The sequence below is a fragment of the Egbenema bharatensis FJBBOT/2019 genome (assembly GCF_048077055.1).
GTDB classification, from domain to species: domain Bacteria; phylum Cyanobacteriota; class Cyanobacteriia; order Elainellales; family Elainellaceae; genus Egbenema; species Egbenema bharatensis.
In genome coordinates, this window is sequence record NZ_CP182236.1 from 5,897,557 (window position 1) to 5,955,227 (window position 57,671).

At 51.5% G+C, this 57,671-nt stretch carries 49 protein-coding genes and 4 pseudogenes; 27 read left to right on the plus strand and 26 right to left on the minus strand.

Features of this window, described 5'->3' with window-relative positions; all coding sequences use genetic code 11:
• Positions 1 to 42 precede the first annotated feature (42 nt).
• The 4 genes and pseudogenes from ACM1PF_RS27570 to ACM1PF_RS27585 all read right to left on the minus strand — a co-directional run.
• Positions 43 to 716, minus strand: a pseudogene (locus tag ACM1PF_RS27570) (CHASE domain-containing protein); the annotation flags it as partial.
• Between the two features lie 149 nt (positions 717 to 865).
• Positions 866 to 1,456: a DUF2459 domain-containing protein gene (locus tag ACM1PF_RS27575; RefSeq protein ID WP_416669276.1), complete on the minus strand. Its 591-nt coding sequence runs from the start codon at positions 1,454 to 1,456 to the stop codon at positions 866 to 868.
• A gap of 15 nt (positions 1,457 to 1,471) precedes the next feature.
• Positions 1,472 to 1,807, minus strand: a complete 336-nt coding sequence (locus tag ACM1PF_RS27580; protein WP_416669278.1) for an aminotransferase class V-fold PLP-dependent enzyme — start codon at positions 1,805 to 1,807, stop codon at positions 1,472 to 1,474.
• Positions 1,732 to 2,757: an aminotransferase class V-fold PLP-dependent enzyme gene (locus ACM1PF_RS27585; RefSeq protein WP_416669279.1), complete on the minus strand. Its 1,026-nt coding sequence runs from the start codon at positions 2,755 to 2,757 to the stop codon at positions 1,732 to 1,734. Before ACM1PF_RS27585 ends, ACM1PF_RS27580 begins: the two co-directional genes overlap by 76 nt.
• Before the next feature lie 196 nt (positions 2,758 to 2,953).
• Between ACM1PF_RS27585 and ACM1PF_RS27590 the strand changes: the two genes are divergently transcribed.
• Complete coding sequence (locus tag ACM1PF_RS27590; RefSeq protein WP_416669281.1) at positions 2,954 to 3,496, plus strand: CAP domain-containing protein; 543 nt, start codon at positions 2,954 to 2,956, stop codon at positions 3,494 to 3,496.
• A gap of 590 nt (positions 3,497 to 4,086) precedes the next feature.
• Here the strand turns inward: ACM1PF_RS27590 and ACM1PF_RS27595 are convergent.
• Both ACM1PF_RS27595 and ACM1PF_RS27600 read right to left on the minus strand, forming a co-directional pair.
• The gene (locus tag ACM1PF_RS27595; RefSeq protein ID WP_416669283.1) at positions 4,087 to 6,075 is read right to left on the minus strand and encodes a calcium-binding protein; all 1,989 of its coding nucleotides are present in this window, start codon (positions 6,073 to 6,075) and stop codon (positions 4,087 to 4,089) included.
• Positions 6,076 to 6,375: 300 nt separating this feature from the next.
• Positions 6,376 to 6,498: a hypothetical protein gene (locus tag ACM1PF_RS27600; RefSeq protein ID WP_416669284.1), complete on the minus strand. Its 123-nt coding sequence runs from the start codon at positions 6,496 to 6,498 to the stop codon at positions 6,376 to 6,378.
• A 188-nt stretch (positions 6,499 to 6,686) separates the two neighbouring features.
• Between ACM1PF_RS27600 and ACM1PF_RS27605 the strand changes: the two genes are divergently transcribed.
• The 6 genes and pseudogenes from ACM1PF_RS27605 to ACM1PF_RS27630 all read left to right on the plus strand — a co-directional run bounded on the left by ACM1PF_RS27605 (position 6,687) and on the right by ACM1PF_RS27630 (position 13,773).
• Positions 6,687 to 7,628: a PPC domain-containing protein gene (locus ACM1PF_RS27605; protein WP_416669285.1), complete on the plus strand. Its 942-nt coding sequence runs from the start codon at positions 6,687 to 6,689 to the stop codon at positions 7,626 to 7,628.
• Positions 7,629 to 7,792: 164 nt separating this feature from the next.
• Positions 7,793 to 8,131, plus strand: coding sequence for a hypothetical protein (locus ACM1PF_RS27610; protein ID WP_416669286.1), 339 nt, complete (start codon positions 7,793 to 7,795; stop codon positions 8,129 to 8,131).
• A 30-nt stretch (positions 8,132 to 8,161) separates the two neighbouring features.
• Positions 8,162 to 10,084, plus strand: coding sequence for a protein kinase domain-containing protein (locus tag ACM1PF_RS27615; RefSeq protein WP_416669288.1), 1,923 nt, complete (start codon positions 8,162 to 8,164; stop codon positions 10,082 to 10,084).
• A gap of 280 nt (positions 10,085 to 10,364) precedes the next feature.
• Entirely contained in the window at positions 10,365 to 11,159 is a 795-nt protein-coding gene (locus tag ACM1PF_RS27620) for a RecB family exonuclease (RefSeq protein WP_416669289.1), read from the plus strand.
• 549 nt (positions 11,160 to 11,708) lie between these two features.
• A pseudogene (locus ACM1PF_RS27625) lies at positions 11,709 to 13,333 on the plus strand (Hsp70 family protein).
• Positions 13,334 to 13,356: 23 nt separating this feature from the next.
• A complete protein-coding gene (locus ACM1PF_RS27630) occupies positions 13,357 to 13,773 on the plus strand; it encodes a DUF29 domain-containing protein (RefSeq protein WP_416669291.1) in 417 nt (138 codons plus the stop codon).
• 360 nt (positions 13,774 to 14,133) lie between these two features.
• Here the strand turns inward: ACM1PF_RS27630 and ACM1PF_RS27635 are convergent, their stop codons facing one another.
• Entirely contained in the window at positions 14,134 to 14,406 is a 273-nt protein-coding gene (locus ACM1PF_RS27635) for a hypothetical protein (protein WP_416669293.1), read from the minus strand.
• 25 nt (positions 14,407 to 14,431) lie between these two features.
• On the opposite strand from ACM1PF_RS27635, the gene ACM1PF_RS27640 reads away from it, so the two are divergent.
• Complete coding sequence (locus ACM1PF_RS27640; RefSeq protein ID WP_416669295.1) at positions 14,432 to 15,808, plus strand: L-serine ammonia-lyase; 1,377 nt, start codon at positions 14,432 to 14,434, stop codon at positions 15,806 to 15,808.
• Positions 15,809 to 15,916: 108 nt separating this feature from the next.
• On the opposite strand, the pseudogene ACM1PF_RS27645 reads toward ACM1PF_RS27640, so the two are convergent.
• The 4 genes and pseudogenes from ACM1PF_RS27645 to ACM1PF_RS27660 all read right to left on the minus strand — a co-directional run bounded on the left by ACM1PF_RS27645 (position 15,917) and on the right by ACM1PF_RS27660 (position 19,666).
• Positions 15,917 to 16,844, minus strand: a pseudogene (locus tag ACM1PF_RS27645) (methyltransferase domain-containing protein).
• Between the two features lie 148 nt (positions 16,845 to 16,992).
• Complete coding sequence (locus tag ACM1PF_RS27650) at positions 16,993 to 17,754, minus strand: hypothetical protein (RefSeq protein WP_416669297.1); 762 nt, start codon at positions 17,752 to 17,754, stop codon at positions 16,993 to 16,995.
• 245 nt (positions 17,755 to 17,999) lie between these two features.
• Entirely contained in the window at positions 18,000 to 18,317 is a 318-nt protein-coding gene (locus ACM1PF_RS27655) for a D-Ala-D-Ala carboxypeptidase family metallohydrolase (RefSeq protein WP_416669298.1), read from the minus strand.
• A complete protein-coding gene (locus ACM1PF_RS27660) occupies positions 18,293 to 19,666 on the minus strand; it encodes a peptidase M15A (protein ID WP_416669300.1) in 1,374 nt (457 codons plus the stop codon). The genes ACM1PF_RS27655 and ACM1PF_RS27660 overlap by 25 nt, the downstream gene beginning before the upstream one ends.
• 215 nt (positions 19,667 to 19,881) lie before the next feature.
• On the opposite strand from ACM1PF_RS27660, the gene ACM1PF_RS27665 reads away from it, so the two are divergent.
• On the plus strand, positions 19,882 to 20,133 hold the full coding sequence (locus ACM1PF_RS27665) for a hypothetical protein (protein ID WP_416669302.1): 252 nt from the start codon (positions 19,882 to 19,884) through the stop codon (positions 20,131 to 20,133).
• Between the two features lie 20 nt (positions 20,134 to 20,153).
• Here ACM1PF_RS27665 and ACM1PF_RS27670 read toward each other — a convergent pair whose 3' ends face one another.
• Entirely contained in the window at positions 20,154 to 22,376 is a 2,223-nt protein-coding gene (locus ACM1PF_RS27670) for a pentapeptide repeat-containing protein (RefSeq protein ID WP_416669304.1), read from the minus strand.
• 377 nt (positions 22,377 to 22,753) lie between these two features.
• On the opposite strand from ACM1PF_RS27670, the gene ACM1PF_RS27675 reads away from it, so the two are divergent.
• The 4 genes from ACM1PF_RS27675 to ACM1PF_RS27690 are packed head-to-tail and all read left to right on the plus strand — an operon-like array spanning position 22,754 to position 25,266.
• Complete coding sequence (locus ACM1PF_RS27675; RefSeq protein ID WP_416666324.1) at positions 22,754 to 23,146, plus strand: helix-turn-helix domain-containing protein; 393 nt, start codon at positions 22,754 to 22,756, stop codon at positions 23,144 to 23,146.
• A complete protein-coding gene (locus ACM1PF_RS27680; protein ID WP_416666323.1) occupies positions 23,134 to 23,700 on the plus strand; it encodes an IS630 family transposase in 567 nt (188 codons plus the stop codon). The genes ACM1PF_RS27675 and ACM1PF_RS27680 overlap by 13 nt, the downstream gene beginning before the upstream one ends.
• Before the next feature lie 38 nt (positions 23,701 to 23,738).
• Positions 23,739 to 24,359 (plus strand): Pycsar system effector family protein, encoded by a 621-nt coding sequence (locus ACM1PF_RS27685; protein WP_416669306.1) that lies wholly within the window; start codon positions 23,739 to 23,741, stop codon positions 24,357 to 24,359.
• A 13-nt stretch (positions 24,360 to 24,372) separates the two neighbouring features.
• Positions 24,373 to 25,266, plus strand: a complete 894-nt coding sequence (locus ACM1PF_RS27690) for an adenylate/guanylate cyclase domain-containing protein (RefSeq protein ID WP_416669308.1) — start codon at positions 24,373 to 24,375, stop codon at positions 25,264 to 25,266.
• 175 nt (positions 25,267 to 25,441) lie between these two features.
• Here ACM1PF_RS27690 and ACM1PF_RS27695 read toward each other — a convergent pair whose 3' ends face one another.
• On the minus strand, positions 25,442 to 25,645 hold the full coding sequence (locus ACM1PF_RS27695) for a hypothetical protein (protein ID WP_416669310.1): 204 nt from the start codon (positions 25,643 to 25,645) through the stop codon (positions 25,442 to 25,444).
• A 120-nt stretch (positions 25,646 to 25,765) separates the two neighbouring features.
• On the opposite strand from ACM1PF_RS27695, the gene ACM1PF_RS27700 reads away from it, so the two are divergent.
• Together ACM1PF_RS27700 and ACM1PF_RS27705 are read left to right on the plus strand one after the other, a co-directional pair.
• On the plus strand, positions 25,766 to 25,897 hold the full coding sequence (locus tag ACM1PF_RS27700) for a hypothetical protein (protein WP_416669312.1): 132 nt from the start codon (positions 25,766 to 25,768) through the stop codon (positions 25,895 to 25,897).
• Positions 25,898 to 26,047: 150 nt separating this feature from the next.
• Entirely contained in the window at positions 26,048 to 26,251 is a 204-nt protein-coding gene (locus tag ACM1PF_RS27705) for a hypothetical protein (RefSeq protein ID WP_416669314.1), read from the plus strand.
• 6 nt (positions 26,252 to 26,257) lie between these two features.
• Here the strand turns inward: ACM1PF_RS27705 and ACM1PF_RS27710 are convergent, their stop codons facing one another.
• The 3 genes from ACM1PF_RS27710 to ACM1PF_RS27720 are packed head-to-tail and all read right to left on the minus strand — an operon-like array spanning position 26,258 to position 27,224.
• A complete protein-coding gene (locus tag ACM1PF_RS27710) occupies positions 26,258 to 26,728 on the minus strand; it encodes a DUF2283 domain-containing protein (protein ID WP_416669316.1) in 471 nt (156 codons plus the stop codon).
• Entirely contained in the window at positions 26,716 to 27,027 is a 312-nt protein-coding gene (locus ACM1PF_RS27715) for a hypothetical protein (protein ID WP_416669318.1), read from the minus strand. Before ACM1PF_RS27715 ends, ACM1PF_RS27710 begins: the two co-directional genes overlap by 13 nt.
• A 32-nt stretch (positions 27,028 to 27,059) precedes the next feature.
• Positions 27,060 to 27,224 carry a hypothetical protein gene (locus ACM1PF_RS27720; protein ID WP_416669320.1) on the minus strand — a complete coding sequence of 55 codons (165 nt, stop codon included), beginning with the start codon at positions 27,222 to 27,224 and terminating at the stop codon, positions 27,060 to 27,062.
• 104 nt (positions 27,225 to 27,328) lie between these two features.
• Between ACM1PF_RS27720 and ACM1PF_RS27725 the strand changes: the two genes are divergently transcribed.
• The 6 genes from ACM1PF_RS27725 to ACM1PF_RS27750 all read left to right on the plus strand — a co-directional run bounded on the left by ACM1PF_RS27725 (position 27,329) and on the right by ACM1PF_RS27750 (position 29,327).
• On the plus strand, positions 27,329 to 27,460 hold the full coding sequence (locus tag ACM1PF_RS27725; RefSeq protein ID WP_416669322.1) for a hypothetical protein: 132 nt from the start codon (positions 27,329 to 27,331) through the stop codon (positions 27,458 to 27,460).
• A gap of 266 nt (positions 27,461 to 27,726) precedes the next feature.
• Positions 27,727 to 27,972 (plus strand): transposase family protein, encoded by a 246-nt coding sequence (locus ACM1PF_RS27730; protein ID WP_416669324.1) that lies wholly within the window; start codon positions 27,727 to 27,729, stop codon positions 27,970 to 27,972.
• A 27-nt stretch (positions 27,973 to 27,999) separates the two neighbouring features.
• On the plus strand, positions 28,000 to 28,257 hold the full coding sequence (locus ACM1PF_RS27735; RefSeq protein WP_416669326.1) for a transposase family protein: 258 nt from the start codon (positions 28,000 to 28,002) through the stop codon (positions 28,255 to 28,257).
• Positions 28,230 to 28,490: a transposase gene (locus ACM1PF_RS27740; RefSeq protein ID WP_416676821.1), complete on the plus strand. Its 261-nt coding sequence runs from the start codon at positions 28,230 to 28,232 to the stop codon at positions 28,488 to 28,490. Before ACM1PF_RS27735 ends, ACM1PF_RS27740 begins: the two co-directional genes overlap by 28 nt.
• A gap of 35 nt (positions 28,491 to 28,525) precedes the next feature.
• Positions 28,526 to 28,942, plus strand: a complete 417-nt coding sequence (locus ACM1PF_RS27745) for an ISL3 family transposase (RefSeq protein ID WP_416669327.1) — start codon at positions 28,526 to 28,528, stop codon at positions 28,940 to 28,942.
• Positions 28,943 to 29,174: 232 nt separating this feature from the next.
• Positions 29,175 to 29,327 (plus strand): hypothetical protein, encoded by a 153-nt coding sequence (locus tag ACM1PF_RS27750; protein WP_416669329.1) that lies wholly within the window; start codon positions 29,175 to 29,177, stop codon positions 29,325 to 29,327.
• A gap of 255 nt (positions 29,328 to 29,582) precedes the next feature.
• On the opposite strand, the gene ACM1PF_RS27755 is transcribed toward ACM1PF_RS27750, so the two are convergent.
• Both ACM1PF_RS27755 and pruA read right to left on the minus strand, forming a co-directional pair.
• Entirely contained in the window at positions 29,583 to 29,834 is a 252-nt protein-coding gene (locus ACM1PF_RS27755) for a DUF4351 domain-containing protein (RefSeq protein ID WP_416669331.1), read from the minus strand.
• Between the two features lie 213 nt (positions 29,835 to 30,047).
• A complete protein-coding gene (gene pruA, locus ACM1PF_RS27760; RefSeq protein ID WP_416669333.1) occupies positions 30,048 to 33,029 on the minus strand; it encodes an L-glutamate gamma-semialdehyde dehydrogenase in 2,982 nt (993 codons plus the stop codon).
• Between the two features lie 506 nt (positions 33,030 to 33,535).
• On the opposite strand from pruA, the gene ACM1PF_RS27765 reads away from it, so the two are divergent.
• Positions 33,536 to 34,414 carry a hypothetical protein gene (locus tag ACM1PF_RS27765; protein WP_416669335.1) on the plus strand — a complete coding sequence of 293 codons (879 nt, stop codon included), beginning with the start codon at positions 33,536 to 33,538 and terminating at the stop codon, positions 34,412 to 34,414.
• Between the two features lie 297 nt (positions 34,415 to 34,711).
• On the opposite strand, the gene ACM1PF_RS27770 is transcribed toward ACM1PF_RS27765, so the two are convergent.
• Positions 34,712 to 34,960, minus strand: a complete 249-nt coding sequence (locus ACM1PF_RS27770; RefSeq protein WP_416669337.1) for a hypothetical protein — start codon at positions 34,958 to 34,960, stop codon at positions 34,712 to 34,714.
• A gap of 772 nt (positions 34,961 to 35,732) precedes the next feature.
• Between ACM1PF_RS27770 and ACM1PF_RS27775 the strand changes: the two are divergent.
• Positions 35,733 to 37,480 (plus strand): annotated as a pseudogene (locus tag ACM1PF_RS27775) (SulP family inorganic anion transporter).
• A 6-nt stretch (positions 37,481 to 37,486) separates the two neighbouring features.
• On the opposite strand, the gene ACM1PF_RS27780 reads toward ACM1PF_RS27775, so the two are convergent.
• Together ACM1PF_RS27780 and ACM1PF_RS27785 are read right to left on the minus strand one after the other, a co-directional pair.
• On the minus strand, positions 37,487 to 38,650 hold the full coding sequence (locus ACM1PF_RS27780; protein ID WP_416669338.1) for a sugar phosphate nucleotidyltransferase: 1,164 nt from the start codon (positions 38,648 to 38,650) through the stop codon (positions 37,487 to 37,489).
• Positions 38,651 to 38,992: 342 nt separating this feature from the next.
• Positions 38,993 to 40,417, minus strand: coding sequence for an amidohydrolase (locus ACM1PF_RS27785; protein ID WP_416669340.1), 1,425 nt, complete (start codon positions 40,415 to 40,417; stop codon positions 38,993 to 38,995).
• A 125-nt stretch (positions 40,418 to 40,542) separates the two neighbouring features.
• Between ACM1PF_RS27785 and ACM1PF_RS27790 the strand changes: the two genes are divergently transcribed.
• The 4 genes from ACM1PF_RS27790 to ACM1PF_RS27805 all read left to right on the plus strand — a co-directional run bounded on the left by ACM1PF_RS27790 (position 40,543) and on the right by ACM1PF_RS27805 (position 44,877).
• On the plus strand, positions 40,543 to 40,935 hold the full coding sequence (locus ACM1PF_RS27790) for a RidA family protein (protein ID WP_416669341.1): 393 nt from the start codon (positions 40,543 to 40,545) through the stop codon (positions 40,933 to 40,935).
• Positions 40,936 to 41,374: 439 nt separating this feature from the next.
• Positions 41,375 to 42,151 (plus strand): cysteine hydrolase family protein, encoded by a 777-nt coding sequence (locus tag ACM1PF_RS27795; RefSeq protein ID WP_416669343.1) that lies wholly within the window; start codon positions 41,375 to 41,377, stop codon positions 42,149 to 42,151.
• Between the two features lie 365 nt (positions 42,152 to 42,516).
• Positions 42,517 to 42,972, plus strand: coding sequence for a cupin domain-containing protein (locus ACM1PF_RS27800; protein ID WP_416669345.1), 456 nt, complete (start codon positions 42,517 to 42,519; stop codon positions 42,970 to 42,972).
• Between the two features lie 75 nt (positions 42,973 to 43,047).
• Entirely contained in the window at positions 43,048 to 44,877 is a 1,830-nt protein-coding gene (locus ACM1PF_RS27805; protein ID WP_416669347.1) for a CocE/NonD family hydrolase, read from the plus strand.
• A 294-nt stretch (positions 44,878 to 45,171) separates the two neighbouring features.
• Here ACM1PF_RS27805 and ACM1PF_RS27810 read toward each other — a convergent pair whose 3' ends face one another.
• From ACM1PF_RS27810 to ACM1PF_RS27830, 5 genes are all read right to left on the minus strand, one after another.
• On the minus strand, positions 45,172 to 50,754 hold the full coding sequence (locus tag ACM1PF_RS27810) for a hybrid sensor histidine kinase/response regulator (RefSeq protein WP_416669349.1): 5,583 nt from the start codon (positions 50,752 to 50,754) through the stop codon (positions 45,172 to 45,174).
• A 165-nt stretch (positions 50,755 to 50,919) separates the two neighbouring features.
• Entirely contained in the window at positions 50,920 to 53,835 is a 2,916-nt protein-coding gene (locus ACM1PF_RS27815; RefSeq protein WP_416669350.1) for a methyl-accepting chemotaxis protein, read from the minus strand.
• Positions 53,836 to 54,005: 170 nt separating this feature from the next.
• Positions 54,006 to 54,536 (minus strand): chemotaxis protein CheW, encoded by a 531-nt coding sequence (locus ACM1PF_RS27820; protein ID WP_416669351.1) that lies wholly within the window; start codon positions 54,534 to 54,536, stop codon positions 54,006 to 54,008.
• A gap of 231 nt (positions 54,537 to 54,767) precedes the next feature.
• The gene (locus ACM1PF_RS27825) at positions 54,768 to 55,133 is read right to left on the minus strand and encodes a response regulator transcription factor (protein ID WP_106170231.1); all 366 of its coding nucleotides are present in this window, start codon (positions 55,131 to 55,133) and stop codon (positions 54,768 to 54,770) included.
• A gap of 335 nt (positions 55,134 to 55,468) precedes the next feature.
• Entirely contained in the window at positions 55,469 to 56,782 is a 1,314-nt protein-coding gene (locus tag ACM1PF_RS27830) for a response regulator (protein WP_416669353.1), read from the minus strand.
• Between the last annotated feature and the right edge of the window lie 889 nt (positions 56,783 to 57,671).

Consider the following 57,671-nt stretch of genomic DNA (forward strand, 5'->3'; position numbering starts at 1 on the left):
CTGTAATTCTGAGCCATCGTACACTTGAATGTTGAGTTGGCTGGGATGGTCATCCCCAAAAATCCCCCTCAACAAATCATCCGCCCGGAAGGGACTGTAAACAAAACCCTGGAGAGCCGATCGCCGCTCAGTGACGGTATTGCTCGGTTGGCCCATGCGATAGACGGGGACATAAATCAGAAACCCGGCTTGCCGATCGACATCAATTTCCTGTACCAGGGTGACTCGACCGGATGCTGCGGCTTGCCCAGTATCCCTGGCCGGATCATTGCAGCGCGGCGCGTTGGTTCCGTAAACATATCAAAGCCAACCGCTGCCTGATTCCGCTGATTGAATGGCTCTATATAAAGAATGGCGTGGTATTCCGAGCGAGAAGCTACCGGACGAATCGAAAATTGGATGCCCTGCTGGCGCAATTCTGTCGTGAGGCGATCGACCTCATCGGGCCGCAGCCGGACGGAGAAGCCAATGCCTTGCAGTCCGGGATACCGCTCCTGGATCCGGAGTTGCTCAATAAAAATGCGAAAGTCGGTACGGGTGACTTCGTTGCTGGCTGCAAATAAGCCTTTCCCAGCATACAGTAGCGTAATGTGGGACTGTAACCGATTTTCGATCGTGCTCTGGGTGCGTTGCACGGCATTCTGAAACCGCAGTTGATCTTTCACTTCGGCTGTAATTGCCAGATAGTGAGAGAACAATAGCGTGATAATGATCATCCCCAGCAGAATAATGTAGGGAATCCAAGAACGATGGCGTTGCGATAGGTTCAAAAACGATTCGAGCCTGGTACACAGCGATCAATTATTATCGCCGATGACATCTTAAATGGCATCTTCTTTTGGAGAGGGATATAGATGATTTTGGTTTAGTTCGGTGGTTCCTGCACCTGAAATCCAGACCATAGAACAATCCCCTCCACCTGGCAGCCCAGAGCCTCCAACCACTCCGCGACCTCGTGATTGCTGTTGTGAAGTAAGGTGTAGTCCCGCTCGTCCTGAACGAAGGACATCCGGTTCAGCGGATTCACAATTACTGTCTCAATATTTTGGTTAAATCGAGAATTTAATTGTTCAACCAGCTGAGCCACGTTCTGGTTATCTGCGATGAAGCTGACCAGAGACCCGTTGTAGAATTCTGTAGCCTGCTGCAAATCTCGAATATTGTCGTATGTGCGCCGACCGATCGCCCCTTGGGTGGGCACCAGTAGGGCTTGAAGGGCGGTACGTACCGACTGTTGATACAGGGCAAAGTACTGCCAATCGCCATAGGCATACTGCACCCAGCTTTCATCCTGGGGCAACACCAGCCTGGAATGATAGTCCTGATTCATGACGTAAACTGTCACGGGAGCCGCCACCTCAGCCGGAGGAATAATCGTGGGCGATAGGAGGATCCACCCCAAGCCGATCGTCATCAGCACGGTCAACCCAAATAGCCACATATTGCGGGAAGACATGGCTATTCCCCCCCACTAACCCAATTCATGAATACTCCTCAGCGTTTGCTCCATTTCCTCAGCAGTGTTGTAAATCCCTGGTGTCAGTCGAGCATAGGATGGCGAATAGGGGGTGGTGCTGGCAATAATATTGCGCTTTTGCAGCTCTTGAACCACCTCCTGGGGGCGCATTCCCTCCACATCAAAGCACACAATTCCGGCTGAAAGGGTTTGCTCCATCGGCGTGTACAACGTAATGTGCGCCATTTTAGCCAGTTCTGCCTTCAGTTGTTGGCTTAATCCATGAATCCGCTCTGCCACCTGGGATGCCCCCAACTGCTGCTGAAACTCAAAGGCCTGGCCATGGCCCACAAATGCTCAAAGGACTTGAACCCACCGGGGGTCATCCAGCCGCCCCAACCCGATCGGCGCGTGAAGGTGGGAATCGTGGGCGAAACGGCCGCCTGCGATCGAGGGTTGCCCCAGAGAATCCCTGTCCCGCGTGGGCCAAACATCCACTTGTGGGTGCCAGCCGTAAAAAAGTCGCAGTTTAAGTCTCGTACTCTTGTGGCTTCAACCCCAAACCCATGCACCCCATCGACCAGGAACAACACCCGATCGGCTTCTGCACGAGGGGCATTGATCTCAGCCAGGCGATCGGCAATCTGACGAATCGGCACCTTTAACCCCGTACTGGAATGAACCCAGGTGGCCGTCACCAGACGAGTTTGGGGACGAATCGCGGCAATCAGGGTATCTACCATCTCATCAGCCGAAACTGACTGAATCTCCTGGTACAGGGGAATGTTGCGAACACTGGCTCCCGATCGCGCCGCTTTATACTTCAAGGATTCATGGGTTGAGTAATAGTCAAACTCAGTGGTCAGCATTTCCTGGTCGGGACGGATTTCCAGCCCATTGATTACCAGCGCCGTTCCCATCGTAGTGCTATCGGTAATCGCCAGATCATTGGGTTGCACTCCCATGTAGGCAGCAGCCTGCGATCGCACCACTGCCTGAAATTCACCGTTATTTTCCTGCAAAAAAGCCGCAGGATTGGCATTCAACGCCGCCCGGTAATCTTCGATCGCCGCCTGAATCGGAGCCGGATGAGTTGCAATCAGCAAACCTGCCAGATGGATATATCGCTGATCTAGCCCAAACAAATCGTGAATGTTCGTCCAGTCCGCCGATCCCGCCTGCAAAGAAGCTCTCACCGTTTGAGCAGAGGCGATCGTCCGTTGAGTGGCAACGTTCAAAACTGCGCTAACGGACGTACCTAAACCAACGGTGGCGAGAAAATTTCTGCGGCTCCAAGTCATGGGGGCTGATTCGTCAGGGGGAATTCGTAGGTGCCCCTTTACTATACACAGCCTGAACCGGCATCGTCTGAGCAAGGCATTTCAGGGAAAAGGGAGATAGCTGGTTTGGGCCAATTTAGCATCGATCCGGATCACACCCATTCGAGTGGGGGTCTACTACCTTGAAATCTGCAATTTAGACTGCTGGAGTTCCGTAATGAATGGATTATTGCGTTCCACAACTCGATCGTTGTTGCCTCGGTCTACCCAGGCAACCCAGGCGGTCACTGAGTTTAGAGGACTTCAGGGGAGCAACTTAACCAGTCAAAAGCAGTCCCGGACGATGAGGCGGGCTGCATCCAGTGCTTCATCAAGCATTGCCGAGTTAGAGCGGGCCACCTTTCAGCAGATTAATCAGCATCGTCGCCAGAACGGGTTAGCCGCCCTCCAGCGCAATTCGGTAATCAATCAGCAAGCTCGTCAGCACAGCCAGGCGATGGCCAACAGCCGCAAGTTAAGCCACGATGGTTTTTCCAGCCGGGTCAGAGTGATTGGCAATCGAATTGCCTACAAATCTGCCGCTGAGAATGTGGCATTTAACCAGGGATTCAGCAATCCTGTAGCCCAGGCGGTGAATGGCTGGTTGAGGAGTCCGGGTCACTTGAAAAATATTGTAGGTAACTACAATTTGACCGGAATTGGCGTGGCGAAGAATAATCAGGGTGAATTTTACTTCACGCAGATCTTTATTCGTCAGTAAATTGATGCGATTCAGGGGAAATTCTTCGAGCCGGTCAAAAACCTGATCCTGTCGATACAGATCTGCCGTTCTCAGGCTGCTCTGGGAGGAACGATGAGGTGGGAGCAGTTTGAGTTTTGTCGGTCAGCCGGGGCAAAGATGGGGCACTACCAAGCCAAGACGCTGGATCTTGAGTTTGCAAGAGATTTTTAAAGTAACGTTGAACTTTACTATCTGGTCTTGGGGTTTTGAATTCCCAGGCACTAGAATCGGTCTAACGGTAAGAACTGTGTCACCCTGTTTTCAGCTAGTGTTGAAATTTAATAACCATAAACCCCATCAGGTCAGGCTTTTGAACATCTGGTTCTTTGAAACTTTGGTTCAAGGTTGTCACTGATGGGGATTTTTCTGAACCGTACCGTCTGAACCGTACCGTCTGAACCGTACAAGTATGGCAACGGGTGCAAAAGGATTTCCGTTGCACAGGCATCTTGCCTGCCAGGGAGGGGTTTCGTATGCATCTGCAAAAGTAGAATACCCCCGATATCAGTCCCTTTTCCGGCAGGTTGGGTTGTGAAGAATGGGGTGAACAGCGGGCTATTGATGGATGCTCATCCAGTGATTACTCCATTTGCTGCTGATTCTGCAAAGGTAGGAACGATCGGCTCTACCCGTCGATGTTGCAAAATAAAGTTGCTGGCAGTGAGAGTGGGACGACCGATGAGCGTCGCAAAGTGCCCACCCTGCCCAAAGCCCGGTCTGGTGCGATTGGGATTGTAGAACAATTTGCCATTTTTCGAGTGATAGACAATGACCGCCTTGCTCCTGGCTGCTTGACGATTTCCTGCAACAACAGCAAAGAAGCCCGATCGCTGAAACTGCCGAGGCGTAATGCGTTGCAGGGCGGTAAAGGTCGATCGATCCAGGACGATTTTGTCTTGTCGGTGTTGAAAGCTGCGAATCGTACTGATACCAATTTCGCGGCTAAAGGACGTATCTAGTTCAAACACATACTGATCTTTACCGGCTCCCCCGATCAACGTATCGTTCCCCATGTTGCCAACGAGGCGATCGTTTCCTGCACCACCCACTAGCACATCATTGCCCGCACCACCGTAGAGCACATCATTGCCTGCGCCACCATCAAGCGTGTCATTGCCTGCTTCACCATACAGCGTGTCGTTGCCAGGGTCTCCTAACAGCAGATCTTCGCCATCGCCAGCAAACAGCACGTCATTGCCTTCGCCACCATAGAGAGAATCATTGCCTTCGCCGCCAAACAAAAAATCTGTTCCAGATCCCCCCACGAGCCAATCCTGCCCGGCTTCCCCATAGAGATGATCGTCGCCTTCACCTCCCTCCAAGAAATCATTGCCCTCGCCAGCATAGAGGAAATCATTGCCGTGTCCGCCTGAGAGTGTATCATCGCCGGTTTCGCCATAGAGGAAATCATCACCATCTCCCCCGTCTAGACGATCGTTGTGCGAACCGCCAAACAGGACATCATTGCCCAGCCCGCCGTTCAGGACATCGTCTCCGGTTTCGCCATACAGCACATCATCGCCATCTCCCCCGTCCAGGGTATCGTTGCCTTCGCCGCCAAACAGAATGTCATTGTCGGCTTCCCCCAGCAGCAGATCATCCCCAGCTTCACCGTAGAGGAGGTCATTGCCAATCCCGCCAGCGAGCGTATCGTTGCCTTCGCCCCCGTGCAGGGTATCTGCACCACTACCACCCTCTAAGTAATCATGGCCAGCACCGCCATCTAACGAATCATTTCCGGCCTCGCCATAGAGCCAGTCGTTGCCTGTGCCGCCATGCAGGCGATCGCTTCCAGCACCACCGTAGAGCGTATCATCCCCCATTTCACCGTAGAGCCAGTCATCTCCATCTCCACCATGCAGTGAATCATCTCCCTCACCACCGTAGAGTGTATCCTGTCCACCATCACCGGAGAGCGAATCATTGCCCGCTTCGCCAAAAATCAGATCATTGCCAGTGCCACCGGCTGCCCGATCGTTGCCTTCACCACCATAAATTTCATCATTTCCACTGCCGCCCCACAGAACATCCTCTCCTGTGCCACCACTTAAAAGATCTGCTCCATCACCACCCTCCAGGGTGTCATTTCCTACATCGCCATAGAGCGTATCGCTTCCCGTTCCACCTCGCAAAAGGTCATTGCCCGCTTCACCATACAAAACATCTGCCCCGTCACCCCCCTCAAGGGTATCGTTCCCTTCACCACCATGCAGAGCATCATCCCCTGCTTCGCCGTAGAGCCAATCGTTGCCCGCTTCACCATAGAGCGTATCGTTGCCACTTCCGCCCCATAGGGTGTCATTGCCTTCACCACCCCGGAGTTGGTCTTGTCCGGCTTGCCCTAAAAGCTGATCGGCTCCGGCTTCACCGTAGAGCAAATCATCGCCATCACCGCCCTCCAGCGTGTCGTCTCCTAAGCCGCCATACAGCTGATCGTTGCCCGCTCCCCCCAGGAGGGAATCGTTTCCTGTTTCTCCAATCAGTTGATCGTCGCCGATCGTTCCAATGAGCGTATCGTTTAATTTTGAGCCAACCAAATTCACCGCAACACTAGCCATTCAGGGTTTTGCCTTTTGTGAGGTCATGGAGAACCATGACAATGGGTAACAATGCGGTAGATTACCCCTGAAGCATTGAATGTGTAGATTCAAGGTATGAAATCAAGAGATGAAATCAAGCAATTAAATCTTGACGTTTAAGACGTTTAAGAAGAGCGATCGCGTGAAAAGTCTTGCCCTATGGTAGCGATCGGGCACAGAAAATGGATGAAGCGAATTTAGAGCTTCATTGCAAAAGCGTAAAGCGCAGATGAAATTTGGGTGGCGAGGGTTTAAGCAGTAGCTTGGCAATCAGAAACGCTATTGGGACAGAAAACCAGCCAGCACGAGGGGAATAAATAGCAGGACAACAACGATCGCCAGTAGCGTTACAGGATCAACCTTGATCACATTTCTATCTTGATTTGTAACTTTTTTACTCATTTTCTAAAAGCTCCGATTCAATCAGGCGGAATTTAATAATGTCATCAGGATAGCGGAATCTGTCCCCCTGACGAAAGCAGTCGATACGATCGCCTGAGGTTAAGTAGTACTATAGGGATCAAGCTCAAGACTTATTGAAATTATCAGTTCTCCGCTATAAATTGTTACTTTTATTTTTATGCAAAGCAATGAAAACACCAGATGCATTGACGCAATTTTCTGCGTTGACCAATTACCGTGCAAAGGCAGTGATCGGTACATTTAGAGGGCGGTTAGGAGGAAACAATCGGCGGGATGATTATACGCTGACGGTCTCTCGTCGGAGCAGTTTTTCGGTTGCTTTAACGGGGTTGCGTTCTAATGCTGATCTGCAACTCCGACAGAGCAATGGGCGTTTGATTGCTCGATCGAACCGTCCAGGTTCCAGACCCGAACGCATTCGCCGGATTTTAGAACCAGGCACTTATACAGTACGGGTACTGCGACGGGAAGGCAACACTCGCTATCGGCTGACGATCGCCGATCAATCCAATTCATCTCTGCCAAACAATTCGATTATTAATTCTCCCAATCATTCTACTGTTCCCACAAATCCATTCCAGAGCTTGTGGGGTGAATACCGGGGAGTTGGGGTAACGACCATTGGAAAAATTGATCCTTTATCTGGGCAGCTCTACAGCACCAATTCTTTCCAGACAACAATTATTGCTAATGTCAGTCAACCTGCAACAGCGGGTGGAATCACAGAAAGTAATCCATTCAATTTATTTGTTGGTTCCTCTCCCAGTGAAATCGCTCAGAACGTAGAAGGTGCAATTTCTATCCATTCGGCAATTCCCTTTACCTTCCGGGGCGGATTCCTGGTGCAGTACTGGCAGCTTCAATACCAGGGAAATCAAATTAGCGGAACATTAACGAATCCGAACACCGCGATCGCCGCTGCCACCAATTTGTTTAACTCCACGAAGGATTTAGGATTGGGGCTGACCATTCCCTTCCCCTACGCGATGGATGCGGGCACCACCCTCCAGGGAACTCTGAGTGCAAACGAACTGCGGATTCAAATTCAAGGATTGGACACGGGTAGAACTCGTGTTTTTGTCTCTGATATTGTGGCGCAGCGAGTTTAGGGGTTCACCCAGCCACCCAGAAGAACCTGCTCAAGGGTTGTATAATCACATCCGTCTCGATTAACTCAGTCGGGACAATTTTGCCTATGGGCTTATGACTAATTTGAGTGTTAGCGTATACATCGTGATGATCCTTCACCTTTTTTGAACGCATGAGGACTGTTGTGAGGAAGTTTTTAAGTGCTATCCCTGGGGCTTTGCTGAGTTTGGGACTACTAACACCGATCGCCGATGCTCGTCCCCTGATTTCCAGTGGTGAAAAACCGATCGAGACTGATCTTCAGGGTTGCCTGGGGCGGGCGGATGAGTTGATTAAAACGCTGGCCATCATTTCATCCGGGCAAGGCCCCTATCACCGCTCTGGTTACTATGAGGATGGAGCATTTCGGATTCTCTGCTATGAAACCGGGCAGGAACGCAGTCTGGCTATTATCTTCGTCGCCCACGAAACCTCTCAGGAAGTTGCAGATACATTTCTAGATTTGCTGCTCAATGAGTTTTGATTCCCTCTGCCCTCGATCAGCCTATCCACCATGAGCTACTGCCTCAACCCCACCTGCCGCAAACCGCAAAACCCTAACAATGCCAGGTTTTGCCAGACCTGCGGGACGAGGCTGCTACTGGACAATCGCTACCGGGCGATCAAGCTGATTGGTCAGGGAGGGTTTGGGAGAACGTTTCTGGCGGTTGATGAGGCGAGCGATAGGATAATTAATGAGAGGGCTGCGTCTGCGCCCTGCGTGATCAAACAACTCTTCTCCCGCGATCGCCAGATTTCCCCTGAAAAGGCGATCGCATTGTTCCATCAAGAGGCGATGGGGTTGGCTCAGTTGGGAGAACATCCTCAGATTCCAGCCCTGTTTGCCCACTTTGAGGTGGATGGAACTCAGTATTTGATTCAGGAATACATAGATGGGATCAACCTGGAGGAGATCCTGGCGGCAGAAGGAACCTTTAATGAATTCCAGGTGCGGGATCTGCTGGCCGATTTATTACCTGTGGTGCGGTTCATTCACAGCTTTCAACTCATCCACCGAGATATTAAACCAGAGAATATTATTCGTCCTCGTGGGGGCGGCCCGCTGGTGCTGGTCGATTTTGGTGCATCAAAGTCTGCTACGGACACAGCCCTGGCCCGAACGGGAACGGTGATTGGCAGTGCAGGCTATGTTGCTCCCGAACAGGCGATGGGGCGGGCGGAGTTTGCCAGCGATCTCTACAGTTTGGGTGTCACCTGCATTCACCTGATGACGGGACTCCATCCGTTTGATTTGTATTCGATCAGCGAGGATCGATGGGTCTGGTCGCAGTATCTTCCCCCTGCGACCAAAGGACGAATCAGTGGACGCTTGCGCCGAGTCCTGGACAAGTTGCTGCAAAAACCGACGAATCAACGCTATCGCAATGCAACGGAGGTATTGCTGGATCTGGGATTGGAATCTAAGACTGGCTCTCTCCCTGGTGCTGCTGCTGCCAAACCACCCGATCGTCAGCGCAATCAATCGCGTTCCCCTCAGTCTGGACAATCGGCCGTGGAGGAAATGCACTGGCGATGTTTGCGATCCCTTACGGGTCACGAAGGTGGGGTAACGGCTCTGGCTCTCAGCCCTGGGGGACGGATTCTGGTCAGCGGCAGTGGGGATAAGAGCATTAAATTCTGGAGCATGGAAACGGGCAGGTTACTGCATACTATTCCTGGTCGATCGCTTTGGGGGGGAACGGGTCATACGGAGCGGATCAGCAGTCTTGCCTTTAGTCCGGATGGGGAAACCCTGGCCAGCGGCAGCGATGATGGCACGGTCAAATGGTGGGATCTTGATACTACCCAGTTGATCTATACGCTACCCAATCATGGCTGGGGGATTTCGACTCTGCGCTTTAGTCCAGATGGATTCAGTCTGGTATACGGCAGCCGTGATGGATTCGTCCAGATGTGGGATCTGGAAACCGAACGCATCTTCCGCACATTTAATCAGCATCAAGCCCAGATCAGCGATCTCCAATTTGATACTGACGGCCGCACCCTGATCAGCAGCAGCTACGACAAAACCATTTGCCTCTGGGATGCCCGATCGGCGAAGCTGATTAACTGTCTGACTGCCCACCCCGATCGCATCAGTGCCCTGGCCCTTACCCCCGATCGTCGCTTGCTGATTAGTGCCAGTTGGGATAAAACCGTGAAGCTCTGGGATCTGGAATTTGCCACCCAGCGGAAGGTGATTGCCGCCCACCGGAAGCCCGTCACCTGCCTGGCTATGCATCCCAGCGGTCAGTTCTTCGCCAGCGGCAGTGAAGACAGCTACATCAAACTGTGGGATCTGGAAACGGGCGATCGGCTCTGTTCCCTGCGCGGATTTTGGGGAATTAATGCGATCGGTTTTAGTCAGGATGGGAACTACCTGGTCAGCGGTAGTGCCGATGGATTGGTGAAAGTCTGGCAACGGCTAGAAAAGTAAAAACAGCTAAGACCGTTAAAGCCTCTATACGCTAACGACGCTACGGGTTGGGAGCAGGAAAATTAAGCCCTATCAGCACTTTCATCTTTACCAACTCCACATATAGGAAAATTAATACAAAAGAACCTAGTCGAATCCTATATCTAGTGTCATTATAGGAGCGTCACGCCCGCTAGACCACGCTATCGCTAGTGTGGTTCCCTCCTTTCTTCAGGTTCAATCCTCACCCATTGAGCTGGCTGACATCGTTGATTATCATATCGCTCGGTGTTTAAAGCCCATGACTTACCTTCTCTCTGCCGCCAAACTTCAAACCTATTATCGTTGTCCCCGGGCCTACTATTTCCGGTACCAGCGGCGAGTGGAAAGTGCTGCCTTCTTCGGCTCGGCTGCCCTGGGAACCTCCCTGCATCAAGCCCTGGCCCAAATCTATCAGGACTGGCACTATCAAGATCCGATTCCCCGCTGGGACTGGTTTGAATACTGCTGGAGTCAGCGAGTAGAGGAACTGACCCCTACTCAAGCCGACGAAGGGCGATCGATCCTGAAGCGATACTACAAGATGTTTATCTTGAATCAATCTGCGATGCGTAAACCCCTGGCGGTTGAGGGCAGAATTCAGGGACTCCTGCGGGCGGAAAATCTGGAGTTCACGCTCTCCGGACGGTACGATCGCATCGACTATCTGGACGATGGGCTGGAGCTGATTGACTACAAATCGGCCAAGGAAATTGAATTAGCTGAACCCGACGAGATTGATTTGCAGATCGGTCTGTATTACCTCGCCCTGGAACAACGCTACCAACGCAGTCTGAAGCGATTGAGTTTGCTGTACTTACGAACCGGCGAAAAGATCAGCTTTGATGCCTCACCCACCCATCGAGAACGGGTCAAAACGGTAATCAGCGATCTGGCAGTGGAACTACGGCGCGATCGCAAATGGCTACCCTTCCCCGGAAATCAATGCAACCGCTGTGCCTACGCCCGGTACTGTTCCGCCATGCGCCCCGATCCCGATCCCTTACCAGAGGATACCCGCCCAGAACCCGGACTCCAGTTGGTGTTGAGCATATAGGGAGTGAGGAGTGAGGAGTGAGGAGTGGGGAGTGGGGAGTGAGGAGTGAGGAGTGAGGAGTGTTCGCGGAGCGTGGGCGAAGCCCGTAGGAGTGAGGAGTGAGAAGTAGGAAGTAGAAAGTAGGGGCGCATTGCGATGCGCCCATGCAGGGAGTGAGGGTCAGAGAGTGAGGGTAAGGATCTGAGAACACCCATTGAAGCAAACGGATCGATTGCCGTAGCGCAGGCAGCGTTTCGACTGAGCGCTCAAGCCGAAGTCTTGCCTGCCAGCGAAGGAAGTATGGGTCATAGCCAGTGCCAAAGCGGATACATCCAAGGCTCCAGGCTGAATTACCCAACGGCCAAACGCCGATCGATTGAAGTGGATAACCAATTAACTATAAGCTGTGGGATGATATCTTCTTCTGCAGTTCAGTCCACTGCTTCGCAGAAGCAAGCTACAGTCCTCAGTCCTCAGTCCTCAGTCCTCAGTCCTCAGTAGCCCTCAGTAGCCCTCAGTCCTCAGTCCTCAGTCCTCAGTCCTCAGTAGCCCTCAGTCCTCAGTCCTCCAATGGTATACGCGATCGATTTTGGTACAAGTAACACGGTAGTGGTGCGTTGGAATCCGGTGACGCAAGAGCCAGAAACGCTATCTTTACCGGGATTGTCGTTACAAATGACAGAGAATCCGCCCTTGATTCCCAGCTTGCTCTATGTGGAGGATGCAGCCCGGTCAGAGGTGCTGGTGGGTCAAACCGTCCGCGATCGCGGCTTAGATTTGGGGAATGATCCGCGCTTTTTTCGCAACGTGAAGCGGGGGATTGGGGCAGAGGTTCAGGGGTTTTTGCCAGAACTGGATGGGCGATCGGTCAGTTTTGAGCAGGCAGGGGAATGGTTTTTGACGGAGGTGATTCAAACCCTTCAGAAAACCGATGCCCTGGATTCGCTGGTGTTTACTGTTCCAGTGGATAGTTTTGAAGCCTACCGACTGTGGTTGACGGAAGTGTGTCGATCGCTGCAAGTCAGTCAGGTGCGAATGCTGGATGAACCAACGGCGGCAGCCCTGGGCTATGGTCTGGAAAATCAGGGAACGGTGTTGGTAGTGGACTTTGGCGGCGGCACACTGGATCTGTCGCTGGTGCGGTTGGAGGGCGGTCGATCGGCCCAATCCAAGAGCCAGTCTAAGACCCAGACCCAGGCGAAGAAGCCGATCGGGTTTCTGCTGAAGTGGGGCGAGAAGGTGCTGGAGGAGTCTACCCAGCGACCGAAACTGGCCAAAGTGTTGGCTAAGGCTGGACAAAACCTGGGCGGTTCGGATATCGATAACTGGATTGTGGATTACTTTGTTCAGACCCAGGGAATCACCCCAACGGCTCTGACGGCTCGATTGGCGGAACGGTTGAAAATTCAGCTTTCCCAGCAGACGGAAGCCACCGAGGTTTACTTCAATGATGAGACGTTTGAGAGCTACGAACTCAGCCTCGATCGCCCTCAGTTCCAGTCCATTCTGCAAGCGCATCAGTTTTTTGCCCGCCTGGATGCAGCCATGACCCAGGTATTACAGCAATCTCAGCGGCAGGGTTTAACGCCCGAAGAGATTGACGCAGTACTGCTGGTGGGGGGGACGACCCAAATTCCGGCGGTGCAGGAGTGGGTGGCGCAATATTTCCCGGCAGAAAAAATTCGTTCCCAACATCCCTTTGAGGCGATCGCCCAGGGGCCCTCCAGTTGGAGCAGGGTGCAGAGGTGAAGGACTTTCTCTACCACAGCTACGGCATCCGCTACTGGGATCGACGCAACAATTGTCATGGCTGGCATCCCATCATCAAGCAGGGACAGCCCTACCCCATGCCCCAACCCGTCGAACTATTCCTGGGAGCGTCTCTGGAAAATCAGCCCAGCATTGAACTGGTGATTGGGGAACTGGGAGACAATACTGCCAGTACTGAAGTTTACTTTGATGGCGATCGGCTTGTAACGCGCACTATTGCCGCCGACCAACCCATTGTCAAACCGCTGAACGACACCACCGAAGCCCGCACGATCGCCCAACTGTCTCCCCCTGGCTATCCCGGCAGCGATCGGATTAAGGTACTGTTCCGCGTGGATGAGAACCGCTTTTTACGGATCACCGTTGAGGATATTCTGACGATCCAAACCCTGGTGGCCGATCGGCCAGTGGTGCAGTTGAGTTAAACCAAACGATTTTGGAGGATAGCTTGACCTACCATCAAGACTTTTACGCCTGGACACAGGAACAAGCCCAACTGCTGAAGACCCATCAAGCAGACCGGCTGGACTGGAAAAATTTGGCGGAGGAAATTGAAAGTTTGGGCAGGCAAGAACGACGTGAGTTACGCAATCGATTGGCGGTTCTGGTAGGGCACTTGCTGAAGTGGCAGTATCAACCCGATCGCCAGGGTGCCAGTTGGCGAATCACCATTCGATCGCAGAGAGCAGAAATCCAAAAACTGCTCCAGGAAAATCCTAGCCTCAAGTCTTATTTGCCGGAAGCGGTACAGGATTCCTACCTGGAAGCATTAGCCCTGGCAATTCGAGAAACCAATCTTGAAGTTTTCCCAGAGCCATGCCCTTACACCGTTGAGCAGGTTTTAAATGAACCCTTTTTACCGTAAATAATTTGCTGCCAACTTTACCTTCAGTTTGGTTAATCACTCGATCGCGTGTCGCCCTCTATAACCTCGCGCCATTTGCTAGATTAAAGATCTTAAGGATCGTGAATTGAACAACTTGCCAATTTTCTGCCTTGCTGACTGGGCGGGCAAGATGCCCGCCCCACAAGAAATTCAGGTTATTTAATTTGCATTCCTAAGACAAACGGCTCTGGCGTTATAAACGATCTACAAATTCTCTGCGCCGATCCGATCGAGTAGTAGTCTGTAGGCACAGTGTTCTACACCGCGATGCTGGAGAGGGACAGCGGCATCGTATAGGGTTTGATAATGCGTTGATGGGCTTAAAATCCTGATTGTGATTCAGTCATCAGCGATCGGTTCTCTGGCAGGCAGGACTTCGGCTTGAGCGCTCAGTCGAAACGCTGTCTGCGCTACGGGTTGATGCAACGGTCGATTTGATGCAACGGTCGATCGGTTCTCTGGTAGGTAGGATGCCTGCGCTACGGTAATCGATCCCTTTGCTTCAATGGATGCTCTCAGATCCTTACCCTCATTCCCGGCATGGGCGCATCGCAATGCGCCCCTACTCCTCACTCCTACGGGCTTCGCCCACGCTCCGCGAACACTCCCCACTCCTCACTCCTCACTCCCCACTCCCATGCCTACCAGTATCTTCAACATCTTCAAGATCGGCATTGGGCCCTCCAGCTCCCACACCGTTGGCCCGATGAAAGCCGCATTGCAATTTGTCCAGGAACTTGCAGCAAAGGAGCAACTCTCTCAGGTGCAGCGAGTGCAGATTGATCTGTATGGTTCATTGGGAGCAACGGGACGGGGGCATGGTAGCGATCGCGCTGTGTTGCTGGGGTTAAAGGGAGAGGCTCCAGAATCGGTGAATCCGGACGCAGTGGAAATAGATTTACAGCAAATCCAGACCTCTGGAACGCTGAAACTCCTGCGCCAACAGCCGATCGCCTTCCACGAAAAAACGGATCTGAACTTCCACTGGAAGCCCCTGCCTGCCCATCCCAATGGCATGACCTTTACGGCTTTCGATTCGGCGGGTATCGAATTGCTCCAGCGCACCTATTACTCGGTGGGAGGAGGATTTGTGGTAGATGAAACCCTAACCAGCATCGATCGCTCTCCTCAGCAAAGCGCTCCCCTCCCCTATCCCTTCAAGACCTGTCGGGAACTGTTGGATTTTTGTCAGCGCGATCGACTTTCGATCAGCCAACTGATGGCGGAAAACGAGAAGGTATGGCGCTCGGAGGCAGAGATTCGAGCAGGGGTGCTGCGGTTGTGGGAGGTGATGCAGCAGTGCGTCGTGCGGGGGTATCAGACGGAGGGGATTCTTCCCGGTGGCTTGAAGGTCAAACGGCGTGCCCCAGATCTCTACCGTTCTTTGAGCGATCGCACGGATGCGACCCTGAGCGATCCCCTGACGATTCTGGATTGGGTGAACCTGTACGCGATCGCGGTTAACGAAGAGAATGCAGCGGGCGGACGGATGGTGACGGCTCCGACGAATGGCGCGGCTGGAATTATTCCGGCAGTCCTGCATTACTACAGTCGGTTTTGTCAGGGCGCGACAGAAGCGGGTATCATCCAGTTTTTCCTGGTGGCGGGAGGAATTGCCATGCTCTACAAGGAAAATGCATCCATCTCCGGGGCGGATGTGGGCTGTCAGGGGGAAGTGGGCGTGGCCTGTTCGATGGCGGCGGGTGCTCTGGCAGAAGTGCTGGGGGGTACGCCAGAACAGGTGGAAAATGCGGCTGAGATTGGCATGGAGCATAACCTGGGGCTAACCTGCGATCCGGTGGGCGGACTGGTGCAGGTTCCCTGTATTGAACGCAACGCGATGGGGGCGATTAAAGCCATCAATGCAGCCCGAATGGCTCTGAAGGGAGATGGGAAACACTACGTTCCGCTGGATAAGGTGATCAAAACCATGCGGGAAACGGGAGCCGATATGAGCGATAAATACAAGGAAACCGCCAGGGGAGGATTGGCGGTCAATGTGGCTGAATGTTGATAAAGAGGGAATCACACAAGCTGAAATTCTTGTGGGGTGGACATCTTGCCCGCCCAGTCAACAAAGCAGAACGATTGCCCAGGGCATTTAATCTGTCATGCCAAAGACCTACTGTCGAATCGCCCGAAACATCCCAAACCGACATAATCCCGCACCAAACGCCAACCGCATTAACAACAGCGTCGGTACTTCTCGCAGGGATTTGAGAAAACCCAACCAGCCAAACTGAACTAATCCAGCCGGACGAATAATTCCCTGCCAAATAGAATCCAGCCAGGAGGGTAGGGTTTCCTGCGTCCAATCCGCTGTTTGTACCTCACCTGCGGTCAAACCCGTCGCCGCTAACAGTTCGGCAAATCCCTCAATACTGGCAAATTCTGGATGGGCCCATTGATCCAGCAGTTGCCGCATCACCCATTGCTCCCACAGCACCAGCGGCCGTTGCCGGGCATCTCTCTGATTCCAATCGGCCACCACCAAAATTCCACCGGGCTTGAGGACGCGCATTAATTCCTTGGCAAATACTGCCTTATCGGGCATATGGGGCCCCGCCTCGATGCACCACACTACATCAAAGCTGGCATCCGGGAAGGATAGATTCATCGCATCATCCTGCTGGAACTGGGCTGGGACATCAGGGGGTGTGAGTTCCTGGGCCCGCTTCACCTGCTCTGGACTGATGGTGATGCCCGTAACTTGAAAGCCGTAGTCCCGCGCCAGAATCCGACTGCTGCCGCCGATACCACACCCAACATCTAAGACCGTTGTGCCTGCGGGCAGGGAATCTAATCCACCCCAGCGCACCATCTCATGGACAAAGTCGGCTTTGGCTTCCCGGAAGTCCTTTGCCTGGGGCGGAGAGCCGTAGTGCCCTAGATGAATATGTTCTCCCCAGTAAAATTCCAGAATGCCATCCTGGGTTCGATTGATCGTAGGCACTGGAAACAGAATCTCCCGACTGATAGCGACGGGCACTGAGGAAGTAGATAAGTCCTAATCCAAGGGCGATCGCCAATACTGGCCAAATAATATTCATAAACAATCTTTGCAGAGCCGGGGCATTCCAATCAAGTTGGGTCTGGTTCAAAACAAACCTTCTTCATTCTGGGCCGCAAAGGTGGTGATTTTCAAGGGAGTGAGGAGTGAGGAATGAGGAGGGGGGAGGGGAGAATGGGGGGTGGGGATTAACCTTCGGCCATGCGGGTGGTGCGGAAAGTGACGTTGGCTCCCTCGTTGAGTTGTTCCAGGACGAGCAGGGGAGTGGGTTTGGCTTTTTGATCCCAGTGCATAGTGGCGATCCGTCCCTGAATCGTCGGCTGCCAGTTTTGATCCGCCTGCTGACTCATGAACTTCTGCATACAATCAATGATCTGTCCGATCGTGACGGAGGTGGGCTGAGTGGGCAGTTTCGTCAGTTTGACCTGAATTCGGAACAGGACGCGCTTAGTGCCACCCTTAGGAGAGTTGGATGGATCGTATTCCACATCAAATACTTCATCAATTTGCCGCCCGGAACCACTGGCAATTCCCAGCATCCCCTGTTCTGCCTGAGTGGGGCGCAGGGCGATCGAGATTTTTTCCTTCACCCGAATTTTGATCTGGTTCATGATGATGAAGTGGAATTGTTCTTCCTCCATCCGCATTCTCAGATAATCCAGGTTAAATTCCCGCGAGTGGATCAGGTCAGGGTTCCGCTCCATTTTGCTGATGGTGTTGAGAGCCAGTTTCAGCTTTTTCTGAAGCTCCCGGTTTTTAAATTCTTCAAACCGTTTTTGTTTTTCTAATTTGGTCGTTTTGATTTTAGTGTAGGCGGCCAGTCCAACCAGCAAAAACAGGAGGACTCCTGACGTAATCATCCAAATATTTTGCACAGGGGAAACGGTGGCCTGGGCAGGTTTTGCCGCCTGGGCTAATTGAGGTTCTACAAGGATGATTGGGTGTGACATCGCTGATGCCTTGTGCTTAAGAGTAAATTGCTATGTAATACCGATTTCAATGGTTTGTGGAGCAGATGGGTCTTTGTAAGGGCGCACAGCAGTGCGCCCCTGCCAGGATTTGCAACTTCTGCCAATTAAATTGGTATAACTTTCAGGATTCCCTGTAAATGCACCTCGATCGCACCCTTCGCAGTCAATTCTTCTTTCGATCCTACTCCAAACCTTTCAAGAAACCTGGATAGATTGGGCAAGCCCTAATTCGTCCATCTCGATCGCACGCCGCGCGCATCAATGTGGCAGAGGTAGGGATAGGCACGGTACCGTCCTAAGCCGCCTGTCCACCAGGGGTCGAGGGCGCGATACAGTTGATCCCCGGTCAGTCCATCGACATAAAAATCGATCGCATCACCCACAATATGCCGACTTTCAGAGGCTCCCCCGACCGCCTGATTGATTTCTGGGGGACGATACCAGCTCGTAATGTAGAAGGGCCGACCAATCCGGTTACGGGCCTGCTGAGCTAATTGAGCAAGTCGGACGATCGCATCTACCGTTGCCTGGTTGGGGGGCATCCGTGCTCCACCCCGCGTTGCCTCTGCCCAGGTAAAGCTGCCGTTGGGAATAATGGAGGCATGAAGCTGAAGGTTGCTGGGAGTCCAGCGGGCCGGACGGGGGGAAGGGGGCCAGCGTGGGGTCGCGGTGGTGCATCAGGAGAATCCCAGCGGGTATGCTCCATGCGGCGAAGATCTTCCAGCAGGGCTTGTACAGTGGCATTGCGGCCTTCCAACCTGCGCCAGATCTGCACCAATCGAATCAGTGCCTCTCGCTGCTGTTCGTTTTCCTGATAGTCAATTGGGACTCGACGGACAAATTCCAGCAGGGCGCGATCGAGTTGGGCTGCTGCATTAACCAGAGCCGTATTGTTGGGATTGCTGGAGGTGAGCAACTGGGGATCAACCCCCAACTGCTTCAGGGCTGTGGTGCGGGAATCCAGCCCAAACCAGAGGCGATAGGCTTCTGTGAGGGATTGACGTTGCTCCCCCCGACCTTGATAGAACTGGGGAATACGCTGCACGAAGGCCACTAATACGGGATCAATAATCCGAATATTGGTTTCAGCAGAGGTATTGTTTTGCAGAGAAGCGATCGCCTGACTGCGGGAATCCAACTGTCGCCAGAGTTGGGTCAGCCGAACCAGAGCCTCCCGCTGATGAGGATATCCAGCATAGAAGGGCGAAAGCTGCTGCATGAACTGAACGAGGGGTTGATCCAGCCGGGTTTCATCCAGGGTGTTGAGGCTGGGATCCGATTCATTCAGCCGAAGCAGGGAGGCGATCGCAGCCTGACGGGTATTCAACTTGCGCCAGATCCGGACGGCTTCCAGCAGGGCATCGCGCTGATAGGACAGTCCAATGTAGTAGCGGGGCAACCGTTCGATAAACAGCAGCAGGGATGAATCCAGATAAGACAGATTTTGCGGCAGATCATCCGCCCGATACTCGCGGGTTAGATCCTCCAGGTAGGCTTGCAGGAGGGCTTGACTATCGGTGGATTCCAGCCGTGCGGCAGATAAATCACTGGCAGGAGGATTATAGCCACTGGCGATCGCCTGGACAAAGCGATCGGTGTAGCGGCCCTGTTCGCTATTCCAGAAATCCTCGCCTTTCCAACCCTGAGCCGTGAGGGCATCGGTCATGCTGCGGATGGTGTTGGCGGCAAACTGCACCTGCCCTGGAAAAGTGCTGACCTCTTCCGGGGGAACCCGATTAGCCGGAGCCATGCCTAAACCCGTTTCGCCATCGCGGAGGGTCGGGCGACGGTGGGCATCATAAAGAGCCGCCAGGATTGGTTTATGGATGCCTGTACGGGCTGCTTCGTCGAGGTAGTAGTAATTACGCTGATCGGCATTTAGTCCAGCCATAGCTGCCAAAGAGTCTCATTCACATTCTGATAAATACTAGATGAACTTGGTCAGATCAGCGTCAATGATATACAACATTACACAGGCATTTTGTCGAAGTGAATCGGTGGATAAATTTTTAGTCAATTTTTTGTCGATTTTTGATGGTTCACTTTTCGCTAACTGACCTAAACTATGGCATCATTCATCAACGCCCAAGGAAATGACTGGCATCTATGAACCGTATGGATAAAACGATGACGCTAGAGGAAATTCTGAATCTGACTGAAACCCTCTCCCTGTCGGATAAGGTGCGTCTGCTAGAACAAGTTGCACCTCAAATTACCCGGGAACTGTCCAACAACAGTCCCCAACAAACTCCCCGCAAGTCCTTAATGGGGATTTGGCGTGGCTTAGATACGATCGAGGCAGAATTGGTCGAAGCGCGGCGGGGAATGTGGACCAATTTTCCCAGGCGTGGGGTGTAACCCCTTAGCAGTTGAGGGGTTTACTTAAAGTAAATCAACAAATTCAGCCCTGGAATGGTGCGAGAAAGCGTCCAGAGCAGTAGCGCAAAGTAAAACATCCCGATGCCCCACTGATACCACACCAAGGTCGTCACCAAGCCGGGAACGTGTTCATCGCGGAGGCGAATGTCATTGAAGCCAAATTTCAGCAGGTTGTTCAAACTAAAGTCGAAATAGATCAGCCAACCCCAGCGGCGATCGCACTGAATGGGGATATAGCGTTCGCGGAAAAAGGGATAGTCGGGAATGATCGGGAGTCTGCCGATCAAAAACCGCAGTTGCCGCAAGGTGCCATCTTCAACAAAGTAGGTGGTGGTGAGTTGATCATGATATCGTCCTTGCCAGTAGATCCAGATCAGCAGCAGCAGTGGAATCGGCAGCAGGGTTGCTTCCATGCAGGCTAAGGTTAACCAGGGTTGATCGCTACTTTGAAAGACGATCGCCAGTCCGGTGAGGGTCAGGGCACTAAAGCCGCTGATCAGCCAGGCGGTTTCCGCTGGGGAAGGCACAATGGGTTTGGGGCGCAGCCGACGGAAGCGATCGATTAACCAGAACATGACTCCAAAGTGGGCAATGCCGATCATTTCGATGCCAAAAATCAGTCCGACTCGCGTTCCATAGCGGGTTAACAGTAGGAGGATACTCAATCCTAGCCAGCGGAAGGTAAACAAAATCCGATCGATCGGTGTCAGCGGTTCGCCTACGGAGATGCGATCGCGGACTTTGACATAGGTGGAAAAATCAACGCCACCGATCTGAAGCAGTTCGTTAAAGCTGCGGATTGGATTCTGCTGTCTGGCTTCAAGGATGGCATCGGCTTGTCGTTTGGAGAATCCTAAACTTTGTAAATGCCAGCGGCTCACCTGGTTAATATTTGTACCCAGTAATCGTTGCCGCTGCTCTCTAGCGCGAATTTTTTCAATGGTATATTCAATCTCGTTGGCATCCCCTAGCTGCTGCAATTCCCAGAAGTTTTGGACTAAATTTCGCATCACGGTTTCGTTCCCTTCCAGATTCGGCACCGAGAGAACTTTGCCAATCTGCCCCGGATCGCCCAGAATCACGGCTTGCTTTGGATCAAACTGGAGATTAGCCACATTGAGGTAGCTGCCTTTGGCAAAGCTGGCATCGGCAAAGTCCGTTTGGTCGAGAAGGCTGGCTCCCCGCAGGTTTACCGATCGGTTGAACTGCGCCTGCCGAAAGCTGACTGCTTTTTCAAAGGTTGCTTCTGTCAAAAACAGCGATCGCCCAAATTTATCCCGCTCAAACCAGACTTTGTCCTGCCAGTGGGTTTGGGAAAAATCGACGTTATCCTGCCAGACGATGCGGCTGAGGTTAGCGGATTGGTGAAAAATGGACTGATTGAAATTGGCTGTTGCCTGAAATTCGCTGCTTTGTAAGTTGACGGGACTCTGGAATTCCACCTGATTCAGCCGCACTCGATCGAAAAAAATGGCATTGCGCCAGCGGACAGCTTGTTGAAATACCGCACCAGACAGGGTGACTTTGCGGCTAAATCGACTCCCAGACCAGTCTACGTCCTGAGTGAAAATGGCTCCAGGGGCATCCACTCGCCCCAGAAAGAAAGTATAGGTGAAGTTAACAAATCCTTCAAACTGAGTTTGAGCAAGTCGCAGAGTGCCGCGCAGTACGGTAATTTGGACGGGTTCCATCCGGGTTTGGAGCAGCAGCGATCGAGAGAGTTGGTTAAGCTGGGAAAGCCGTCGTCGATCGCGTTCAAACTGGGCTTGTTCGGCTGGGTTGAAGAAGGGCGGGAGGGTTTTGCCATAGAGGGGAATCCGCAGGGCCAGGTCGCTGATTTTGAGTTCGCCTCGAATGCGGGAGTAGCTGAGGTCTAGCCCCAGGGGGATGGTCGATCGCTGGATTTGTTCTCGAACCAGTTGATAAAACTGCTCTCGAAATTCGGCGTTGTCGGGCCGGAGGTCGATGATCAGGTGGCGCAGGTCGATCGTCCGGCTGCCTTCGGTTTGGGTGGGGGTTTTCAGGCGGGTTCTGAGCAGTTCCAGGGTGAGGGGAACGGGGTCGGGCTGGGCGGTGGCGGCCCAACTGGGGAGGGGACAGGATACCAACAGCAGCAGCAACAACAGGAAGGCGATCGCGGTTTTGGCAAGGGACGGGAGGACGGAACGCCATCTGGGTAGTGGTTCAGGATTTTGGGAGGGACGCGATCGGTTTGGGGGCATTATGATGGTTGGCGATGGAAGCGGTAATCATTATGCCTGAATTAATGATTATTTTTTAACTTGTAATATGATTTGTGGAGGAAAGGATTACCTTAAAATGCGAGGCAGAGTTGTTTGAGGGAGAAACGATCGAATCTCTGGTATACAAAATTCGGATATTTCAGGAGTGAAAGAGTAGAGTTCTTTGAGCTGTTCTGCCTTGATGATGTTTTTTAATCTTGACTGTGGCTTGTCAGTTAGGTTGATTAGGTTACGGAGTTTAATACGGGAGCATCTCATTCAGTAGATTTAGCGGTTTTCGTAGCGCAGGCATCTTACAGCACTTTCGAGGTATATGAGGTACACTTAAAAGGAGATTAGAGGTATCAAGAATCCCGATGAAAGCCTACTCCGTTGATTTGAGAGAAAAAATAGTTAATGCTTATGAGAGAGGCGATACTTCAATTAGAAAAGTAGCCACTCAGTTTGGCGTTGCGAAAAGCTATGTCCAAAAGCTGCTCCTCCTTAAGAAAACTCAGGGACACTTGGCACCCAAGAAGCAAGGTGGAACAATGAAGGGACAGTTAGATGAGTACGGTAGCGAATTAACTGCAATGGTACAAAGCCATCCTGACGCAACTTTAGCAGAATATTGCGAGTATTTTGGAGAGCAATACAACGTTTGGGTCTGTCGCAGTGTCATGTGCTGTGCCTTGCAAAAACAACAACTCACGCGAAAAAAAAGACCTTACGCAGCACTCAAGCGAACACAGAGCGGGTGCAAAAGCTGAGAGTAGAGTATTGGGAGAAGGTCAAACCCATCGAGGTAGAGAACCTGGTGTTTCTAGACGAGATGGGAGTTCTACTCGGGTTGACCCGTACCCATGCTAGAAGCAATCGAGGCGATAGAGCGTATGACTTTAAGCCCTACTATCGAGGTGAAAAGGTGAGTGTGATTGGGGGCATCAGTTGCAAGCAGGTGTTGGCTCTCATGACACTAGATGGTTCAGTCAATGGCGATGCCTTCAAAGTTTTTATCGAGCATTTCCTGCTGCCGCAGTTATGGGAGGGTGCAGTAGTGGTGATGGATAATTTGCCTGCTCATAAAGTTGAAGCAATCGAGCCTTTAATTGAATCAGTAGGTGCCAGTGTTTTGTATTTGTCGCCCTATTCTCCTGAATTTAATCCCATTGAGCATTGGTGGTCACAATTGAAAGCATTCCTGAGACTATTTTCTCCAACTACTGCATCTGGTGTGGATGGTTTAATCGGAATAGCACTTGAGTTAATGAATCCTGAACACCTCAAAAATTGGTTTACACATTGCTGCTACTGTACCTCATAAACCCCGAATCCGCTGTATCTGGCAGTGAGACATTTGTAATGCAAATGCAAAATCGGGATGCACCTGTTCAATGCTTTAAGCAGTTCTATAAATTCATAAGAGAGATGATTGATAAGTTACAAACCATTCTTTCAATGGTTAATGAGTGGTTAAAGTACGCTGAAGCGAAAAATGCTGTATTACTTGGATTCTCTGGCGCAGGATTTACAGCAACTATAACTTATTTAAGTGCTGCATCAGATATAGGACAGATCTTAGAGGTTGGCATCCTGATAACCACTTTGCTATTGTGTATTTGCTCACTTATCTGTTCCTTATCTTTTCTGCCTAAGACGAATCTTGAAATTCTTATTTGGAGAAAGCAAAAGCCAGGAAGAAAATCTAAAGGACTTCCTACTGATAAGGATAATTTGTATTTCTATGGACATCTTTATAAGTTCAACAAAGATGAACTTTTGGATGCTCTGAATAGATTGTATTTGGAAGGGTTAACCAAAAATTTGGATAAAAAAGAGTATGGAGATTTAGCAGATCAAATTATTATCAATTCTGAGATTGCATACATGAAATTCAAATTTTTTACCTGGGCTTCTTATTTTCTAATTGCTGCTCTACTTTGTACGCCATTTTCCATGTTAATAGGTTTCTTAGCTTCTTAGTTTTATCAATCCTATGTCTTTTGAACTCTTGTTGGTCGTAATTGTTCTTTTAATAATTTTTGCGGTATGTGAGTTTTCACTGTTCAAGAAGAGCAAAAATATTGAAGCTCTAAAAAATCAGTTTTGCAAAGATATCCCTACAGTTATTTCTAAGGAACTTCAAATTTTTCGAGAGCATATATCTATTAATGAAAAATCAAAGATTTTTGTTTCGCCTAATATTCCTATTGTGAATCCTAACAGATGGGACAAAATTCCGGGAATCATATGCTGCTTTGTTGATATGGCCGGATCGACAGCATTGAGTGCTTCTGTCGAAAATGATGAAAAACTTGCTAAGATATACAGACTTTTCACAGAGACAGCTATTAGGATATTTAATGAATTTGATTCTCCGTATATTGATGTAAAAGGAGATGGAGTATTTGCCCTATTTAATTCAGATCAGGCATATACCGCTTTGGCGGCTACAATTTCGTTTAAGACATTTGTTTATTATTATTTCACACCAAAAACTATGCAGGCTACCAGAAAAGCAGTAGGTGGTCACTTTGGAATCGATCAAGGGGATATCTTAGTAAGAAAATTTGGATTTAAAAGAGCAGCAAATAGACCAGATAGACAAAATGAAGTTTGGGCAGGACAACCTGTCAATATGGCAGCGAAGTTATCTAGCTTATCTTCTGAAAATCAACTTTGGATGTCTTCTAGGTTCTTTGAAGGTTTAGATTTGGAAGGACTTGATTCAGATTTTGATTGGGAAATAGAACGTAAATCATTAAAACATTCAGGAAAAAGTTTTAGTTTCGACACTGCATATGTTCTATGTGACAACTGGTCTGAACTACACGGGAGATCACATTGCCAACGACTTTTAGCACTTAATGAAAAGTTAAAGACGTATTAAATGTTCTTGTTAATTGCTTTCTCGCTTGCTTCCAGAGCTTCTTTAACTAAAACCTTAACAACATAGACAAACGATCGATTGCCGCTATCGGCGATGCCTTGAACCTTGGCGGTCGTTTTCTTGTCGAAGTATTTGAATTCTTTTTACACATAAAATCTTTTAGAAAATAAAATTCTCATTCATCATCACCCTTTATCTGATCCAGGTTATGCCGATCGATCAGCTCTCTAGCCTCTTCATTTTCCTGAATAAAAAATTCGATCGCCTCATTTACCAGTCCGCTCAATGAGGTGTCTTTCAGTCCTGCCAATGCTTTGAGGAGTCTATCCAGATCCTCATCCACAAATACTCTGATCTCTGGCTTGCGTTTCCTAGCCACTGTTTACCCTATGCCCGTACAAGTACATTTTCTCTGATCACGAATAGGTGATGTTACACTTGCCGTAATGTGGCACTTTACGTATTATGGATTTATTGATTCTTATTGAGGTCTTTCACCATGCCTGCCCTCTCCGATGATGAGTTCAACCTGATCCGCAAACTCCTCATGGACTTACGCTCCATCAAAACCTCCGATCTCGACAAAGCCCTCGCCATCCTGCATAAACGCAACAAACCGATCGATTCCTGAATTGACACCATCCCCTGTACGGGCGAAGCATTTGCGGCAAAATGTATTGCCCAAAATAGAAATTGTCTACGCAAATGCTTCGCCCCTACCCACGCAACCCCACAACCGATCGTCCTAAACCCGATCGCCCCTTTCCCCTGGAGATTTACCATGCTGATGTTGAACGATGCCCAAGCCCTGATTGTCGAATCCTTACTGACCAAAATGCTGATTAACGATGCCTATTCTGTAGCTCAACTGGAAGAAGCGATCGGTTGGTTTCAGCAAGGGCGAACCGTTTCCTGCCCCTTTGAGCAAACCTGGAGCAAAAATCTGGCTGATGAAATTGTGCGGCAACTGCGATCGGAGATTTAACGTTGTCTACAGTTCCCCTTTCACGGCTGCCGTAATGATGCCAACCGCCGGATGGTCAACCAGGGTTTCAAAGGTTGTCATTCCACCGACCTTCAGAGCATTAACGATTTGAGCTTTGAGGACTGAATTACACTCAATTTCCTCGATCGCCTTTGCTCCCACGATCGCAACACTGGAATACACTTGCGACAGTTGATTCAGTAATGCCTTCGTCTCTTCAGCCGCTTGAATTAACCTTTGGGAAGGGTCAATCCCAGACGGATGCTGTTGCTCATCTTGCAACCTGGCGCGCAGCCCAATAAGAGTTAAACCCACCACCGCATTTCGAGTTTCGCTGTAGCGCAGAATCACCCCATCGCCAATATCCACACCCAAAGCAGGCTGTGGTTTACCCACCGAGACATACAGCACATCCGCCTCTTCATCGTAGTCCCACGACACCTCAGGGGGATTTTGGAGAATTCTTACTGCGTCCATAATGTGATCCTGCGGGGAGAAGGGCGATTGGTGAAATAGGCAGTCAGAACAAAACCGTCATCCAGCGAAATTTCTCGATAAGCCACCACCATAAATTTACTCGTCAATGGCGTTTGTGGGTAAAAGCGAATTGCCAGTAACTCTCCAGTGTCTCCTGATTGAATTTGATCCGGTTGGGCGATCGTCTCTAACAGTTTCTCCTCTTGGACAACCAGTTCTGGATGACGACTGATGATATGTTGCCACCGTTCATCTGGCAAGCGAATCAACACACCATTTACTGAACGGACAACCTTCATTCAAGCTATCTCTTATCTCGCTTTTTGACCACTCAACCCGTCTTCCCAGAAGCCTTTTCCCTCGCTTCCAGAGCTTCTTTAACCAAAACCTCAACAACATAGGCAAACGATCGATTGTCGCTATCGGCGATGTCTTGCACCCTGGCGATCGTTTCTTCGTCGAAATAACAGCTTTTCTGAGTTTTTCTGGTAGTCATGCCCTAGAACCATTGGTCTAGGGTAATTTTACTTGCCCTCTTGCAATTGAGGGTAAACGAGATTAGCGTAGATGAAGGTAATCTACCTTAGATGAGGTCAACCTATGCCCACCCTCTCCGATGATGAGTTCAACCTGATCCGCAAACTCCTCATGGACTTACGCTCCATCAAAACCTCCGATCTCGACAAAGCCCTCGCCATCCTGCATAAACGCAACAAACCGATCGATTCCTGAATTGACACCATCCCCTGTACGGGCGAAGCATTTGCGGCAAAATGTATTGCCCAAAATAGAAATTGTCTACGCAAATGCTTCGCCCCTACCCACACAACCCCACAACCGATCGTTCTAAACCCGATCGCCCCTTTCCCCTGGAGATTTGCCATGCTGATGTTGAACGATGCCCAAGCCTTGATTGTCGAATCCTTGCTGACCAAAATGGCTCTTCCGGATCGGGGTGAAAACCGTATAATAGAATGCTTTTAGTGGGAGTTTCGCCAATGGACTTTCATCTTGATGCATTGCTGAATTTTCCTCATGTTACGGTTGAAAGTTGCACTCAACAAAGCAATGAAGTGTACTTAAAGCTGCGCTTGCTCAATGAGGAAGCTAACTGTCCCCACTGTCAGACATTGAGTTCAGGGGTTCATCAAAATCGAGCGATTTTAATCCGGGATTTATCAATTTTTGGTCAAGTCACTTACCTGAAAGTTCCTCGTCGTCAGTTTTATTGCCGTGATTGTTAACGTTATTTCACCGAAGCATTGACATTTATGGATGAAGGACATCAGTATACCCGACGATATGAGGAGCATATTTATCAGCAAGTGCAACTGTCCAGTATTGAACAAGTTAGCCGAGTAGAAGGATTAAGTTTTGACCGGATTCAAGGAATCTTTAAGCATCAGTACGCTCAGAAAAAAACTCTGGATGGGAGGGAGTTAAACGGGTCGGAATTGATGAAATCAGCAAGCGTAAAGGGCACCAGAACTTTGCCACAGTTATCGGGGACATTGAAGCCGGGAAGTTAATCGAAGTGATAGACAGTCACCAACAAGAAGACATTATCGAAGTGCTGGAGCAGCAGCCTTTGGAGGTACGAGAGCAGGTTGAGGAAGTGAGTGTTGACATGTGGGGAGGATTCCCGAAAGTAGTTAAGAAAGTGTTTCCCAACGCAGTAGTTGTAATTGACAGCTTCCATGTCATTAAAGTAGTGAATACAGAATCAACGAACCCCGCCGCAAGCGGACGGGGTATGGAATAGGATCTGCTGCCGAACCTAGAGCTTCGGATTGCAGTTTGTCCTCTTCGCCGCAGAGCGGCGGGGAATCTACCCCTACTAGATTGAAGAACGGAAAGGATCTAACTCCAGAAGAAACGAAAAGGTTAGCATCGTTGTTGAAAAGGTCAAAGCGATTAGCAAAAGCCTATCAATGGAAGGAAGAGTTTCGTGCTATTTATGAGCAGTCATTAACTGTTGAGGAAGGGAAACGTCAGATCCAGGAGTGGTTGAATAAAGCCCGAGCCGTTTATAGTGAAGCAATTAAAACGATCCGTAATCACTTGGATGGAATTAGTAATTATTTTCGGAATCGGACGACTAGCGGTGCAATGGAGGGAATCAATAATCGAATTAAGCTGATTAAACGGCAAGCCTATGGCTTCGTAAACTTCAACAATTTCCGAGAAAGGCTATTAGCTTGCTTTTCTGATTAAAAAAAGTTATCACCTTACTAACGGGAGACCCCTCTTCTGAACAATCTGAGGAACTTGAAATCCTTAGGAGTATGGAGCAGTCAAATCTAGAGAAAATAGTAGAACTTAAGCCGGATTTAATTCTCACTACCTATCATTTGTATCGTCAGATTTACAGGCAACTCTCTTCCATTTCATCGACCGTAACGGTTGATCATGATCAACGTCTGACTATCCAAAACAAGAGGTATTTATGACCGCTAATACCCTAGAACTCGACTGCCGCTTCTGTTCGCAAGTTGCCAAAGCCAATGGGCAAGACCCGATCGGTTCTGCTGGGACTTATGAGCATTGGATTATCGCTGGGATTCCTCAACCTTTGGACGATACCATAGTCCACCCCTGATCCCGGAAGTGATCTCAGAACATGATGCGGATGTCATATTGCTCATTACCGATCGCAAAACGGGAACCTCAAATTACTTAAACTCTCCCATCTGGGCTACACTCCAGGCGGTTCAAAACAATCAAGTGTACCAAGTAGATATCAACAGATGGCACGGTAATCGGACCTCTGGCTGCGAACCTCATTCTTGATGACCTCTTCAGGTATTTAATTGAGTAAAGCTCTGGTATAAATTGTTGCTAATATCGGCGCGGCTCAACCCCGCTCCGCCAGCCATTTCTGCAACTCATCCACGCCCTCAAAATCCAGCAACGCCTCACCCAATGCCTCCAACTCTTCGAGAGCCAGACCTTCAATCCGCACCCTAACTACTTGAGGCAACTCCCCAAACCGCTTCGTCAACAGCCGCATCACAAAGTTGACAGCCTCCTGTTGCCGCCCTTCCTCTCGTCCTTCCTCCTTGATTTCTCGATAAACTCGCGTTTCTTGTAGTGTGATATCCAGCACGGCTTCAATCGCGAGTGCGATCGGTTTCTCTTTCTCGATTTGACATTTCCTCGCAATCAAAATTACTGAATTCGATCGCCTGGTTGAAGGGGCGAGCAAGATGCCCACCCCACAAGAGAAAGGCAGAAGTCAAAAGGTATAGGACAGAAGACAAATCAGGTCTTCATTCCTGACTCCCCACTCCCGACTCCTCACTCCTCACTCCTCACTCCCCTACTGTTCCGCCCCCTCGATCGGCGCAAACCCCTGCCGTTGTACGTTCTCGCTGATGTGACGCGGTTCCAGGAATTGCAGCAGGTAGTCCGGGCCGCCCGCCTTAGAGCCGACTCCAGAGAGCTTGAAGCCGCCAAAGGGTTGACGAGCGACGATCGCCCCGGTGATGTGACGGTTGATGTACAGGTTGCCTACCTCAAAGTCCTCCTGGGCCCGCTGAATGTGGGAGGGGGTGCGGGAGTAGAGTCCTCCGGTCAGACCATAGTTGGTGTGGTTGGCAATGTCGATCGCCTCGTCGAATGTACTGGCTCGGAGCACAGCCAGGACGGGGCCGAAGATTTCCTCCTGGGCGATCGTTCCCGTGGGGGAAACATCGGTGAAGATCACCGGGCCAACGAAGAAACCAGGGTCAGGTGCAGGGAGTTCTAGCGCGACCGTTGCTTCCTGTTTGCCTTTTTCAATGTACTCCTGAATCCGCTTTTGAGCCGCTCCATCAATCACTGGCCCGACCTGGGTACTGGGGTCTTCGGCAATACCAATGTTGAGCGATCGCGTCGCCTCAATTAACCGCTTCACGAAGATGTCGTAGATTGGTTCGAGAACGATGACTCGGGAACAGGCAGAACACTTTTGACCGCTATAGCCGAACGCTGAATAGACAACCCCCTGAACCGCCTGATCCAGATCCGCACTCTCATCGACGATCAGGGCATTCTTGCCACCCATTTCGGCAATCACCCGCTTCAGGTGTTTCTGTCCCGGTTGCAGGTCTGCCGCATCCCGGTAAATTTGACAGCCGACTTCCTGGGAACCCGTGAAGGTAATCATATGGACATCAGGGTGCTTCACCAGGTACGCGCCCACCGTGGAACCCTTACTGGGCACGTATTGGAACACGCCCTCAGGAATGCCCGCATCCACCAGGATTTCCGTAATTTTCGCGGCAATCACTGAGGAAGTTTCCGCCGGTTTCAGTAAGGTACAGTTTCCCGTCACCAAAGAAGCCACCGTCATGCCCACCGGAATCGCCAGGGGAAAGTTCCAGGGCGAAATCACCACACTGATGCCTCTGGGCTGGTAATGGTAGCGATCGGTTTCCCCAGCCACATCGTAACTGTGCCCCCGATCGAGCCGTTCCATTTCCTCGGCATAGTAATTGCAGAAATCGATCGCTTCTGACACCTCTGGGTCTGCCTGGTGTAAAGGTTTCCCGGTTTCCAACACCATCCAGGCACAGAGTTCCTCCCGCCGTTGCTCCATCAGGTTGGCCGCCCGCCGCAGAATATCCGCTCGATCGCGGGCAGGAGTTTTCTTCCAGCCTCGGAAAGCGGCCTTCGCCGCCTGAATCGCCTGCTCTGCCTGCTCGATGCTCAGGAGTCCAACCTGTCCCACCACTTCCTCTGGATTGGAGGGATTGACCGAGTTGACGTAATTGAGGGTGTTGACCCGCTCCCCATTCACCAGCGGCAGGTAAGTTTTGCCCAACTGTTCCCGCACCGATCGAATTGCCGCAAAGGCTCGATCGCGTTCCTCAGAAATCGAAAAATCCGTATCCGCCGAATGCTTAAAGCCGTTGTGGGGAATGGTTTCCGAGAAGGCCCAGGGGGATTCCATTTCAGGGGGAGCCAGCAGTTCTTCCACCGGGCGTTCCTCCAGGTTTTGCCGCAGGAAGGAAGTATTCGCTGTATTTTCCAGCAAGCGACGAATCAGGTAGGCCATCCCCGGAATTAACTCACCATAGGGACAATACACCCGCACCCGGAACCCTTCATTCACCAGGGTTTTCGCCAGCTTATCCGCCATGCCGTACAGCACCTGTAGTTCAATCCGTCGCGCCGGAATCTTTAGCTCCCTGGTAATGGCGATCGCATGGGCCTGGGAACGGACATTATGGCTGCCGATCGCGGCATAGAGATACTCATGATTCTCCAGCAGTCGGCGGGTCAGGGACTCAAAGCTGGCATCCGTCGAAGACTTGTGGGCAAATACTGGATTCTGCCAGTCATGCTGGATCGCCTTGATCGTCTCCTGATCCCAGTAGGCTCCCTTCACCAGCCGGACGGTGACAGGCTTGCCCCGTCGCTTGGCCCACTCAATCCAGCGTTCCAGATCCTGCTCCGTATCCCGCAGATAGGCCTGCAAGGTGACTCCAATGTCCGTCCGATCGCGGAACTCTTCCTCCATCAGCAGATCTTGCAGGATGGCAATGGTCAGGTCTTTGTAGGCATACTGTTCCATGTCAAAGTGAACCGCCGCCCCTAATTCTTTAGCCCGTCTGAGCAGCGTCCGAATCCGATCGATCACCCGCGCCTGGCTGCCCTTTGGATCGAGTGGATCAAATTGGGAATAGAAAGCCGTCAGCTTCACCGACACCTGTACCTTCGACAATGGCTCACCATCTGCCTGATCGATGATAGGAACCGTAGACCAGCGTTTGGCGGCTTCGGTGAGTTCCTCCATTAAGTTGAGGTAGCGATCGAGGTAGGATTGGGCCTCTACTTCGGTAATCACCGCTTCCCCCAGCAGATCCACCGTAAACCCCATCTTGTCCTTCCGCAGATGTTCGATCGCCTTCAGGACTTGCTTCACGTTCTCCCCAGCAATGTACTTCCGCGCCAGGGTTTCCACCGCCGTTGAAACAGTGGTTGCGGCCGCCTGTCCGGGCAAAGAATCGGGGCTGGCAAACCCCAGCATTCCCTTCAACGCTCCTGGCAATTCCACTGACTCATCGCTTAAATATTCCTGAAGATGACGGGCAATCTCCGCCTTACTGCGCAAAGACGGCAGGCAGTCAATGAAGCGAAACAACTGCACCCGCAACCCCGGATTGCTCATCGCCCAGGCCAGCATTTTGTCATCCCAGCGCATCTGATCCCGCATTTGGGCAAAAATCGATCGATTTTCCCGCGTTACCTCCAGCAGATGGCGGGCGATCGTTTGGGTTTGCGATTCGTAGGTGCTTTCAGAAACTTGTACAACCACAGGTAATACTCCCCCTCTATTTGTAAAACAAGGTTCAGCCCAGTCAAGAGGGACGCTGAAACCTCGAATCGGCTCGCAATGGATCAGCACATTCAAAGAACCCAAATCAATGATTGCTGGTATCCTGCAACAGCCTATATTTACTATTGTCAACGGTGAATGGAATAACAACAGCCAATTGTTAAGGAATGCAGAGATTTGAGCAGCAGGCAAGATAGCGGCACTACGGAATGCGCCCTATTTCTGAGGGATCTACTGTAAGGGCGTACTGTTATGTGTCCCCTACTGAGTTATTTTTCCCATACCCCGAATCCCTCACTTCCACCACCAACGGCAAAGGAATAGGGCAGGCTGGTTTCGATCGGCTTCAGTCCTTTTGATCCGATCGGCCTTCAGGAGCAACGGAGCTAGGGTGTAACGATCCGCCGCTTTCTAGATATTATTAATTACACAAAAAATTTTTAGATTTAGGCACAAGCAAAATTCATAAAGGGAGTGGGTGGGAAATGAAACGCACTAGACATTTGAAAATTCGTCGTTTAGGTATTTATATCAGTGTTGGTTTACTCACTGGAGTGTTGCTCAGTTGTAGAGGAAATGGTGATCCTGCCTCAGATGCCAATTCCGCTCAAACCGATGGTTCATCCATGACCGGGCAGAATCTTGTCTGCAACACTCCTACGCATGTCGCTGAAGTCATGTGGAGTGATGGGGAACCTCAGTTAACCTTCGCCAGCACTAATGAAACGGTATCTAGCCAGGTCAGCCCAGTCGCTGTCTTAAGTAACAATGATGGCAGCAGAACCTATGGCTATCGAGACGATCGCGCTGTTTTCACGCGGTTTTACCTGGATGGAACCTGTTTTATTCAGGTGTTGGACGGGGAAGACAATGTGACCGTTGAGGCGTTTGGACAGACGAGTGTGCTAGAGTCCGGGGAGGATACCAGTCAGGATGTGGATACCATTACTCCGACTGAAAATGACAGTGAGCCGATCGCGGCTGTGCCCAGTCCGGAAGCTAGCCCGGTTGTTGCACCAGATGCGGGGAATGATGAACTCGTTGCCACTGCTCCAAATCCCAATGGACTCTCGTTAAACTGCTCTGGGGTCATTCAAGATGAAGTAGACTTCACAGCCTACTTTAATAGTGATGCAGGTTTCAGTCGGGTTGAGTTCTTGCCCCGCACTTCTGAGGCAGACGAACCTCTCGTTTCCACGCTTTCCTACACGGGTAAAAACAGTGCTGGACAAAGTCTCTGGCGGGGTTCTGTCAGTGCAATGGCGGATGTCACCCTGGTGCATCTCTCTACCGCAGCGGCTCAACCGGGCGATCGAATTTCTGTAGGCTATGACGGTCGCTGGGGGCAGGCCATTTGCCAATAAATATCTGGTTACTAACTGGGTCAACTATTGCTCCCAGAAGTTCCAGATCTGATCGAAACCCGATCCAGTCTCGATGAGTTTGAGAATGGAAACAGGATCACTTCAGGATTGCAGATTGAATGATCTGCGATCGTTTTACATTTCTGATTGGGCGGGCAAGATGCCCACCCCACAAGAGAGCAACAAAGGGGAGATCGGCGATCGTTTTACATTTCTGATTGGGCGGGCAAGATGCCCACCCCACAAGAGAGCAACAAAGGGGAGATCGGGTAGAGGCGCACCGCTGTGCGCCCTGACTTAAAGCGTCATCGATCGCACGTAGATCCGCATAATTTCTCCGGGTTCTTTGGTGGTGGCCTGTTGAATCTGGGAGAAGGGTAGGGGACGTGACCAGTCTTCGACTCGGCAGAAATCGCACTGGTACAGACGGGCAATGGTCAATTCCACATCATTGGGTTGACCAATCATCAGAATTTTCACGGAGCGACGGGCAGGGGAAATCAGTCGATCGCCCATAGGAGGCTGACCGAATCGTTTGTCGGACATATTAAATAAATCTCCTTACATTCCAGGGTTGGAAGAAACCCCAGAGACTAGCCCTCGTTCAGACAGGGCAAGCGGAAGGCATCGGGTGTTATCATACACCCTAGCCTGGACTAGCCGGTTTAGTCTGGGTCAGGAGGTTGAGCGTTTGGCTTGCAGGCGCGACGCTTGACCTCCGTTAGAGAATTCGTCTCCAGGTCGTCCAGCTATCCCCCAGGTCTGTGCAACCCAAAAGACAGCTATAGCTGAAGAGATTAGCATCAATCGATCGAGCAAATCAAGTCAAAATTGTTACTGTTTGCTGCCATTGGGCAGGGGCTAAGGGGACTGATTCTGTCTTACGAATGCAAATTAAATAACCTGACTCTTGTGGGGTGGGCAGCGTTTCGACTGAGCTTTCGACGGCTCGAGTGAGCCTCGCCGAACTCCTGAGCTCAAGTCGAAGGGCTCAAGCCGAAGTCTTGCCCGCCCAGTCAAATAGGCAGACAATCCTGTTGGACACACTGCAAGAAGGATTGGCGATCGCCTGTAAAAACCATATCTGTCGCTACAACGGAAACGGCGTGAACAAACTGATTCCTTCCCAGGATGCAACGATTTAAATCTCATCCGTACTGAATACTCATCCTGGTAGGGATATGGCACGCCGTGTCTCTACTGTTTTTATCTGACATTACTGTTTTTATCTGACATTTGATCTGACAGAAGTTCATGATCCAGAAGCCCCATTGCCCATTACATTGAAGAACAGAACATTAACCAGGATCACAATATTGTGGTGACAAACCTGATCAATCCAATTCACTTTCGGCATCTGCGGGGTGATTTGTTTGGCGGACTGACAGCGGCGATCGTGGCTTTGCCATTGGCTCTGGCATTTGGAGTTGCTTCTGGAGCAGGGGCGATCGCGGGGCTGTACGGAGCAATCATTATTGGGTTCTTTGCTGCCCTATTTGGTGGTACTCCAACGCAGATTTCTGGCCGACGGGGCCCATGACCGTGGTGATGACCACCGTAATTGCCTCTCTGCTGGCGCGTTATCCCGATACGGGGCTGGCGATGGCCTTTACCGTGGTGATGATTGGGGGACTGTTGCAAATCCTGTTTGGGATGATGCGGTTAGGACAATACATTACCCTGATGCCCTACACCGTCATTTCTGGCTTCATGTCTGGGATTGGGGTAATTATCATTTTGCTCCAACTGCCACCCCTGCTGGGTCACACTGGATCAGGGGCAGTGCTGGAAACATTGCGCCAACTCCCTGCCTATTTCCAGGAACCGAATCTGATTGCAGTGGGGTTGGGATTATTGACCCTGGCGATCGTCTTTTTTACCCCCACCCGGCTGAATCGGTTTTTGCCGTCTCCCCTCCTGGCGTTGGTCTTTGTCACCCTTGTATCCGTCGTTCTGTTTGGCAATGCTGATGTTCCCCGAATTGGTGCAATTCCATCAGGATTGCCTGCCCTGCGGATGCCCACCTTCAGCTTGAATGCACTCCTGGAAATGTTGCGTTCTGGCTTAATGCTGGGGGTTTTAGGGGCGATCGATTCGCTGCTCACCTCACTGGTGGCGGATAGCATTTCCCGCACTCAGCATGATTCCGATAAGGAGCTAATTGGTCAGGGCATCGGCAACCTGTTGTCGGGGTTGTTGGGTGGATTACCAGGAGCCGGAGCCACGATGCGAACCGTTGTGAATGTCCAGGCGGGGGGCAAAACGCCTTTATCGGGAATGATTCACGCAATGGTGTTGCTGGTTGTCCTGTTTGGAGCCGGGCCCTTAACCGCTCAGATTCCTCTGGCCGTGTTAGCGGGTTTGCTGTTGAAAGTTGGGATAGATATTTTGGACTGGGGCTTCATCAAACGGGCCCCCAGACTGTCCTTAAAGGGGACGGGATTAATGTATCTGGTCATGCTCTTGACGGTGTTTGTGGATCTGATTACGGCAGTGCTGGTGGGTACGTTTATTGCCAACTTGCTGACCATCAAGCGGCTCACCGATGTCCAGAGCGATCGGATTCAGGCCATCACCGATCCCACGGAATGTAAAAACTTGAGTTTGGCTGAACAGGAAATTCTGACCCAATCTGGAGGAGATATTCTACTGTTCCAGTTAGGCGGCCCCATGAGCTTTGGAGCCGCCAAGAGTATCTCCCGACGGCTAGCGATCGTAAAAAATTATCAAGCTCTGGTTCTGGATCTGACTGAAGTTCCCACGATCGGTGTGACAGCAGCCCTGGCGATCGAGGCGATGGTGCAGGATTCTATCCGCAGTCAACGCTACGTCTGGATTGTTGTTCAGCCCGGACAGGTGCAACATCGGATTGAAACGTTGGAACTCCACCGATTGGCGGCTGCCCACAAATCTACCCAAAAGCCCGGACAAAAAGCCCCTGTTGGAGCTTCTGCATCTCAAATTTACCAGGTCAGCGATCGATTTGAGGCCCTGCGATCGGCACTCGCCCTGATTCACCCGGAGAGGGTTCCCCATCTGGCAATGATGGACTCTCGGATGAAATAGGACTCATTATCGACCGTTGCTCAGGAGTTCAGCAATCACGCGATGTTCATCAGGGGGTAGCATCGGATCAATCTTGCGGGCATCGGTAATCAACCAGTCCAGAGCCGCCGCCTGTACGTCGATCGCGGCTCCCGCTTTATCAACGCAGTAACGACCGAAGACGAGCTTATCCACCAGCCGTACCCCTGCCCCCAGGCGCGAGTACTCAAAAATTACGCTGTTGTCTACTGTGGCATTACTGCAAATGTGGCAGCTTGGCCCAATCATGGACGGGCCAATAATGGTGGCTCCATCGTCAATCTGCGTCATGGCACCAATGTACACAGGGCCCTTGATGTCTACCTTGTCCCAGTTCACCACCACATTCAGTCCGGTGTAAACCCCAGGGGCAACTTCCTTACCGGGAATCGGTACATTTTTGACCTTGCCCATCAACACATCCCGGATCGCCTGCCAGTAGTCCGGCACTTTACCGATGTCCACCCACTCAAAGTCCATCGAAACCCCGTAGAAAGGCGCACCCATCTCTACCAGTTTCGGGAACAGGTCGCCACCAATGTCAAACTCCACGCCAGAGGGAATGTAGTTAAAGATTTCTGGCTCGAAAATGTAGATCCCCGTATTGATATCAGTACTGAGGGCTTCTTCAACAGCGGGTTTTTCCTGGAAGGTTTGGATGCGTCCGTCCTCGTCCGTCACCACAACCCCATAGCTGGATACCTGATCGCGGGGCACTTTCTTCATAATGATGGTGGCGATCGCCCCTTTCTCCCGATGCCAGCGCACCGCTTCCGTCAGATCCAGGTCAATCAGCGCATCACCACACAGCACGATGAACGTATCATCGAAAAAGGGGTAGAAATCCTGAATTCGCCGCATTCCACCCGCCGAACCGATCGCCTTACCCACCAGATTCCCTTCAACAATGCTGCCCTCAAACGAATAGGCAATCTGAACGCCAAACCGCTGCCCATCCCGAAAGTAGTTTTCGATTTCGTGGGCCAGATGGCTGACGTTGACCATGATTTCGTCAAAACCATGCTGTCGTAGGAGTTCCAGCAAAAACTCCATCACAGGTTTCTGCAAAATTGGGATCATCGGCTTGGGAATGGTGTAAGTAATGGGGCGAACACGAGTTCCCTTACCGGCTGCCAGAATCATGGCTTTCATAAACTTCTATCCCTCTAATACCTGAGTTGCAAACACAATCGAAAGACAATCAAGCAAACGACCTTATCCAGTCTTTCATAAGCTTCATAGATCGCTAAACAAAAGTCACGGTTTTGCGAAAAAATTTGCAGAATCTATACTTAAGTGAAATTACAGAGGAGTTCTAACGAATTCCGGGCAGTTTTCCCGACCCGATTAAACTCATCTCTTTCAAAAGGTTCCCATTCCTGAGGCATGAAACTCCTTCTCATTTTGCAAAATTTTTGTGAGCCACGTAACAGACTCCAGACTGAAATTAATGTAGCTGATTGTAGTGAGCATTAGGATTGGATATGCCTATGGTTATGCCAGTTCACCTAAGCCCATGACTCGACGGTAGCGGGATTCAGTCCGATTCAAGGGAATAGGCGATCGCTCACTGTTCCATAGATTATGCTGTCGTATTTCTTCTTTGAGCCAGGGCAGATCGATCGTCGTCACCTGACCCTCTGTGACAATCGGGCGACCCTCGACCCAGAGATAGCGAACGGGCTGGATGGGACGACCCCAAATTAATAGTCCGATCGGATCACTCTGAGGAGATACTCCATGTTGCGTCGGGTCATACAGTACCAGATCAGCGATTTTACCGACCTCCAACGTGCCGATTTGTCCAGCCAAATTTAACCCGATCGCTCCTCCTAAACTAGCCATTTGCACTGCCTCCCTGGGGGTAATCCAGTGGCGATAGTCGAAATCGGTTGTATTGTGCAGCATTGTGCCAATTTTGATTACCTCCAGCAAGTCCTGCGAATCATTACTGGCAGAACCGTCGCAGCCAAAGGTGATATTGATGCCAGCCCGTCGATATTTCAATAGGGGGGCAATCCCGCTGCCTAACCGGAGATTGCTCAGCGGATTATGAACCACCGTTGCTCGCGTTTTTGCCAGAAGCGTAATATCTGCATCATCCAGCCAGACGCAGTGGGCCAGAGACGTTTGTGCGTTCAGAAATCCCAACCGATCCAGATGTTCTACGGCAGAGCAGCTATACTTTTCCCTGGCTAAATCGTACTGGGCTTTAGTTTCCAGCAGATGAGCATGGCGACAGAGCTGATATCGATCGCTTAATGCCATACTGCCTTCAAATAGAGCATCCGAGCAAAGCTGAATTCCCGTGGGAGCTACCATGATGTAAATTCCTGCCTCTGGACAATGGAACTGGTTCACTGCGCGTTCCACCAGGGCCAGCGTTTCTGCCGTACTGCGGCCGTAGGGAGGATGGGCGATCGACTCTCCCCGCATCGGTAGTCCTGCCTCCAGGGATAAATCTTGAATCAGGGGAGCCACAAAGGCCCGAATCCCAATTTCTCGATAGGCCCGAACCGCCGCCGCGATCGTCTCTTCCTCCTTGCCGGGAATCAGTACCAGATGATCCACGATCGTTGTTCCCCCAGAGAGCAGGGTTTCCACCGCCGTTCCCAATGCACTGAGGTAAATTTGTTCGGGTTCCAGGGGGGCAAGCTCATAGAGTTCCGTCAACCATAACTCCAGGGGCAAGGGTGAAATCATGCCGCGTTGCCATAGTTCAGAAGAATGGGTGTGGGCATTAACAAAGCCAGGAAGTAATAGCTGCCCAGAGGCATTGATCACCTGTCCCACGGGGGGTAGCTCAGATGCGATCGCCCTGATCCATCCATCAGTAATTTGCACATCTACGGTCTGGTAGCCCTGCTCCGTGGGAACCAGCGCATTCTGAATCGTAAACGCTGCCTGACCCTGTGTCATATCCAACCATTAAAAACTCCTTTCAAGATAAAGGATTGTAGCCAGAATGTAGTATTCCTCTTGTATGCAATGCTGCGTAATTTGCCAAGAAACCACAAACATATTGCCGAATTGGGAGATCAGGAATGGTATTTGAACGAATCAACCTGCCAAATGATGTCTTGCCACCCGTATCGCCGTATTGCCATGCCGTGCGAGCAGGGGATTTTTTGTTTGTCACCGGGCAGCTTGCTCAAGATCCTGAAACTGGGAAGGTTGTACGCGGCCCAATCGAGGATCAAACCCGACAGGTGCTAGATAACCTCAAGCGAGTATTGGATCAGGCAGGTTCTGGATTCGATCGCGTGGTGATGGCGCGGGTCTTCGTTACCGATATGCGCTTTCTCCCAGTGGTGAATGAAATCTACGCCTCCTATTTTCCCAGCGGACAGTTTCCAGGGCGAACGGCGATCGGGGTCACGGGATTGGCCGGATTGGGAGAGATTGAAATTGATTTAATTGCATACTGCGGAACATAGGAAGTAAGAACAAAACCGTAGCGCAGGCATCTTGCCTGCCAGAGAACTGGGAGATCCCGCACTGATTGCCTGACAAAACTCCTGAAACCTTGACTCTCCTGTAGGTTGGGTTAGCGATAGCGTAACCCAACAGAACATAGACTGGTGTTGGGTTTCACGCTGTACTGCTCCGCAGAAGCAAGCTACAACCCAACCTACGGGAAAAGTTTTGTCAGTCAACCAGGATCCCGAATCCCTGCCTTCTACTCTGTGCCCTGCAATACGGAACTTAGGATCGTGGATTAAATAACCTGTGCAATGATTCTACTTCGTTGACTGGGCAGGCAAGATGCCCACCCCACAAGAATTCCAGATTATTAAATTCGCATTCTTTAACTAACCTTTTGCATTAGACAGCAGTACATTAGCAGCAGTGTTTCAACCAATGGAACAAATACCAATGAATCGATCGCTTCGATCGCTGGGAGTTTCTCCAAATGCCTGGTGGGTGGATGCTGAGATGGCAGATCTGACTCGGCCCGCCGTTCCCCCTCGACCGATTATGCTTCCTACCGATACCAAAACGTTACGTCTGGATCTAACTAAAGCGGCTATGGTGGTGGTGGATATGCAAAACGATTTTTGTCATCCAGATGGCTGGTTAGCCCACATTGGCGTAGATGTCACCCCTGCCCGTGAACCGATTCTGCCCCTCAAACATCTGTTGCCCGAACTGCGTCAGGTCAATGTGCCGATCGTCTGGTTGAATTGGGGCAATCGTCCTGATCTGCTGAACATTAGCCCTGCCCTGCGCCATGTTTACAACCCAACTGGAGAGGGAATTGGTCTGGGCGATCCCTTACCCAAAAACAAGGCTCCAGTGCTAATCAAAGACAGTTGGGCAGCAGCAGTTGTAGATGAACTGGCGATCGAGCCAACGGACATTCAGGTAGACAAATATCGCATGAGTGGCTTTTGGGACACCCCCCTCGACAGCATCCTCCGCAACCTCGGCAAAACCACCCTGTTCTTCGCCGGAGTCAACGCCGATCAATGCGTCATGGCCACCCTCCAGGATGCCAACTTCCTCGGCTACGACTGCATCCTCCTCCGCGACTGCACCGCTACCACCTCTCCCGACTACTGTTTCCAGTCCACGATTTATAACGTGAATCAGTGTTTTGGGTTTGTGACTGATTCGCTGGCGATTGTGAAGGGAGTGAGGAGTGAGGAGTGAGGAGTGAGGAGTAGGGAGTGGGAAGTGGGGAGTGGGCAGCGTTTCGACTGGGCTCAAGCCGAAGTCTTGCCCGCCTAGTCAAAGCAGCAGCACGGTGAACAGGTTATTTAATCCCCAATCCCAGAACTTCTCCCCCACCAATCCAAAATTATTTCTCTACCATCTCTGCTTCCCTTCCCCCTCCTTCCTACTCTTTCCCTTCCCTCTCCTTCCTACTCTTTCCCTTCCCCCTCCTTCCTACTCTTTCCCTTCCCTCTCCTTCCTACTCTTTCCCTTCCCCCTCCTTCCTACTCTTTCCCTTCCCTCTCCTCACTCCTCACCCCTCACTCCTCACTTCTTCTTTCCACTCCCCACTCCCCACCCCTATGGAAACTACCTGCGTCATCCCCGTCATCAAAACCCCGATCGACTATCAGGCTTACCGGATCAGTCCCCAGGATACGAACCGATTGGCGATCGTCTTTGATCCCGTCATTGCAAACATGTCGCTGACCTATTGTGTAGAAATTTTTGATGCAGGCGGGAAAACGCCACCAAATCGCCATAATCTGGCAGTGGAAATGTTTTTCGTCCTCAAAGGGGAAGGATTGGCCACCTGCGATGGGAAAACGGTGCCGATCCAGGCAGGGGATAGTATTCTCGTCCCGCCTACTGGAACCCATGTGATTGAAAACACTGGGGCAGGTCGCCTCTATGCGCTGTGCATTATGGTTCCCAACGAAGATTTTGCTGAACTGATCCGCAGTGGCACCCCTGTAGAGCTAGATGCAGAAGATATGGCAGTCCTCCGGCGATCGGATGCGATCGATCTCAGATTCTAGATTCCCCCCCTCCCCCCTCCCCCTCCCGACTCCTGCCTTCTGACTCCTGCCTTCTGACTCCCCCCTCCCCCCTCCATGCTCCCTCCCCACCCCAAACAAACCCTCTCCATGACCACCCGGGACGGTGTACGCCTGGATGCCGATGTGTACTACCCCGATCGAGCGGGTGAGTTTCCGGTGCTGTTGATGCGCCAACCCTACGGCCGATCGATCGCCTCAACGGTGGTGTATGCCCATCCCACCTGGTATGCAGCTCAGGGCTATATTGTGGTGATTCAAGATGTGCGGGGTCGCGGCACTTCCAGGGGGAAGTTTGATCTGTTTGCCCATGAAATTGAGGATGGGGTCGATACCGTCAACTGGGTCGCGGATTTGCCGCAGAGTAATGGCAGGGTGGGAATGTATGGGTTTTCTTACCAGGGCATGACTCAGCTTTATGCGGCGATCGGTCATGCGTCCGCTTTAAAAACAATTTGCCCCAGCATGGTGGCCTATGACCTGTACCACGACTGGGCCTACGAGGGGGGAGCCTTTTGCTATCAGCTTAATTTAGGTTGGGCGATCCAACTGGCGGCTGAAACCCTGCGTCGTGGTGGCTCTGAATCTGCCTTTGAAACCCTCTATGCTGCTTCACGAAATCTGCCCCTGCAAAATCCGGTTTTGGCCCGATCGTCCCTTCTCCGCGAATATGCTCCTGACTCCCATTACCACAACTGGCTCGATCATCCTGAACCAGATGATTACTGGCGTAAGCTTTCACCCAGCACCTACCTTCAAACCGTAGACCTGCCCATGCTGCACATCGGCGGCTGGTATGATCCCTACCTGCGCGGCACGCTCAAGCTATACGAAGCCATGACCGATCGCAGTCAATTCCCACAACATCTGATTATCGGGCCGTGGGCCCATCTCCCCTGGGGACGCAAGCTGGGAGCAGTGGATTATGGCATGGAGGCAAATAGCCCGATCGATCGCCTGCAACTTCGCTGGTTTGATCACTTCCTTAAAGAAATGGACACTGGATTGCTGGACGAACCGCCCGTCTGTTTGTTTGAAATGGGCAGCAATCACTGGCGCAAATTCTCTCAGTTCCCCCAGGGCAACCCCAAATCCTATTACCTGCTCACCACTGGACTCTCCAGTATCTCCGACACCGAAGGCAAACTCACCCCTGCTCCCCGACTCCCGACTCCCGACTCCCGACTCCTGACTCCCGACTCCCGACTCCCGACTCCACACTCCACACTCCCCGACTCCTTCGTCCACGATCCCTGGCGACCCGTTCCCGCCCTCGGTGGTCACGCCACCCTTCCTGCCGGATCCTTCGATCGGACTCACCTGGACTGCCGCACCGATGTGGTCACCTACACCTCCGAGCCGCTGGCGCAAGATCTGCATCTGGCAGGCGCGATCGATGTAGAACTACACTGCACTGCCGATACCCCCAGCTTTGATCTCTGTGCAATCCTGTCCGAGGTGAAACCAGATGGCCGGGTTTACAACATCACGCAGGGATATCAGTGGATTGGACATCGACGACAATCGAGTCAACAGTTGGCGGAACTCATTGAAGGGCAGCTAGACGAACCAGATGCCTCTTCTGCAAAAATTCCTCTGGCTGTTCCCCCTAACCCTCAACTGCCGATTCCTCCTACCGCCCCACTCCCCACTCCCCATTCCCCCACCCCGATCGCCCTTTCCCTCCAACCCACCTGTGTCTGCATTCCCCAGGGGAGTGCCCTTCGCCTCAGCATCAGCGCAGCCTGCTTCCCTGCCTATGCCATCAATTCAGGAACCAGCGATTTGCCAGGCGGCTGTCGTTTAGTTGATGCCAGGGTGATTACAGTAACGATTGAAAGTGAAGGCGATCGACTTTCGCGGATCCTACTGCCCATAGTGGAATAGGGGGGATCTCAAGGAATGCCAATTCAATCACCTGAAACTCTTGTGGGGTGGACATCCTTGAACTTCTTGTGGGGTGGGTATCCTGCCCGCCCAGTCAAAGCAGCAGAACGGTGACAGGCTATTGCATCCCCGATCCAAGAAGTATCAATCCCTATGCCCTGCCCCTACACCCTGACCCTACTAGACCTCGGCAGCAATACGCCCACCTTTCGTAGTGCAGGCTTCCAGCCTGCGCGGGCAAGATGCCCGCTCTACGGTTGCTCAATTCACGCTCGCTTCTACTACGCCCTGACCCTACGCACTGGTAGTCACCAACACCTCGCCCTTCAGCATCCGGTTCGCTGCATCCAACAGCACCTCTTCCAGATAGGGTTTCGTGAAGTAGCCCTTCGCCCCCAATTGAACCGCCATCTGACGGTGACGATCGGCTCCCCTGGAAGTCAGCATGGCGATGGGAATTTCGCTGAGTTGCGGATCTTTTTGTAGGCGTGAGAGCAGTTCCAATCCATCCATGCGGGGCATTTCAATGTCGCAGAAAACGAGATCACAGGGTAAGCCCGATCGCAGTTTTTCCCAGGCTTCCTGACCATCGCGGGCTTGCTCCACTCGATAGCCCACCTTGTTAAAGGTCATGGAGAGCAACTCACGGACTGTAATCGAGTCATCCACAATCAGCACCGTGGGTTCTGTCTTTGTTGAGGCGGGATCTTGTACCGCTGACTCTCCACCCATTTCCCATAGGGCATTGTTGGCTTCCCGGCGAATGCGTCCCTGGGATAGATCAATCAACTCCAGCACATCGGCGATCGGCATAATCCGCCCATCTCCTAAAACCGTTGCACCCGCCACGCCAATGGGTTTGGGCACGGGGCCTTCTAGCTGTTTGATTACAATTTCCTGCTCACCCAAGACCTGATCCACCTGGAGAGCCAGATAATTTCCGGCACTGCGCAGCACCACCACCGACAGCACATCCTCTTCCTGGTTGCCGCCATAGACACTGCCTCGCCCCAGAACCCGGTTATACTTCAGCAATTCTGCTAGCGGTTGGAACGGCAGCAGCGCATCCCGCCATTGAATGCAGGAACGTCCCTGATCATCCGTTTGAATCCGATCTTTGGGCACATCCAGCATATCCTCCACCCCATCCATCGGGAAGGCAATCCGGGCCCGGTTGCTGATACAGCACAGGGCTTTGGAAATGCTGAGGGTGAGGGGGAGACGAATGGTGAATGTGGTTCCTTTGCCGACACTGGAATCGATGGTAATCACACCGCGAATTTCGTTCAGGTTGCTGCGCACCACATCCAGCCCTACGCCGCGTCCCCGCAAATCATCGACCTGATCGGCAGTGCTGAATCCATGATGGAATAGCAGGTCGTAGATATCTAGGCGGGAAAGTTGATCCACCTGAGCCGGGGAAATCAGCCCTCGGGACAGAGCTTTTGCCTTCACCGTGTCTGGATTAATTCCCGCTCCATCATCACTGACCGAGATCACCGTCTGGTTGCCCTGATGGAAGGCTCGAATCGTAATTCGGCCTACAGGTGATTTTCCGGCGGCAGTGCGCACATCCGGCGTTTCAATCCCGTGGGCGATCGCATTATTGACCAGATGGGTCATTGGATCATATAACTGCTCGACAATCATTTTGTCGATTAGCGTATCCCGTCCCTCAATCGTCAGTTCTGCCTGTTTGCCGTACTTAATCGCGTTATCCCGTACCCCTCTGGGCAAGCGGTCTGCGGTTTGGGCAAAGGGAACCATCCGCGATCGAGTTAAGCCTTCCTGAAGTTGGGTGGTAATTTGCCGGAAGTTGCGCGTGATTTGGTCGCTTTCTTCCACCACAAAGTCAATATCCGAGGCCGACTCCCGCACTCGCACGATTAGCTCGATCATTTCCTGGGAAAGCGTGTGGAACCCAGTGAACTTGTCCATCTCCAGCGCATCGAAACTGGCCCCAGTGGCATGGTTGCTCTGGGATGCGCCTAACCCGCTCCCACTCGAAAGCTGATAGCTGCGACGGCTAGATAACAGTGAGCTTTCCAGCAGCGATCGCTCATACAAATCGCGCATTCGTTGCCCCACATCGCTGAGTTGCTGCACCTGATAGAGTAAATTGTCGAGAAACTGCCGCAATCGTTCCTGGGTCTGCTCCAGGCTGTTCCGATTGACCACCATTTCTCCCACCAGGTTGTTCAGGTTATCCAGGTGCTTGACTGATACCCGCATCGTCTGATCGGCAATTACGTTCCGCCGAGATGGACGACGGGCCGCCGCGCTGGCAGCACCTCGCACCGGAGATGAACCTACCCCCAGTTTTTGATCCGTATCCTGGAGCAGGGCTTCCAGATCGCCAAATTCATCATCCTGACTGACCGCCGCAGTATTGGGCAATGTCATATCAGGAATGGCAGGAGCCACGGACTCATCCCCCAGGAGAGCTTCCAGATCTGCAAAATCATCTGCATGTTCTGAAGGTATTGGCGCGATCGGCACATCAACGATCGCGGGAGGTTCATCTCCCAGCATCGCTTCCAGGTCAGCAAAATCATCCAGATCAGAATCGGAAGAAAGGTGGGGTTCCGGCAGCTCCAACTCAGACAGGTGAGAGTCAGCGAGAGCCGATTCAGAGAAGTCCGGTTCAGAAAAAGCTGATTCAGTTAAATCTAAAGATACAGCATCAGGATCAGGTGCGAGTTCTGCCTCCCCTTCAGTCAGGCGTTCTGGTTCTGGTTCTGATTCTGGTTCTAATGCCGATTCAGCCAGGTTAGATTGCAACTCCGATTGCAGTTCCTCCTCCAGGAGCAGAGCTTCTACTGCACTTAAATCAAACTCCTCCCCCTCAACAAAATCATCCGCATCGGTAAATGCAGGTTCCTCCAGGACAAAAGGATTTTCAATATCAAATGGATTGACCGCAGTTGCAGAAAATTCATCGATCGCACTGCTCGCTGCATCAGTCAGATCCGGTGCAAAGGAGCCAGATTCAAAGGCAAACGGCGGATGCTCAGCAGATGGTTCATCCAAAGACAGTTCATCCACAGATAGTTCATTCAAAGATGAGTCATCCAAAGACAGAAGATCAAACGTGACTTCTTCTGATGGGTCATCCAGAGATGGGTCATCCAAGGACAAATCAAGGTCAAACGTGACTTCTTCTGAAGTTGCTCGATCGTCGTCTGCAACACCACGATCAAACTCACCCTCACCCAGATCACCATTCCCCATCAGGGCATCTAGATCGAGGTCAAGGAGTGCAGCGTCCGGGGGCTCTACCCCAGGCAGTTTAATCTCCCTCTCCCCTTCTAACGGCTCGCCTGCATCGGCAATGGCTTCCAGGGTAAATTCCTCCAGGTCAAGGGGGGGATCTGTTAGTGATGGATCATCCGCAATTTCCGTCTGCTCGGTGCTATCTAACCAGAAGTCAGCAGCAACTTGTTCTTCCTTGACCAGGGGCGTGAAGTCAAATGCTTCAATTCGAGTCGGCTCATCCTCTGAGAAGCGATCGTCTAAAGCCGCGTCTTGAGGGTCAAAGAGAGATTCTGAGGAAGATTCAGCCTGCCAGAGATCGCTAAAGTCTGCGGTGACCTCAGAGGGAAATCGGGCTTCGGCAGAGAGATCCTCCGAGGAAATGTCCTCTAGATCTGATAGGGATTCTAAATCCGGATCCGGGTGTACTCCTGCCTCTAAAACCGAGGTTTCATCCATCATCCCCAGATCTAATACCGTTGCCGCATCCGGTTCAGCAACTTCATCTTCCGTCGCTTCATCCGGCATAAGACTAATTTCTGTGGCAACTTCCGCCGCAATTTCAGCTGGACTTGGCTCTTCTGCACTGGCAAGTAACTCATCCATGAACGAATTCGCCAGTTCACGGTCGGCTTCACCCGGAGCAGCGGATTCCTCCACCAGGAGCGCGTTAGAGTCTGCCTCAGGAGTTAACAACAGATCCATCTCCCCTGTCTCACCGTCTTCTGCCCCGCTATCTTCTGCCAGATCAAAGAGCAAGTCGAATTCATCCTCCGAGGTAGATAGGTCGTCCGTTGAGGGATTCACCTCCTCGTCCAGGGGCGCAAAAATGGACTGAAATTCTGCAGCTTCTGTCTCAAATCCAGTTGAAAATTCAGCCTCTTTCCCCCCTTCTGTCGCCAGTTCTTCCCCTTCTATCCCCAAAAATAGTTCATCCAGATTATCAAAACCCGAATCCGCTGAAGAGACAGGCCCGCCGATCGCTGCATTAAACTGTTCGTCAAACAGGATGGCGGAGTCGTCTTCTACGGTTTCGGCTGCGGTGGTCGGTTCTGCAACGGGTTCTGCAACGGGTTCTGCAACAGATTCTGAAGCGGGTGCGGCATCTGGTTCGATCGCCTCTTGCGCGGAAACGGCATTAAGTAACCCAGAGAGATCGTCTCCCTCATCCTCCAGGTTGTCAAAACGGTTCTCCTCCAAGAGCAGATCGGAAAATTCTTCTGAGGACTCTGTCTGAGACAGTTCAGGTACATCCTGAGCAGCAGCATCGGAGTCAAGAATTTCTTCTTGCCAGGTCAAGCCCAGCGTTGATAATTCGCCTTCAAACAGATCCGCCAGGGAATTCAGTTCGGCAACTCCCACCTCTGGCCCATGCCGATCGCTCTCCTGCTTCGGGGGCGGTTCATCATCGCTGATGGCATCCAGCAAGCTAAAGTCTGGAGTTTCAGGGGTGGTGTCATTTGCGACAGCCAGGGCTTCGTCAAAGTTTAAGTCGAAGTCCAGATCGGAGGTATCTGCCAGAGGGGAGGCAACCTGGTGCGATTGGTTGGCCAGATCATCCAACCAGTTGTCGGAGTCCAGATCTGCATCCTCTGAAGCCCCGGGGGATTCATTAAATAGAGCCGCAAAGGGATCGGCTGCTGCGAGATCCACATTAGAGTCGGTTAGCTGGAACTCCGGCGCATTGGCATCGGCTTGAATGGAGAGTAGATCGGCAAAATCAGCCACGTCATCCTCTGCCATGACTTCAACCACAGGCGGCAGTTCTGGCGGCAGTAGATTCAACAAATCTTCTGAGGCGGAAACATTTGCGGCGCGACCCGATAGGACAAATTCCTGCGCGCGCTTAATGTCTTTAATAATGACGGGAGCCAGGCTGCGGTAGGTATTGGCTTCGTTACCGATCGCTCCCTGGGCCGTTGTCAGTAATTCACACCAGTTCGGCAAATTAAATTGCTCACCGGGTTGAGACAGCGATCGACAAATTTCCTGAAGCTGCCTGCGGCTATCGGGATGTTCAGACTGCTTGAAGAGTTGCAGCATTTCCCGGAGCCGGGCTGGCACATCGTTTTGGAAAATAAATTGGAACGCACTTTCTTCCGTGATGGCGGGTTGAACCACGGGGGGTGGAGCAGCAACCGGGGGGGCAGAAAGGGGAATGGCGTTCAGATCGACATCTTCAGGCAGGGAACCCCCCACCTGACTGACCAGCGTATCTAAGTGTTGACCGAGTTCGGCAAAGACTGGCTCCACGTTGGTCATCGCTGCCTGGGCCTTATCCTCCGTCAGTCCAAACGGCCCCTGGAGATGCTCCACCAGTTCGTGGAGAGTGTCGTAGACCCGCAGGAACAGCGTCTCCAGCTTTTGATCCACCGGAACCTGAGGGCATTCTTTGAGAACCTTGAAACAATCCTCCAGACGGTGGGCTGTGCGCTGAATACTGGACAACCCCAGCATTGCCGCTCCCCCTTTCACCGAGTGAGCTGCCCGGAACACTTCATGCACCATCTCCGAGTCATTGATCGTCCCCTGGAGGTTGACCAAGCCCTGCTCGATCGTATTGAGGTGGTCTTTGGCCTCCTCAATGAAGTAGCCCATGATCCGCTGTTGTTGTTCCGACAGCATAGCCATTTCCTCTGAATACGAAGGACGATCGCCTTACATTGACACAGTTTTGGAGTTTGGATTTAAGATTTGGGATTTTGGCAATCCTGGATCTGAAATCCATAGGATGGGTTTAAAGTACCCGATTTGCTGAATCTCGGTATCAGGGGGAACACCTCTACACCTCTACACCTTTTCAACACGGAACCGTTCCACAGAAGCCAGTAGATCGCGGGCAACCCCTACCAGGTTTTGCAGGGAAGCGGACACCCGCTGGGACTCCTGGGAAGTCTCCTGGGCGGTTAGCTCGACTGACTGCATCACCTGAGCCACGGCGCGGGAGGTTTCCGTTTGTTCTACGGTATCTGCCGTAATGGAACGCACCAACGCATCAATGCGGTTCGATACCTGAATAATGTCCTCCAGCGATCGCTTCGCCTGTTCCGCCAGCCGTGTCCCTTCAATTACCTGCTGGGTGCCTTCCTCCATCGCCGTCATTACCGAACTGGTTTCACCCTGAATTTGCAACACGATTTGCTCAATTTCCTTGGATGCCTTCGCAGCCCGGTCGGCCAACTGTCGGACTTCATCCGCCACGATCGCAAATCCCCGTCCCGCTTCCCCAGCTCTGGCAGCTTCAATACTGGCGTTCAGGGCGAGCAGATTGGTTCGAGAGGCAATCTGGGAAATTAACGCCACAATCTTGGAAATTTCCTGGGAGGATTCCGCCAGTCGCTTCACCTTGCGGGTGGTTTCTGCCACCGTTTCCCGAATCTCTAAAATCCCAGATACGGTACGCTCTACCGCTTCTCCGCCCTTCAGTGCCGTTGCCGAAGCCGAGCGGGCCACATCTTCCGCTTCCCGCGCACTCTCAGCCACCCGTTGAATCGAGTCAGTCATCACCTGGACGGAGTTGAGGGTAACGGCCAATTCTTCCGCCTGACGCAGGGCATCGGAGGACAGCGATCGGGCAAAAATTTCGTTTTCGGTGGAACTCTTGGTCACCTGTCGAGCGGCCGTCTTCACCTGCTGGACAATTTCCCGCAGGTTTTGAATCGTCAGGTTGAAGGAATCGGCCACTGCGCCCAGCACGTCTGCCGTCACCTCTGCCTGCACCGTCAGATCTCCCCGCGCTGCCCCTTCCACATCATCCAGAAGGCGAATTACCTGCCGCTGTAAGTCTTCCTTGGCCTGTTCCTGCTCCTCGGCTTTCCGCTGGGCTTCGCTGGTGGTGGTCAGAATCACCCGCGCCATCTGGTTGAATCCCGTTGCCAGTTGCCCAAATTCATCCTCAGAGTAAACCGTCGCCTTGGCGTTGAAATTGCCCTGGGAAATCGAGTCGAATTGAGTGTGCAGATCCGCTGCCGTTCGTCGCACCTGCTTGGTCAACAATCCCCCCAGAGCTGCCGTCACTCCAAAGCTGGCCAATCCAGCCGTCGCACTCATGGCCAGTCCGGCAATGGTCATGTGGGGCAGTACAGTTTCTCGGTTTTCCTGGGGCACGGTACTGGCAAAGCCAAAGCTGACGGCCGCCACCGTAATGGCCGACACCACACCCGTAATTCCAGCAATCATCCACTTCTTAGAGGCAAGGGGAGCATTTTCCAGGGGAGCTGTCCAACCCTGCTCAATACTGACTTCCGGTTCGATCGCCCGTCCGTCGATGGAGGTGAAGCCTGGCATTGCTTCCGTGGAACCAATAGCAAACACCTCATCCTCGCGGATGATGGACTGATCGCTGCTGTCACTGAAGTCAAAGGTGGAACTGGTGGGAATCGGAGTCGATACCATGTCTGAACTGCCCACCGAGGGAGTCGTAAAATCCACGGAATTATCTGACAGATCGAAGTCTGGTAAGCTGCCCAGATCATCAAACTCATCAAATTCATCTAAAAAGTCCACATTGCTCTGCTGGGCAGAGGGCGTTTCCTCGTCAAATGCAGCACTGCCTGCACTGGGAAACCCCGACTCATCAAACTCGCCCAAGTCAAAGTCATTCCCTGAAACAAAAGTCTGTTCCTCTGGCAAAGGGTTTGCCCCGTAGGAGGAATTGGCTTCAGCTTCAGAATAATCGGCACCGTAATCTGCTGCACCATAATCCGGCGTGTAGGTCTGTTCCTCGCCCCTTTCATGTCTGGCTTCAGCCCCTAAAAAATCATCTCCCATAAACAGCGTCTCATCTTCGGAGGGCTGAAAACCAAAGGGGGAAGCTGGAGGAGTAGCAGGGGCATCAAAGTCGAAGTCATCCAGGGGTGGAATATCCAGATCATCCAGGGTGCTGCTGCTATCAGCCCCGAAGGGAGGATCAGGATTGAAGTCTGATTCCCCTAAATCAATTAAGTCTGCAAAGGGATCAGTACTATCAGTAGCGGAATCGGCGGCGGAATCGGATGTAAAGGGATCATCCGTCAGCGCAAAGGGGTTGTCGCTGGTAGGTGCAACTTCATCTTGAGCCGGGGTCTGGGCGGTGAAGGGATCGGCAAACGGCTCGGCTGAACTCGCGGGATTGTCGTCTAAATTATCATCCAGGTTGAAGTCAGCGAAGTCATACTCGTCATCTCCTGCGGCGGATGCGGCAGCGTGATCGGGGAAGGGTGGAATGGGAGAATCGATCGTGCTGATAAAGTCTGAATCGATATCTGAAAAGGCATCCTCGGAGTAGGAACCATCAGCAAAGGATTGTTCGGAGAAGGCATCATCGGTAAAGGAGTCTTCGGTAAAGGAGTCTTCGGTGAAGGCATCAGCAGCGTAGGACTCCTCAGCAGAATTCCCAGAATTCCCAGCGGAATTGTCTCCTGGGGAATAGTGATCTCCTGAGGCGGAACCATCTACAAACTGACTGACGTAGGCGATGCCATCATTGGCATAGTTGACATACTCGGCATCGTCGGTCAGTTCCAAAACCGTCTGATACTGTTCGCTGGCGATGTCGTATTGCTGTAACCCGCAGTAGATATGCCCTCGCAGTAAACAAACACTGGGGTCAGTGGGGTAGTTCTCGACCAGACGATCGATCACCTCAGCGGCTTCATCGTAGTTGCCCTGGATGTAGGCGCGTTGGGCATTTTGATATTCCTGAATGTATCCAGTGCTTGATCCCATTTAACCTTCTCCTGCCCGTGCTACTCCAATTGTGCCTAATGTTGCCAGATTATAATTGCGTTACCAGATGCCAGATGATAAATGTCAAACTTTTGTCAATCAAAACTTTTGTCAATCAGTTTTTGCCAGGGAGCCACCCGATTGATCGGGGGAGACAAATATCGCTGCATTCAGGCTGCCCAGCGGGCCGATCGCAGAATTGCCACCTGATCCAGTAAACGAAGCAACATCGGCTGTTCCTGATTCATCAACCATTCGCCCCGCAGGAAAGGAGCCATGCCATCGGGAACGTTGGTCGGCATTTGCACATCCTCAATGTCCAGCCAGTCCATCCCGACGATTTGATCCACCGCCAGTCCCAGCATGGCATCTTGATCTTCCACTGCAATCACAGCGATCTCTGGGCGATCGGTACTCATGGGTGTCGCATCTCCCAGAAATTGCCCCAGATCAGCCACCCAAATGACGCGACCTCGCACATTGAGTGTACCTAAAAGTAACGGAGAAACGTTAGGAATGGGTGTGATTCGATCGGGGGGAGAAGAAATAACTTCTTTAATGCCGATCGCAGGCAAAGCAAATTCTTCGCCGGAGGTTACGAAAAACCGCAAATGAAGCTCACCTTCAGGGCTTTCCAGTTCCTCAAAATCAGCTGCTGGATCGGCCCCTTTACCGCTAAAAAAGTCTGGATTTCCTATCATGTGTCTTCACCTGTCTGCCATTACCCTCGTGCTGTTTGCCCATCTTTAACCTACCCTCTGCCTGAAAATTCATATCAGCTTGACTCAAATTTTATTGGTTAGGGCAATTAATTTTGCAGTTAAAGTTAATTCATTTCTTCATTCACTTCCAGACTGAATTCCTGCCGATGTAGCTCAACCTTCGCTCAGTCAAATGGCTTAATGATAACGGTTCATGCTGATTTAGCCTCCTTAGCCGCGCAAAAGCTGCTTGACGGTTCCAACCAGTTCTGTGGGCTGAAAGGGTTTAGCAATATAGGCATCGGCTCCCTGCTTCATGCCCCAGTAGCGATCGAATTCTTCCCCCTTAGAGGAACACATCACCACCGGAACGTGCTGGGTTTTGGGATCTGCTTTGAGCCGTCGGCACACTTCGTAACCGTTCATCCGAGGCATCACAATATCCAGTACCACCAGATCCGGCCGCTGCCCCTGGATTTTTTCCAACGCTTCTACGCCATCTCCTGCAACCGTTACGGTTAAACCACTGCCTTTGAGCAAATCGGTGATCATTTCCCGTTGGGTTACGCTGTCTTCCACCACCAAAACTGTACTCATATCTCCCTACTTCCTGGCCACATTCCTTTGGCATTTTAGAAACGGTTTTCCTCGATCGCCCATCATATCTTTTCTTTTAGGTTTGCCTTGCTTTTAAATCAACCAGAGATTCTCGTCCCTTGATGGGGCGTTGGTTGTGCCTTGGCATCGGTGTTTTGGCAAAACACTCTTTATTGTAGGGTTTGCCACCTAAATAACTTTTCTGAATTCATGACTTGTCATACTGTATTGATGTTTCAAGGGAATGTTCAAGTAGGGAGCATCAACAGGGATAGCAGAGGGCGATCGCAGGACTGAGGGAATCCGGTCAATGCAGCTCCTTCAGATCCGGGCAATCACAGGGTCGAGGGGGATGAAGTTGCATCCGATCGCGGGGGGGGCAGATCAAAATCCAGGTCTAACTCATCTTGCAACGCCTCAGCCAGCAGCCGATCGGGTTTGGGGCGATCCGGTCGTCCTTGCCCAACATACTTTTCCACCAGCATCAACAGTTCCGCTTCGCCAAACGGTTTGGTCAGGTAGTCTGTAGCTCCCACCATTCGAGCATTCACCCGATCAATAAACCCATCTTTTCCCGTCAACATAATGATGGGAGTCTCTCGGAACGCAGTCGATCGCCGCAGCATGCCACAAATCTCGTACCCATCCAGTTCGGGCATGGCGATATCGCACAAAATCAAGTCTGGCTTCAATTGAAACACCAAACTTAAAGCCATCAGGGGATTGCTGATGGCCGTTGCTTCATAGCCGTGCTGGTTCAGAATATACTCAACCGCCTTCCGAATCGTCGCGCCATCATCAATACAGACAATGCGGGGGACTCGCTCATCTTTCAAAGTAAAGGACTGTCGCTGGGGGGCAGACTCATCAAAAATAGGAGAGGAAACCTGCACTACCCCCTGCTGAATATAGGGATACATCGCTTTCGCCACCGTCAGAACATCTCGATTCAAGTAACGAGCAATTTGCCGGAAGGACGTTTTCCCATCCACCCAGCGTTCAAAGGCTTTGAAGGTTGGCTCTGTCAGAGATTGTTGCAGCTTCGGGGCATCGGCGATCGACGGGAATTGATTGGGGGATTGAATTTGGGGATGAAGCTGCTTCCATTCCTGCACTTGCTTCATAATTTGAGTCACCAGGGGGGCAATCTCCAGGGTCATGAGCTGAGGTGATAAAGCGGTTCCCAGTTCAAACACAAACGACCCCTGGTGCAAGCTCAAAAGATCAAACAGGGTTTCATGCACCATACTCCGAATGATGCTTCGACCTTGCTCTGGCGTTAGCACATGGTTTTCCAGCAGCATCCACAGATGACCATATTCAGGGGCGTTAACCGTTGCAATCAGAGAGGTTCCCAGGGAGTCAAACTCCGGCTCAACTCGATACCGTTGCAGATAATCCCGGAGGCGGGTAAGCTGCCCACCGCTATCCCCGGCGTAAATAATTTGCCCATTTAGAAAGAAGACGAGCCAGGACTTGCCTGACCCGGTGCGTGGAGAACGCCGCAGCGGAAAAGCAAGATTGTTCGTTGGGTCAGTTCCCCCTGTCGAAGAGCCATAGGTTTCTACAAACAACTCCCCCGTTCGTTGTCCCAATTCGATTAGCTGTAGGATGCTGCGAATATCAATTTCGCTTAACTTGCCTTGCATTCAACCCAGATACTCTCCCCAAAACTGCCCAAGACCTCAGCGATGACTCTCTTAATGATTTCAGATGATTTTGAATAATCCCAAAGATTGTTCGATCGATGCCATGAGTTCCCCTACCTCTGACCTATGTCAATGGGCGAGCGATTGAATCAATCTCAAAGCATCGAGTGGTAGACTTTACTGATCCAGGCTAATCCAACTTTACTGATCCAGTTGACTTCCTAATCAAACTGAGCAAACTGATTGATCTGCGCCCTCAAACGGATAGGGTCAGAGGGATGGCGATCGAGCGGTGACGGTAAGGACGATAAACAGCAAGGAACCGAGCGTTATTTCATTAACTATAAACGCTGGGACGAAGGAAAGGAAAAAAGTTACAAAGAACAGCAAACTTGTTTGAAAACGACTCCCTGCAAGCAGCCGAGCGAACTTTCAACCTTACCAATCCTGCCCCTAAACCAGCCTCAGCCTGAAGCCAACGGGATTCACTGTTCGCCAGCCTATCCCGATGCGTTCTGAACTCCCAACCTTATCTTTCCCTTAAACTCAGAAAGAACGATCGCTCAGTTCAGCAACCTGTCCAGTCAGCAACCTGTCCAGTCAACCCTATCTGCACAGCTTAACTTCCATTACAAAACCTAGCGCCCTGAACCGATTAAAGTTTACTTTTCATTAAGGGATTATTTTCCTTAAGAACTGAGGGGAGCGGGGCAGTAGTTTTCGAGCGGTTGCCTGTTGAGTTAAGCCAGATCTGGGGAAATCTAAATTTAAGTAGACCCCCTCAGAGAAACGTGAAAACGGTAGGCTATGGGATAGGGTGTTCTGAATCAATAGTGAAAGCCAGCAAAGTCTAGTGACTTTTCTAGCGCGATCGACTAGGCTTGCTAGG

Excerpts from the sequence above, each read along its gene's own strand:
- ACM1PF_RS27655 (WP_416669298.1), bottom strand. The coding sequence starts at position 18,317 with ATGCCCCCCAACCAGGCAACGGTAGATGCGATCGTCCGACTTGCTCAA.
- ACM1PF_RS27600 (WP_416669284.1), bottom strand. The coding sequence starts at position 6,498 with ATGAGTAAAAAAGTTACAAATCAAGATAGAAATGTGATCAAGGTTGAT.
- ACM1PF_RS27710 (WP_416669316.1), bottom strand. The coding sequence starts at position 26,728 with ATGGACGCAGTAAGAATTCTCCAAAATCCCCCTGAGGTGTCGTGGGAC.
- ACM1PF_RS27815 (WP_416669350.1), bottom strand. The coding sequence starts at position 53,835 with ATGGGATCAAGCACTGGATACATTCAGGAATATCAAAATGCCCAACGC.
- ACM1PF_RS27805 (WP_416669347.1), top strand. The coding sequence starts at position 43,048 with ATGCTCCCTCCCCACCCCAAACAAACCCTCTCCATGACCACCCGGGAC.
- ACM1PF_RS27810 (WP_416669349.1), bottom strand. The coding sequence starts at position 50,754 with ATGCTGTCGGAACAACAACAGCGGATCATGGGCTACTTCATTGAGGAG.
- ACM1PF_RS27665 (WP_416669302.1), top strand. The coding sequence starts at position 19,882 with ATGAACCGTATGGATAAAACGATGACGCTAGAGGAAATTCTGAATCTG.
- ACM1PF_RS27830 (WP_416669353.1), bottom strand. The coding sequence starts at position 56,782 with ATGCAAGGCAAGTTAAGCGAAATTGATATTCGCAGCATCCTACAGCTA.
- ACM1PF_RS27765 (WP_416669335.1), top strand. The coding sequence starts at position 33,536 with ATGAAACGCACTAGACATTTGAAAATTCGTCGTTTAGGTATTTATATC.
- ACM1PF_RS27735 (WP_416669326.1), top strand. The coding sequence starts at position 28,000 with ATGGATGAAGGACATCAGTATACCCGACGATATGAGGAGCATATTTAT.
- ACM1PF_RS27675 (WP_416666324.1), top strand. The coding sequence starts at position 22,754 with ATGAAAGCCTACTCCGTTGATTTGAGAGAAAAAATAGTTAATGCTTAT.
- ACM1PF_RS27780 (WP_416669338.1), bottom strand. The coding sequence starts at position 38,650 with ATGAAAGCCATGATTCTGGCAGCCGGTAAGGGAACTCGTGTTCGCCCC.
- ACM1PF_RS27720 (WP_416669320.1), bottom strand. The coding sequence starts at position 27,224 with ATGACTACCAGAAAAACTCAGAAAAGCTGTTATTTCGACGAAGAAACG.
- ACM1PF_RS27575 (WP_416669276.1), bottom strand. The coding sequence starts at position 1,456 with ATGTCTTCCCGCAATATGTGGCTATTTGGGTTGACCGTGCTGATGACG.
- ACM1PF_RS27795 (WP_416669343.1), top strand. The coding sequence starts at position 41,375 with ATGAATCGATCGCTTCGATCGCTGGGAGTTTCTCCAAATGCCTGGTGG.
- ACM1PF_RS27640 (WP_416669295.1), top strand. The coding sequence starts at position 14,432 with ATGCCTACCAGTATCTTCAACATCTTCAAGATCGGCATTGGGCCCTCC.
- ACM1PF_RS27725 (WP_416669322.1), top strand. The coding sequence starts at position 27,329 with ATGCCCACCCTCTCCGATGATGAGTTCAACCTGATCCGCAAACTCCTC.
- ACM1PF_RS27595 (WP_416669283.1), bottom strand. The coding sequence starts at position 6,075 with ATGGCTAGTGTTGCGGTGAATTTGGTTGGCTCAAAATTAAACGATACG.
- ACM1PF_RS27785 (WP_416669340.1), bottom strand. The coding sequence starts at position 40,417 with ATGACACAGGGTCAGGCAGCGTTTACGATTCAGAATGCGCTGGTTCCC.
- ACM1PF_RS27615 (WP_416669288.1), top strand. The coding sequence starts at position 8,162 with ATGAGCTACTGCCTCAACCCCACCTGCCGCAAACCGCAAAACCCTAAC.
- ACM1PF_RS27825 (WP_106170231.1), bottom strand. The coding sequence starts at position 55,133 with ATGAGTACAGTTTTGGTGGTGGAAGACAGCGTAACCCAACGGGAAATG.
- ACM1PF_RS27700 (WP_416669312.1), top strand. The coding sequence starts at position 25,766 with ATGCCTGCCCTCTCCGATGATGAGTTCAACCTGATCCGCAAACTCCTC.
- ACM1PF_RS27660 (WP_416669300.1), bottom strand. The coding sequence starts at position 19,666 with ATGGCTGGACTAAATGCCGATCAGCGTAATTACTACTACCTCGACGAA.
- ACM1PF_RS27620 (WP_416669289.1), top strand. The coding sequence starts at position 10,365 with ATGACTTACCTTCTCTCTGCCGCCAAACTTCAAACCTATTATCGTTGT.
- ACM1PF_RS27585 (WP_416669279.1), bottom strand. The coding sequence starts at position 2,757 with ATGACTTGGAGCCGCAGAAATTTTCTCGCCACCGTTGGTTTAGGTACG.
- ACM1PF_RS27790 (WP_416669341.1), top strand. The coding sequence starts at position 40,543 with ATGGTATTTGAACGAATCAACCTGCCAAATGATGTCTTGCCACCCGTA.
- ACM1PF_RS27750 (WP_416669329.1), top strand. The coding sequence starts at position 29,175 with ATGACCGCTAATACCCTAGAACTCGACTGCCGCTTCTGTTCGCAAGTT.
- ACM1PF_RS27690 (WP_416669308.1), top strand. The coding sequence starts at position 24,373 with ATGTCTTTTGAACTCTTGTTGGTCGTAATTGTTCTTTTAATAATTTTT.
- ACM1PF_RS27770 (WP_416669337.1), bottom strand. The coding sequence starts at position 34,960 with ATGTCCGACAAACGATTCGGTCAGCCTCCTATGGGCGATCGACTGATT.
- ACM1PF_RS27590 (WP_416669281.1), top strand. The coding sequence starts at position 2,954 with ATGAATGGATTATTGCGTTCCACAACTCGATCGTTGTTGCCTCGGTCT.
- ACM1PF_RS27605 (WP_416669285.1), top strand. The coding sequence starts at position 6,687 with ATGAAAACACCAGATGCATTGACGCAATTTTCTGCGTTGACCAATTAC.
- ACM1PF_RS27705 (WP_416669314.1), top strand. The coding sequence starts at position 26,048 with ATGCTGATGTTGAACGATGCCCAAGCCCTGATTGTCGAATCCTTACTG.
- ACM1PF_RS27715 (WP_416669318.1), bottom strand. The coding sequence starts at position 27,027 with ATGAAGGTTGTCCGTTCAGTAAATGGTGTGTTGATTCGCTTGCCAGAT.
- ACM1PF_RS27670 (WP_416669304.1), bottom strand. The coding sequence starts at position 22,376 with ATGCCCCCAAACCGATCGCGTCCCTCCCAAAATCCTGAACCACTACCC.
- ACM1PF_RS27650 (WP_416669297.1), bottom strand. The coding sequence starts at position 17,754 with ATGTCACACCCAATCATCCTTGTAGAACCTCAATTAGCCCAGGCGGCA.
- ACM1PF_RS27820 (WP_416669351.1), bottom strand. The coding sequence starts at position 54,536 with ATGATAGGAAATCCAGACTTTTTTAGCGGTAAAGGGGCCGATCCAGCA.
- ACM1PF_RS27685 (WP_416669306.1), top strand. The coding sequence starts at position 23,739 with ATGCAAATGCAAAATCGGGATGCACCTGTTCAATGCTTTAAGCAGTTC.
- ACM1PF_RS27730 (WP_416669324.1), top strand. The coding sequence starts at position 27,727 with ATGGACTTTCATCTTGATGCATTGCTGAATTTTCCTCATGTTACGGTT.
- ACM1PF_RS27800 (WP_416669345.1), top strand. The coding sequence starts at position 42,517 with ATGGAAACTACCTGCGTCATCCCCGTCATCAAAACCCCGATCGACTAT.